Source organism: Aquabacterium humicola (genome assembly GCF_030167915.1).
GTDB lineage: Bacteria > Pseudomonadota > Gammaproteobacteria > Burkholderiales > Burkholderiaceae_C > Pseudaquabacterium > Pseudaquabacterium humicola.
This window is the reverse complement of sequence record NZ_JARGNB010000007.1, coordinates 222,263-278,980: the sequence shown is the minus strand read 5'-3', so window position 1 is coordinate 278,980 and position 56,718 is coordinate 222,263. Positions and strand designations below refer to the sequence as shown.

49 protein-coding genes and 3 pseudogenes (2 of these 52 only partly in view) are annotated in these 56,718 nt (G+C 71.3%); 16 read left to right on the top strand and 36 right to left on the bottom strand.

Going from position 1 to position 56,718, the window contains the following annotated elements; genetic code table 11:
- Both P1K89_RS26455 and P1K89_RS26450 read left to right on the top strand, forming a co-directional pair.
- Positions 1–362, top strand: the final stretch of a protein-coding gene (locus P1K89_RS26455) for a DUF4384 domain-containing protein (protein ID WP_284619533.1). The gene continues 1,291 nt to the left of window position 1, outside the view; 362 of the gene's 1,653 nt are visible here — the last part of the coding sequence; its start codon lies beyond the left edge, outside the window; the stop codon is at positions 360–362.
- Positions 363–549: 187 nt separating this feature from the next.
- Complete coding sequence (locus P1K89_RS26450; protein ID WP_284619532.1) at positions 550–1,737, top strand: DUF4382 domain-containing protein; 1,188 nt, start codon at positions 550–552, stop codon at positions 1,735–1,737.
- 10 nt (positions 1,738–1,747) lie between these two features.
- Here the strand turns inward: P1K89_RS26450 and P1K89_RS26445 are convergent, their stop codons facing one another.
- Complete coding sequence (locus tag P1K89_RS26445) at positions 1,748–2,515, bottom strand: TerC family protein (RefSeq protein WP_284619531.1); 768 nt, start codon at positions 2,513–2,515, stop codon at positions 1,748–1,750.
- A 132-nt stretch (positions 2,516–2,647) separates the two neighbouring features.
- Between P1K89_RS26445 and nhaR the strand changes: the two genes are divergently transcribed.
- Complete coding sequence (nhaR, locus tag P1K89_RS26440) at positions 2,648–3,676, top strand: transcriptional activator NhaR (protein WP_284619530.1); 1,029 nt, start codon at positions 2,648–2,650, stop codon at positions 3,674–3,676.
- A gap of 28 nt (positions 3,677–3,704) precedes the next feature.
- On the opposite strand, the pseudogene P1K89_RS26435 reads toward nhaR, so the two are convergent.
- The 7 genes and pseudogenes from P1K89_RS26435 to P1K89_RS26405 form a co-directional block, all read right to left on the bottom strand.
- Positions 3,705–4,757, bottom strand: a pseudogene (locus P1K89_RS26435) (acyltransferase family protein); the annotation flags it as partial.
- 145 nt (positions 4,758–4,902) lie between these two features.
- Positions 4,903–5,460 (bottom strand): GrpB family protein, encoded by a 558-nt coding sequence (locus tag P1K89_RS26430; RefSeq protein ID WP_284619529.1) that lies wholly within the window; start codon positions 5,458–5,460, stop codon positions 4,903–4,905.
- Entirely contained in the window at positions 5,457–6,140 is a 684-nt protein-coding gene (locus P1K89_RS26425; RefSeq protein ID WP_284619528.1) for a GntR family transcriptional regulator, read from the bottom strand. Before P1K89_RS26425 ends, P1K89_RS26430 begins: the two co-directional genes overlap by 4 nt.
- A gap of 14 nt (positions 6,141–6,154) precedes the next feature.
- Positions 6,155–7,488: pseudogene (locus P1K89_RS26420) on the bottom strand (C4-dicarboxylate transporter DctA).
- Between the two features lie 196 nt (positions 7,489–7,684).
- A complete protein-coding gene (locus P1K89_RS26415; RefSeq protein WP_284619527.1) occupies positions 7,685–7,912 on the bottom strand; it encodes a 4-oxalocrotonate tautomerase in 228 nt (75 codons plus the stop codon).
- 97 nt (positions 7,913–8,009) lie between these two features.
- Positions 8,010–9,383, bottom strand: a complete 1,374-nt coding sequence (locus tag P1K89_RS26410; RefSeq protein ID WP_284619526.1) for a nucleobase:cation symporter-2 family protein — start codon at positions 9,381–9,383, stop codon at positions 8,010–8,012.
- A gap of 98 nt (positions 9,384–9,481) precedes the next feature.
- A complete protein-coding gene (locus P1K89_RS26405) occupies positions 9,482–10,687 on the bottom strand; it encodes a urate hydroxylase PuuD (protein WP_284619525.1) in 1,206 nt (401 codons plus the stop codon).
- Positions 10,688–10,920: 233 nt separating this feature from the next.
- Between P1K89_RS26405 and P1K89_RS26400 the strand changes: the two genes are divergently transcribed.
- Complete coding sequence (locus P1K89_RS26400) at positions 10,921–11,415, top strand: pilin (protein WP_284619524.1); 495 nt, start codon at positions 10,921–10,923, stop codon at positions 11,413–11,415.
- Positions 11,416–11,426: 11 nt separating this feature from the next.
- Here P1K89_RS26400 and uraH read toward each other — a convergent pair whose 3' ends face one another.
- Complete coding sequence (uraH, locus tag P1K89_RS26395; RefSeq protein WP_284619523.1) at positions 11,427–11,783, bottom strand: hydroxyisourate hydrolase; 357 nt, start codon at positions 11,781–11,783, stop codon at positions 11,427–11,429.
- Between the two features lie 87 nt (positions 11,784–11,870).
- Between uraH and P1K89_RS26390 the strand changes: the two genes are divergently transcribed.
- From P1K89_RS26390 to P1K89_RS26375, 4 genes are read left to right on the top strand one after another with little or no spacing between them, the layout of a single operon-like run.
- Entirely contained in the window at positions 11,871–12,650 is a 780-nt protein-coding gene (locus tag P1K89_RS26390; RefSeq protein WP_284619522.1) for a GntR family transcriptional regulator, read from the top strand.
- Positions 12,651–12,660: 10 nt separating this feature from the next.
- Complete coding sequence (gene puuE / locus P1K89_RS26385; protein ID WP_284619521.1) at positions 12,661–13,635, top strand: allantoinase PuuE; 975 nt, start codon at positions 12,661–12,663, stop codon at positions 13,633–13,635.
- A 6-nt stretch (positions 13,636–13,641) separates the two neighbouring features.
- Positions 13,642–15,414: a 2-oxo-4-hydroxy-4-carboxy-5-ureidoimidazoline decarboxylase gene (gene uraD, locus P1K89_RS26380; protein ID WP_284619520.1), complete on the top strand. Its 1,773-nt coding sequence runs from the start codon at positions 13,642–13,644 to the stop codon at positions 15,412–15,414.
- A 20-nt stretch (positions 15,415–15,434) separates the two neighbouring features.
- Positions 15,435–16,670 (top strand): M20 family metallopeptidase, encoded by a 1,236-nt coding sequence (locus P1K89_RS26375; RefSeq protein ID WP_284619519.1) that lies wholly within the window; start codon positions 15,435–15,437, stop codon positions 16,668–16,670.
- Between the two features lie 65 nt (positions 16,671–16,735).
- On the opposite strand, the gene P1K89_RS26370 is transcribed toward P1K89_RS26375, so the two are convergent.
- Positions 16,736–20,653 carry a DUF4062 domain-containing protein gene (locus P1K89_RS26370; RefSeq protein ID WP_284619518.1) on the bottom strand — a complete coding sequence of 1,306 codons (3,918 nt, stop codon included), beginning with the start codon at positions 20,651–20,653 and terminating at the stop codon, positions 16,736–16,738.
- A 37-nt stretch (positions 20,654–20,690) separates the two neighbouring features.
- Positions 20,691–20,924: a DUF2789 domain-containing protein gene (locus P1K89_RS26365; RefSeq protein WP_284619517.1), complete on the bottom strand. Its 234-nt coding sequence runs from the start codon at positions 20,922–20,924 to the stop codon at positions 20,691–20,693.
- A gap of 135 nt (positions 20,925–21,059) precedes the next feature.
- Between P1K89_RS26365 and P1K89_RS26360 the strand changes: the two genes are divergently transcribed.
- The 5 genes from P1K89_RS26360 (at position 21,060) to P1K89_RS26340 (ending at position 29,544) form a co-directional block, all read left to right on the top strand.
- Positions 21,060–23,285: a prolyl oligopeptidase family serine peptidase gene (locus P1K89_RS26360; RefSeq protein ID WP_284619516.1), complete on the top strand. Its 2,226-nt coding sequence runs from the start codon at positions 21,060–21,062 to the stop codon at positions 23,283–23,285.
- Between the two features lie 156 nt (positions 23,286–23,441).
- On the top strand, positions 23,442–25,754 hold the full coding sequence (locus P1K89_RS26355) for a hypothetical protein (RefSeq protein WP_284619515.1): 2,313 nt from the start codon (positions 23,442–23,444) through the stop codon (positions 25,752–25,754).
- 13 nt (positions 25,755–25,767) lie between these two features.
- Positions 25,768–27,825 (top strand): S9 family peptidase, encoded by a 2,058-nt coding sequence (locus P1K89_RS26350; RefSeq protein ID WP_284619514.1) that lies wholly within the window; start codon positions 25,768–25,770, stop codon positions 27,823–27,825.
- The gene (locus P1K89_RS26345) at positions 27,825–28,658 is read left to right on the top strand and encodes a helix-turn-helix transcriptional regulator (RefSeq protein WP_284619513.1); all 834 of its coding nucleotides are present in this window, start codon (positions 27,825–27,827) and stop codon (positions 28,656–28,658) included. The genes P1K89_RS26350 and P1K89_RS26345 overlap by 1 nt, the downstream gene beginning before the upstream one ends.
- Before the next feature lie 64 nt (positions 28,659–28,722).
- On the top strand, positions 28,723–29,544 hold the full coding sequence (locus P1K89_RS26340; protein WP_284619512.1) for a methyltransferase domain-containing protein: 822 nt from the start codon (positions 28,723–28,725) through the stop codon (positions 29,542–29,544).
- A 7-nt stretch (positions 29,545–29,551) separates the two neighbouring features.
- Here P1K89_RS26340 and P1K89_RS26335 read toward each other — a convergent pair whose 3' ends face one another.
- Entirely contained in the window at positions 29,552–29,974 is a 423-nt protein-coding gene (locus P1K89_RS26335) for a universal stress protein (RefSeq protein ID WP_284619511.1), read from the bottom strand.
- 142 nt (positions 29,975–30,116) lie between these two features.
- Between P1K89_RS26335 and P1K89_RS26330 the strand changes: the two genes are divergently transcribed.
- Entirely contained in the window at positions 30,117–31,268 is a 1,152-nt protein-coding gene (locus tag P1K89_RS26330; RefSeq protein WP_284619510.1) for an aromatic ring-hydroxylating oxygenase subunit alpha, read from the top strand.
- 19 nt (positions 31,269–31,287) lie between these two features.
- Here P1K89_RS26330 and P1K89_RS26325 read toward each other — a convergent pair whose 3' ends face one another.
- The 5 genes from P1K89_RS26325 to P1K89_RS26305 form a co-directional block, all read right to left on the bottom strand.
- Positions 31,288–31,776, bottom strand: a complete 489-nt coding sequence (locus tag P1K89_RS26325) for a transporter (RefSeq protein WP_284619509.1) — start codon at positions 31,774–31,776, stop codon at positions 31,288–31,290.
- Between the two features lie 60 nt (positions 31,777–31,836).
- Entirely contained in the window at positions 31,837–32,724 is an 888-nt protein-coding gene (locus P1K89_RS26320) for an MBL fold metallo-hydrolase (protein ID WP_284619508.1), read from the bottom strand.
- The gene (locus P1K89_RS26315; protein WP_284619507.1) at positions 32,721–34,871 is read right to left on the bottom strand and encodes a phage integrase family protein; all 2,151 of its coding nucleotides are present in this window, start codon (positions 34,869–34,871) and stop codon (positions 32,721–32,723) included. The genes P1K89_RS26320 and P1K89_RS26315 overlap by 4 nt, the downstream gene beginning before the upstream one ends.
- A 443-nt stretch (positions 34,872–35,314) precedes the next feature.
- A complete protein-coding gene (locus P1K89_RS26310) occupies positions 35,315–36,334 on the bottom strand; it encodes a ParB/RepB/Spo0J family partition protein (protein ID WP_284619506.1) in 1,020 nt (339 codons plus the stop codon).
- A gap of 202 nt (positions 36,335–36,536) precedes the next feature.
- Complete coding sequence (locus P1K89_RS26305) at positions 36,537–37,742, bottom strand: AAA family ATPase (RefSeq protein WP_284619505.1); 1,206 nt, start codon at positions 37,740–37,742, stop codon at positions 36,537–36,539.
- A gap of 841 nt (positions 37,743–38,583) precedes the next feature.
- Here P1K89_RS26305 and P1K89_RS26300 point away from each other — a divergent pair.
- The gene (locus tag P1K89_RS26300) at positions 38,584–39,873 is read left to right on the top strand and encodes a replication initiation protein (RefSeq protein ID WP_284619504.1); all 1,290 of its coding nucleotides are present in this window, start codon (positions 38,584–38,586) and stop codon (positions 39,871–39,873) included.
- Positions 39,874–39,909: 36 nt separating this feature from the next.
- Here P1K89_RS26300 and P1K89_RS26295 read toward each other — a convergent pair whose 3' ends face one another.
- A complete protein-coding gene (locus P1K89_RS26295; RefSeq protein ID WP_284619503.1) occupies positions 39,910–40,770 on the bottom strand; it encodes a LysR family transcriptional regulator in 861 nt (286 codons plus the stop codon).
- Between the two features lie 94 nt (positions 40,771–40,864).
- Between P1K89_RS26295 and P1K89_RS26290 the strand changes: the two genes are divergently transcribed.
- Entirely contained in the window at positions 40,865–41,863 is a 999-nt protein-coding gene (locus tag P1K89_RS26290; protein ID WP_284619502.1) for a DMT family transporter, read from the top strand.
- Positions 41,864–41,877: 14 nt separating this feature from the next.
- On the opposite strand, the gene P1K89_RS26285 is transcribed toward P1K89_RS26290, so the two are convergent.
- The 18 genes and pseudogenes from P1K89_RS26285 to P1K89_RS26200 form a co-directional block, all read right to left on the bottom strand.
- The gene (locus tag P1K89_RS26285; RefSeq protein WP_284619501.1) at positions 41,878–42,303 is read right to left on the bottom strand and encodes a PaaI family thioesterase; all 426 of its coding nucleotides are present in this window, start codon (positions 42,301–42,303) and stop codon (positions 41,878–41,880) included.
- A gap of 98 nt (positions 42,304–42,401) precedes the next feature.
- The gene (locus tag P1K89_RS26280) at positions 42,402–43,259 is read right to left on the bottom strand and encodes a sulfite exporter TauE/SafE family protein (protein ID WP_284619500.1); all 858 of its coding nucleotides are present in this window, start codon (positions 43,257–43,259) and stop codon (positions 42,402–42,404) included.
- 43 nt (positions 43,260–43,302) lie between these two features.
- The gene (locus P1K89_RS26275) at positions 43,303–43,713 is read right to left on the bottom strand and encodes an SRPBCC family protein (RefSeq protein WP_284619499.1); all 411 of its coding nucleotides are present in this window, start codon (positions 43,711–43,713) and stop codon (positions 43,303–43,305) included.
- Positions 43,714–43,731: 18 nt separating this feature from the next.
- Positions 43,732–44,250, bottom strand: a complete 519-nt coding sequence (locus P1K89_RS26270; RefSeq protein ID WP_284619616.1) for a VOC family protein — start codon at positions 44,248–44,250, stop codon at positions 43,732–43,734.
- Positions 44,242–44,649 (bottom strand): annotated as a pseudogene (locus P1K89_RS26265) (YciI family protein); the annotation flags it as partial. The gene P1K89_RS26270 and the pseudogene P1K89_RS26265, both read right to left, overlap by 9 nt.
- A 187-nt stretch (positions 44,650–44,836) precedes the next feature.
- Positions 44,837–45,355: an OmpA family protein gene (locus tag P1K89_RS26260; RefSeq protein ID WP_284619498.1), complete on the bottom strand. Its 519-nt coding sequence runs from the start codon at positions 45,353–45,355 to the stop codon at positions 44,837–44,839.
- Positions 45,356–45,386: 31 nt separating this feature from the next.
- Positions 45,387–46,319 (bottom strand): OmpA family protein, encoded by a 933-nt coding sequence (locus P1K89_RS26255; protein WP_284619497.1) that lies wholly within the window; start codon positions 46,317–46,319, stop codon positions 45,387–45,389.
- Between the two features lie 34 nt (positions 46,320–46,353).
- Positions 46,354–46,803: a DUF4398 domain-containing protein gene (locus tag P1K89_RS26250; protein ID WP_284619496.1), complete on the bottom strand. Its 450-nt coding sequence runs from the start codon at positions 46,801–46,803 to the stop codon at positions 46,354–46,356.
- Positions 46,804–46,923: 120 nt separating this feature from the next.
- The gene (locus tag P1K89_RS26245; RefSeq protein WP_284619495.1) at positions 46,924–47,895 is read right to left on the bottom strand and encodes an alpha-ketoacid dehydrogenase subunit beta; all 972 of its coding nucleotides are present in this window, start codon (positions 47,893–47,895) and stop codon (positions 46,924–46,926) included.
- 27 nt (positions 47,896–47,922) lie between these two features.
- On the bottom strand, positions 47,923–48,885 hold the full coding sequence (locus P1K89_RS26240) for a thiamine pyrophosphate-dependent dehydrogenase E1 component subunit alpha (protein ID WP_284619494.1): 963 nt from the start codon (positions 48,883–48,885) through the stop codon (positions 47,923–47,925).
- A gap of 123 nt (positions 48,886–49,008) precedes the next feature.
- Positions 49,009–50,232: a pyridoxal-phosphate-dependent aminotransferase family protein gene (locus tag P1K89_RS26235; RefSeq protein WP_284619493.1), complete on the bottom strand. Its 1,224-nt coding sequence runs from the start codon at positions 50,230–50,232 to the stop codon at positions 49,009–49,011.
- Between the two features lie 36 nt (positions 50,233–50,268).
- A complete protein-coding gene (locus P1K89_RS26230; protein WP_284619492.1) occupies positions 50,269–51,033 on the bottom strand; it encodes a fumarylacetoacetate hydrolase family protein in 765 nt (254 codons plus the stop codon).
- 34 nt (positions 51,034–51,067) lie between these two features.
- Positions 51,068–52,471, bottom strand: coding sequence for an amidase (locus P1K89_RS26225; protein ID WP_284619491.1), 1,404 nt, complete (start codon positions 52,469–52,471; stop codon positions 51,068–51,070).
- 41 nt (positions 52,472–52,512) lie between these two features.
- Positions 52,513–53,805 carry a TRAP transporter large permease gene (locus P1K89_RS26220; RefSeq protein WP_284619490.1) on the bottom strand — a complete coding sequence of 431 codons (1,293 nt, stop codon included), beginning with the start codon at positions 53,803–53,805 and terminating at the stop codon, positions 52,513–52,515.
- On the bottom strand, positions 53,802–54,506 hold the full coding sequence (locus tag P1K89_RS26215; protein ID WP_284619489.1) for a TRAP transporter small permease subunit: 705 nt from the start codon (positions 54,504–54,506) through the stop codon (positions 53,802–53,804). The genes P1K89_RS26220 and P1K89_RS26215 overlap by 4 nt, the downstream gene beginning before the upstream one ends.
- Positions 54,506–55,555, bottom strand: a complete 1,050-nt coding sequence (locus tag P1K89_RS26210; RefSeq protein WP_284619488.1) for a TRAP transporter substrate-binding protein — start codon at positions 55,553–55,555, stop codon at positions 54,506–54,508. Before P1K89_RS26210 ends, P1K89_RS26215 begins: the two co-directional genes overlap by 1 nt.
- Before the next feature lie 41 nt (positions 55,556–55,596).
- Positions 55,597–56,577, bottom strand: coding sequence for a Bug family tripartite tricarboxylate transporter substrate binding protein (locus P1K89_RS26205; protein ID WP_284619487.1), 981 nt, complete (start codon positions 56,575–56,577; stop codon positions 55,597–55,599).
- Between the two features lie 70 nt (positions 56,578–56,647).
- On the bottom strand, positions 56,648–56,718 hold the end of the coding sequence (locus tag P1K89_RS26200) for an aspartate/glutamate racemase family protein (RefSeq protein ID WP_284619486.1). The gene runs 679 nt beyond the window's last position; 71 of the gene's 750 nt are visible here — the last part of the coding sequence; its start codon lies beyond the right edge, outside the window; its stop codon occupies positions 56,648–56,650.

Below are 56,718 nucleotides of genomic sequence, written 5' to 3'. Positions count from 1 at the left end.
GCATCAAGCCCACCGAGGCCGCGTACGTCTACTGTTATGCACAGGACAGCGCCGGCACGATGCAGCGCATCTTCCCGAACCGCTTTGCGCCCGATCCGCTGGTGCAGCCGTCGAAGCCGCTGCAGCTGCCGGGCGCGCAGGGCTTTCGCCTGCCGCCGCAGGCGCTGCGTGCGCTGGGCTGCGTCGCGGCGCCGCGCGAGGTCTACGTCGACGCACCCGCCGCCTTGCGCTGGGGCGACTTCCAGGCGCTGAACGCGATCCGCAGCTTCGGCGAGTTGCAGCGCATCTTCGAGGCGCTGACGAAGGCGCCGGCCGTGATCACGATGCTGGCGTTGCCGGGCGCGCCCGTGACCGTCCGCTGAGGACGGCACCCGTTGCGCCACGCCGGTCGGGGGTCGGAACACTTTGTCGCTGCAGGTTGCAATCGGCTGCGGACCGATGCCCCTCGTGAACGGCACGATGTTTGCCATCGGCGTGACGAAAGGAATCGACATGAACCGACTCGTTGGGATCCAGGCGGCGCGCCGCGGCGGGAAGATGACCGCGCTCATGGCCCCGCTCATGGCCGCGTTGATGGCCGGCTTCACGCTCGCCGGCTGCGGTGGCGGTGGCGGCGACGGCGGCAACAACCCGCCGCCGCCCTTCGGCGCCGGCCAGGGCACGCTGCGCGCCTTCCTGACCGATGCGCCGGCCTGCGGCTACGACAGCGTGCACGTCACGGTCGAGCGCGTGCGCGTGCACCAGAGCGCCACCGCCGACGGCAGCGCAACCGGCTGGAGCGAGATCGTGCTGTCGCCCGCACGTCGCCTCGACCTGCTGACGCTGCGCAACGGCGTGCTGGCCGAGCTGGGCGAAACCACGCTGCCGCCCGGCCGCTACCAGCAGCTGCGCCTCGTGCTGGCGGCCAACAGCAGCGCGGCGCCGCTGGCCAACGCGGTGAAGCCCAGCGGCGAGGCCGAGGTCGAGCTGAAGACCCCCAGCGCGCAGCAGAGCGGCCTGAAGCTCGACATCGGCATCGACGTGGCCGCGAACCAGAGCGCCGACGTGGTGATCGATTTCGACGCCTGCAGGTCGGTGGTGCGTGCCGGCAACTCCGGCAACTACCTGCTCAAGCCGGTGCTGTCGGCGACCGCGCTGTTCAGCAGCGGCCTGCAGGGTCATGTCGAGCCCACGCTGGTCGGCCCGTCGACGACCGTGTCGCTTCAGCAGGGCGGCACGGTGATCAAGAGCACCTTGCCGGACGCCACCGGCAAGTACGTGTTGTCGCCGGTGGCGCCGGGCACCTACACGCTGGTGCTGGCGGCTCCGGGCCGCACGACGCAGGTGGTGACCGGCGTGGTGGTCGGCGGCAGCACGCTGACCACGCTCGGCAGCACCGCGCTGCCGCTGACCGCGGCGCCTTCGGCCGCTGCGCAGCTGGTCGGCACCGTGAGCACCGGCAGCACGCCGATCGACGCGCTGGTGCGCGTCACGCAGCCCTTGTCCAACGGCACGACGATCGAATGGGCCGCGGCGCCGGTGCACGGCGCCACCGGGGCCTATGCGTTCAGCGTGCCGACCGCCGCGCCGCGGGTGGCCGCGTACGCCCCCGGGGCGGCGCCGCTGGCCTTCACCGCGGATGCGGCGGCGGCCGGGCGCTACACGGTGGTCGCGACCTCGGGCAGCCTGAGCAAGTCGGCCGGTCCGCTGACGCTGGCCGCCGGTGCGACGGCCAGCAACAACTTCAGCTTCCCGTGACGTCCGCGCGTCAGGCGGCGGCGGCCAGCTCCTGGCGCTTGCGGCGCGCGCGGATGTTCAGCGCCTCGACCGCGAGCGAGAAGGCCATCGCCGCGTAGATGTAGCCCTTGGGCACGTGCGCGTCGAAGGCTTCGGCGGTCAGCGCCATGCCCACCATCACCAGGAAGGCCAGCGCCAGCACCTTGACCGACGGGTGGCGGTCGACGAAGTCGCCGATCGGCTTCGCGGCCACCAGCATCACGCCGACCGCGGCGACCACCGCCGCCACCATCACGCCGAGCTGGTCGACCATGCCGACCGCGGTGATCACCGAGTCGAGCGAGAAGACGATGTCGATCACCGCGATCTGGCCGATGATCGACCACAGCATCGTGCGGCGAGCGGCGACGGCGGCGGCGTCCAGCGGGGTGCCCTTCTCCTCGACCAGGTCGTCACGCTGCTCGCGCGCCTCGACCTCGACGAAGATCTCGTGCGAGGCCTTGTAGAGCAGGAACAGGCCCCCGCCCAGCAGCACCAGGTCACGCCCGCTGATCGACTGGCCGAGGATCGCGAACAGCTCCTCCTTCAGCCCCATCACCCAGCTCAGCGAAAACAGCAGCGCCAGGCGCGTCAGCATCGCGAAGCCCAGGCCGAGGCGCCGCGCCAGGTTGCGCTGCTCCGGCGGCAGCCGGCCGACGAGGATCGAGATGAAGATGATGTTGTCGATGCCCAGCACGATCTCGAGGGCCGTGAGCATCGCGAACGCGATCCAGATGTTGGGGTCGAGCAGGAATTCCATGGCGGCGGGCGGGGGGTGAAGCGGCGCAATCCGCGATGTTCGGGGCCGGGGTGCTTCGCGTAAAGTCGAATTTCCGATCCCCACGCTTCGCAAAAAGCGAAGCATGGCCGCAGAACCCGGAGCTTGCCCCCCGTGAACTACAAGCACCTGCACTACTTCTGGGTGGCCGCCAAGGCCGGTGGCATCGTGCGCGCGGCCGAGCAATTGCATGCGACGCCGCAGACGCTGTCGACGCAGATCAAGCTGCTCGAATCGCGGCTCGGCTGCCCGCTGTTCAAGAAGACCGGCCGCCACCTCGAGCTGACCGACGAAGGCCGCACCGCGCTGCAGTACGCCGAGCAGATCTTCGCGCTCGGCGCCGAACTGCAGGCCGCGCTCGGCCAGGCCCGCAGCGGGCAGCGCACGCTGGTGTTCCGCGTCGGGCTGGCCGATGCGGTGCCGAAGTCGATCGCCTACCGGCTTCTGGAGCCCGCGCTCGCGCTGCCCGACGACGTGCGGCTGGTGTGCCATGAAGGCAAGCTGGCCGACCTGCTGGCCCAGCTGTCGGTGCAGCGGCTCGATCTCGTGATTGCGGACGAGCCGCTGGGGCGCCGGCGCGCCAGCATCAAGGCCTTCGACCATGCGCTGGGTTCGACGGCGATGAGCTTTTTTGCGACGCCGACGCTCAAGCGCACGCTGCGCGGCCGATTCCCTGCGCTGCTCGACGGGGCCCCGATGCTGCTGCAGGGCGCGCAGACCGCGCTGCGCGGCCGGCTCGAACGCTGGCTGGCCAATGACGGCCTGAAGCCGCGCGCGGTCGGCGAGTTCGACGATGCCGCGCTGATGAAGGCCTTCGGCGCGGAAGGCCGCGGCATCTTCATGGCGCCGACGGTGCTGGAGGCCGAGACCTGCGCGCAGTACGGCGTGCAGGTGCTCGGCCGCGCGGCCGGGCTGGTCGAGGACTTCTACGCGATCTCGGTCGAGCGCCGGGTCAGCCACCCCTGCGTCGTCGCGATCATGCAGGCCGCGCGCGGCGGCTTCCTCGAAAGCCGCGAGGCGCTCAAGCCGATCGGTCCGGCCGCGAAGCCGGTCGAGAAAGGTGCAGCGGTGCGGGCATCGGCGCGCCGGGCGCCGCGGGCGCCCGGAACAGCGAAGGGCACCAGCGGTCGCGCAGATCCATGAACGGCCGCTCGACCAGGCGGTACAGCAGCGCGCCGGCGGCGAGCGAGGCCACCGTGATCGCCGCCAGCTCGAGGCCGGGCGACCAGCCGTGCTGCTTGCCGAGCTGGTGCAGCACGTGCGCGACGGCCTTGTGCGTCAGGTAGATCGAGTACGACCACAGCGCCAGCTGCGGCGCCCCGGGGATGCGCCAGCGCTGCAGCGGCGAGACCGGGCTCAGGCCCGACGCCACCAGCAGCGCGAAGGCCCACGCCACCGCCGAGTAGCCGACCGCGGTCATCACGAAGGTATAGCCGTAGCCGTCGACGTAGTACCAGCGCACGATGGCGACGAAGACCAGCGCGACGGTGGCGAGGCCACCCCAGAACAGCGCGCGGCCATGCGCCATCAGCCGCGCCCACGCCGCCGGGTGGAAGTTGCGCAGCAGCGCGATCGCCAGACCGGGCAGGAACTCGTCGAAGCGGCACAGCGTTGCGTAGTAGATGTTCGGGTGGTAGCCGGCGGTGCCGTGGCCGCCGCCGGCGAGCTCGCGGCCATGTTCGACCCACAGCAGCGAGCGCGCGGCGATGCCGACGGCCAGCAGCACGGCGAAGCCGATCCACGCGGTGCGCGGCCTGCGGCCGGCCGCGACGAAGGCCAGCGCCGCCAGCGGCAGCACGAGGTAGAACTGCTCCTCGATGCACAGCGACCAGGCATGCGAGAACGCGGTGCCCGGCGGCAGGCCGAAGTTCTGCGTGAAGCTCAGGAAGCGCCACAGCGGCGGCGGCGTGCGCCCGCCGAGCTCGCCCGGCCACAGGAAATAGGCCGCCAGCACGACCCAGAACGCCGGCCAGGTGCGCAGCGCGCGCCGCGCGTAGAAGGCCTTCAACGACAGCCGCCGGCCGGCGGCCAGCCCGGCGAAGAGCTGGTGGCCGATCAGGTAGCCGCTGAGCACGAAGAACAGGTCGACGCCGACCCAGCCGACGGTGCTCAGCCAGCCGAAGGTCGGCGCGCCCGATACGAAGACCATGTAGTGGTACATGAACACCAGCGCGATCGCGAGCGCGCGCAGCGTGTCCAGGCCGGTGGACCGGGCGGTAGTCATGGGGAAGGCAGGCGGCGGGAAGGGCCGGCAGTATCGCCGAAAGGACGTGGCCGTGGCAGCGCTGCGCGGAGGTCAGGTACAAGGTGGCCGCCGCCGCCCGCCGGCCACCGGGCTGCCTTCCGCGGGCCCGGCCGGGGCGTGGCGTTCAGTCGTCGGGGGTCCACCCGGTGCGACGCGCCCAGTCCTCCGCGGCCAGGTAGATCAGGTCCACCGCCGGGTCCTTGACGTCGGGGTAGGCCTCGTCGTCGGCCAGCGCCGCGGCGAGCCGGCGCTTCAGTTCGGCGTAGGCATCGGCCGTCGCGCGGTGCGCGCGCAGGTGGTCGCGCATCAGCAGCGCGTAGCGCTGGTTCGGGCGGCCCTGCTCGCGCACGTGGATGTTCACCCGGCGTTCGTCGGGCCGCTCCTTGAAGAGGCGCTTCTGCCAGCCGGCCAAGTCGGCGGCGGCGCCGGGCGGCACGTGGTCTTCGGTCGGCTGCTGCGGCGCGAAGCCGGCCGCCAGCAGCCGCCGGCCGATCTCGGGCTCGGCGAGCGCGGCCACCGTGACCTGGACGTCGATCACGTCCTTCGCCGCCAGGCCGGGCACCGCGGTGGAGCCGATGTGGTCGATGCGCAGCGCCAGCGCGCCGAGCGACTCGCGCAGCGCGGCCGCCAGGCGCTGGAAGTCGTCGACCCAGCGCGGGTCGTAGGGCGCGATGGTGATCACCGTTCCACCGGCGCCAGCGTCGCGCGCAGGCGTTCGCGCGGATCGGCACGCTCGGCGATGGACTGGCCGAGCGCGGACTCGACGGTGCCGATGTGCTCGAGCATCAGCGCCTCCGCGCCGGCCAGGTCGCCGGCTTCGAGCGCCGCGACGATGCGCGCATGGTCGGCGCAGGACGCGCGGGCGTCGTGCGTGCTCTGGTAGAGCGTGGCGACCAGCGTGGTGCGCGCGGTCAGGTCGCGCAGCATGTCGGCGAGCACGCGGTGGCCGAGCGATTCGGCGAGGCAGACATGGAAGTCGGCCAGCACGAAGGCGCGCGTCGCGGCATCGGCGCCATCGACCGCCGCGCGCTCGTCGCGGATGTGGGCCTTCAGGCGCTTCAGCACCGACTGCAGCGGCCGCCCCTCGCACTGCCGGAGCATGCCGCCTTCGACCGCGCGGCGCGCCGCGAAGGCATCCCGCGCCTCGTCAATCGACGGCTCGACGACGTACCAGCCCTTGCGCGAGCGCACCTCGACGAAGCCGCGCGCCTGCAGCTGCATCAGCGCCTCGCGCACCAGCGTGCGGCTGACGCCGAAGAGGTCCGCGAGTTCCTGCTCGCCGAGGCGTTCACCCGGCTTGAGCTTCTGCGCGAGGATCGCTTCGACGACGCGCTGCGCGATGTCGGACTGGGTCGAGATCATCACCAGATCATGACTCAAGCCTTGGCCGCGGCGCTCAGCGGCAGCGCGGGCACGTCGGCCGCGTCGATCGTTTCATCCTCGGCCGGCGCCGCGCGCCCGTCGAGCACCGCGTGCGCGCGCTCGCGGTCGACGTCGCCCTCCCAGGCGGCGATGGCCACCGTCGCGACGCAGTTGCCGATCAGGTTGCCCAGCGCGCGCGCGATGCCCATGAACCAGTCGACCGACAGCACCAGCACGAGGCCGATCGCCGGGATCGCGGGGATCGCCTGCAAGGTGGCGGCGAGCACGACGATCGCCGAGCCCGGCACGCCGTGCGCGCCCTTGCTGGTGATCAGCGACACCGCGAGGATGGTCAGCAGGTCGGTCATCGAGATCGGCGTGTTGGTGGCCTGCGCGATGAACACCGCCGCCAGCGTGATGTAGATCGAGAACGCGTCGAGGTTGAACGAGTAGCCGGTGGGGATCACCAGGCCGACGGTGGAGTCGCGCACGCCCATGCGGCGCAGCTTGGCCATCACCTGCGGCAGCACGCTGTCGCTGGAGGTGGTGGCGAACACCACCGCGAGCTCCTCGCGCAGGTACTTCAGGAACTTCCACAGCGAGAAGCCGGCGAGCCGCATGATCAGCCCGAGCACGCCGAAGACGAAGATCAGCACCGCGCCGTAGAACAGCAGCACCAGCATGCCCAGCTGCTTCAGCGACCCGAGCCCGTACTTGCCGACGGTGAAGGCGATGGCGCCCAGCACGCCCAGCGGCGCGAGGCGGATGATCAGGCCCATGGTCTTGAACAGCACCTGGGACAGCGTGTCGATGAAGTTCGCGACCGGCGCGCCGCGCTCGCCGACCAGTGCCAGCGCGCAGCCGAAGATCACCGCGAACAGCAGCACCTGCAGCACGTCGCCGGTGGCGAAGGCCGAGACCACGGTCGTCGGGATCAGCTTCATCAGGAAGTCGACCGTGCCGCCGGAGGTCAGCTTGCCGGCGTTGTCCGCATAGACGGCCATCGCCTTGGCATCGAGCGTCGCCGGGTCGACGTTCATGCCGACGCCGGGCTGGAACCAGAACGCCAGCAGCAGGCCGAGCATCAGCGCGACGGTGGTCACCGCCTCGAAATAGATCAGCGCCTTGACGCCGACGCGGCCGACGCGCTTGGGTCGCCCGCGCCGGCAATGCCGTGCACGACGACGCAGAACACCAGCACCGGGATCAGCATCTTCACCAGCTTGATGAAGCCGTCGCCGAGCGGCTTGAGCTTGATCGCGAGATCCGGCATCGCGAAGCCGAGCGCAACGCCGATCAACAGCGCCAGCACGACCTGGCCGAACAGGGAACGCAGGAAACGGGGCATGGACCACCTCCGGGCCGAAACGAGGACAACTGAACCACAAGCTTGTATGCAAGCAATGTAGGCAATGGTTCTGCCCGGGAGCCTGGGGATTACCCCCGGGATTGCGTCGGGGCGCGGAGGTCAGTGCTGCAGCAAACGGACGCAATCGCGCCGGCGGGGGCGCGGGAGCGTCGGGCCGGACGCGGCGGCTCGAGCCTCAGCTCGAGCTGCCGCCGGCTCCGGCGGCGGGCGCCGGCGCGGCGCGCTCGCTCCACAGGGTGCCGCCGGTCGCCCAGTCGTGGCGCGCGACGTCCCGGAAGATCACGTCGATGCTGTCGGGGCTGCCGCCGAGCACACGCACGCAGGCCTCGGTGAGCTCCTTCGCCAGCGCGGCCTTCTGCAAGGGAGTGCGGCCTTCGAACAGTTCGACGTGGATGGTGGGCATCGGCGGGCCTCGGTCGGCGGTGGTGGCGGGACCCGCGATTCTGAACAATGCGCGTCGGCCACTCGCGCGCTCAGCGCGCTTCGGCCGCTTCGCGCGCTCAGTGCGCTTCCGCCGTCTTCGCCGCCTCGACCGCCGCACGTTCGTCCGCACGGCCGCCGTTGAAGAACAGGTTGAGCGCAACGGCACTCAGGCTCGCCAGCAGGATGCCCGACTCCAGCAGCGGGTGCAGCGCATGCGGCATCTGGTTCATCCAGCGCGGCGCCACCAGCGGCAGCATGCCGAAGCCGATGGACACCGCCACGATGTAGAGGTTGTTGCGCTGGCCGCGGAAGTCCACGGCCGACAGGATGCGGATGCCGGTGGCCGCGACCATGCCGAACATCACCAGGCCCGCGCCGCCGAGCACGAAGGTGGGCACCGATTCGACCAGCGCCGCCATCTTCGGCAGCAGCCCGAGCACGATCATGATCACGCCGGCGGCGACGCAGACGAAGCGGCTGCGCACGCCGGTCACGCCGACCAGGCCGACGTTCTGCGAGAAGCTGGTGTACGGGAAGGTATTGAAGATGCCGCCGATCAGCGTGCCCAGGCCGTCGGTGCGCAGGCCGGCGGTGAGCTCGCGGGGCGTCAGCGGCTTCGCGGTGATGTCCGACAACGCGAGGAACATGCCGGTCGACTCGATCATCACGACCACCATCACCAGCGTCATCGTCAGGATCAGCACCGGGTCGAAGGTCGGGGTGCCGAAGGCGAACGGCGTGATGACATCGAACCAGCGGGCCTGCGCAACCTTCTCGAAGCCCATCTTGCCGAGACCCGCCGCCACCGCGCAGCCCAGCACGATGCCCAGCAGCACCGAGATGTTGGCGATGAAGCCGCGGCCGAGCTTGGCGATCAAGAGGATCGCGGCGAGCACGAAGCCGGCGACGGCCAGGTTGTCGAGCGCGCCGTAGTTCGGGTTCGTCGAATTCGCCGGCCCGCCCAGCGCCCAGCCGATGCCCACGCGCATCAGGCTGATGCCGATCACCGCGATGATGGTGCCGGTGACCACCGGCGGGAAGAAGCGCAGCAGCCGCCCGATCACCGGCGCGATTAACATCGACAGCACGCCGGCGCCAATGATGGCGCCGAAGATCGCCTGCGCGCCTGCGGTGCCGGGATTCGCATTGGCCATCGCCACCATCGGGCCGACGGCCGCGAAGGTCACGCCCATCATCACCGGCAGGCGGATGCCGAACCAGCGGGTCATGCCGAGCGCCTGCACCAGCGTGACGAGCCCGCAGCAGAAGAGGTCCGCCGAGATCAGCAGCGCGACCTGTTCCGGCGACAGCTTCAGCGCGCGGCCGATGATCAGCGGCACCGCGATCGCGCCGGCATACATCACCAGCACGTGCTGCAGGCCGAGCGCCGCGAGCCGGCCCGCGGGCAATCGTTCGTCGACGGGGTGCACGGTGGGGATCGTCGTGTTCATCGCGGGGCTCCTCGTGGGCTGGTGGAGGCAATCACAGGCAAGGCTCCGCCCGGCCCGCGCACGTCACCGCCGCGGGCGAAAGCGGCGGTGGAGAAACGTCAGTTCAGCGGCGCTCCGGCTTCGAACCAGCGCTTGATCAGCGTGCGCTCGGCATCGGTGATCTGCGTCGCGTTGTTCAGCGGCATCAGCTTGAGCACGGCCGCCTGCTGGTAGACCTGCTGCGCATGCTGCTTGACCAGCTCGGGCGTGTGCAGTGCGACGTTCTTCTGCTGCAACTGCGCGTTGTGGCACATCGCGCAGCGCTGGTCGATCACCGCCTTGACCTCGCCGAAGACGACGGGCTTCGCGGCGGCGGCCTGCTGCGCGGCGGACGGTGGCGGGGGGGCGAGCCAGAGCGCGAGGGCCACCAGCACCACGGTGCCGCCGACGGCGTGCTCCCACGGCACGCGCTTGTCCTGCACCAGCGCCTTGTGCCGCGCGACGAAGCTGTGGCGGATCAGCGCCCCGGCCAGCATCAGCAGCACCAGCACCAGCCAGTTGTTCGCGCCCTGGTACAGCCAGCCGTAGTGGTTGGACAGCATCGCGATCAGCACCGGCAGCGTGAAGTAGGTGTTGTGCACGCTGCGCTGCTTGGCGCGCTGGCCGTGGATCGGATCGACCGGCTGGCCGGCCTTCATCTGCGCGACGACCGTGCGCTGGCCGGGAATGATCCAGAAGAAGACATTCGCGCTCATCGCGGTGGCCAGCATCGCGCCGACCAGCAGGAAGGCCGCACGCCCGGCGAAGAGCTGGCAGGCCAGCCACGACGCGAAGACCACGAACACCAGCACGCCGAACGCGACGATGCGGTCGCCGTTGGGCTTCTGGCCGAAGGCGCGGCAGATCGCGTCGTAGACCAGCCAGAACGCCGCCAGGAAACCCAGCGCGGCGCCGATCGCCGCGCCGGGCGACCAGTCGTGCACGCTCTTGTCGACCAGGAAGCTGCCGGCGTTGAACAGGTACAGCACCGTGAACAGGCCGAACCCGGTGAGCCAGGTGGAGTAGCTCTCCCAGTAGAACCAGTGCAGGTGCTCGGGCAGCGTCTTCGGCGCGACGAGGTACTTCTGCGGGTGGTAGAAGCCGCCGCCGTGCACGGCCCACAGCTCGCCGTCGACGCCTTTCTGCTTCAGGTCGGGCGCGGTCGGCGGCGTCAGGCTGTTGTCGAGGAAGACGAAATAGAACGACGAGCCGATCCAGGCAATCGCCGTGATGACATGGGCCCAGCGCAACAGCAGGTTGGCCCAATCGAGCAGGTAGGCATCCATCGCTTCTCACTCACATCGCATCGGAGGAAAGTGCAGCGAGTCTGCTGCACTTTCCCCTCACCACAGCGGGCTCTGTGAGGAGTGAACGTCGCGACCGGCGGCCGGAGGGACCGCACGAGCTCCGCGGCGACGTTCTGAAAGTGTATACACGTTGGTGCACACCGATCTTGGTGCAAACCCTTGGTCACCACGCCGCAGCGCCGCTGTGTCCGCGCTTCGCCAGAATGCGCGGCATGACGCGGCCCCTGCGCAACCGAGGATTCACGCTGCTCGAGCTGATGGCGGTCATCGCGATCATCGCGATCCTGGCGACCCTGGCGCTGCCGAGCCTGCGCAGCGGCCATGTGCGCGGCCAGATCGTCGAGGCCGCGAAGCTGGCCGACATCGCCAAGGGCCCGATCGGTGCCGCATGGAGCGCCCGCCGCGAGCTGCCCGTCGACAACGCCAGCATCGGCCTGCCGGCGCCCGACCAGGTGATGGCGACCTACGTGTCGTCGATGAGCGTCGAGAACGGCGCGATCCATCTGCGCCTGGGCAACAAGGCCGATGGCCAGATCCACGGCCGCACGCTCACGCTGCGGCCGGCGGTCGTCGCCGATGCACCGGTGGTGCCGGTGAGCTGGGTCTGCGGCCATGCGAGCGCGCCCGGCAAGATGACGCTGCGCGGCGTCGACCGCACGGACGTGCCCGCCGGCGTGCTGCCGCTGAACTGCCGCGCCGGCAGTTGAGCCGCAGGGGTTCAGGACCCGCGGTAGGTCGAATACGCCCAGGGGCTGACCAGCAGCGGCACGTGGTAGTGGCCGGCGGCGTCGGCGATGCCGAAGTCCAGCGGCACCTCGTCGATGAACGGCGGCTCCGGCAGCACCACGCCGCGGGCGCGGAAGTACGACGCCACCTCGAACAACAGGCGATAGCGCCCAGTGGCCATCGCTGCCGCATCGAGCAGCGGACCGCCGTCGTTGCGGCCATCGGCATTCAGCACGATGCGCTTGATCGTCTCGGCGCGGTCGCCGTGCACGCGCTGCAGCGTCACGGTCATGCCGGCGGCCGGGCAGCCGTTCATCGTGTCGAGGACGTGGGTGCTCAGGTGGCCCATGGAAGACTCGTCGAAGGGAAAGTGCGCTTGCACGACGACCCAAAGTGTATACACTCGCGAATACACGTCAACCCAGGTCCGCCGACAATGCCGCGCAGCCGCGCCAACCTGAAGGTCATCCGCCCCACGCCGCGCGCCACTCCTCGCGATGCCGCCGTCCGCGCCGGCACCCGCGCCGCGGCGCCGCCGGACGATCCGCCCGCCAGCAGCACGGAGCGCATCGTCGAATCGATCACCACCGCGATCGTCGAGCGCCGGCTGATGCCCGGCACCAAGCTCGCCGAGCAGAAGATCGCCGACATCTTCCAGGTCTCGCGCACCATCGTGCGCCAGGCGCTGAACCAGTTGAGCCGCGACCACCTGGTGACGCTGGAGCCCGCGCGCGGCGCCTTCGTCGCCACGCCCAGCGTCGACGAGGCGCGCCAGGTCTACGAGGTGCGCGCGATGCTCGAGGCCGCCGCGGTGCGCCAGCTCTGCGCGCGCATCACCGATGCGCAGATCGCCGAGCTGCGCGTCCACCTGCGCCAGGAGCGCGACGCCATCGGCCGCACCGACGTGCCGGGCCGCACGCGCCTGCTGGCCGACTTCCACGTGGTGCTCGCGCGCATGCTAGGCAACGAGGTGCTCGCGCAACTGCTCGCCGACCTGCTATCGCGCTCGTCGCTGATCTCGCTGATGTACCAGTCCTCGCATTCGGCCGAAGCCTCGCAGGACGAACACGTCGCGATCGTCGATGCGCTCGAACGCCGCGACGCGCGCGCCGCGGTGCGCCTGATGGAACAGCACCTGCACAGCGTCGAGCGCAACCTGCACCTCGATCCGCGCACACCCGACCTCGAATCGGTGCTGCGTCCTTCCGCCGAGTGAATCGCCCACGATGAACGCCCCTGCCCGCTATCCCCGCGACCTGCACGGCTACGGCCGTCGCCCGCCGCATCCGCACTGGCCGAACCGCGCGCGCGTGGCCGTGCAGTTCGTGCTCAATTACGAAGAAGGCGGCGAGAACTCGGTGCTGCACGGCGATGCCGGCAGCGAGCAGTTCCTGTCGGAGATGTTCAGCCCGGCCGCCTACACCGCGCGCCACCTGAGCATGGAAGGCATCTACGAGTACGGTTCACGCGTCGGTGTCTGGCGCATCCTGCGCGAATTCGAGAACCGCCGCCTGCCGCTGACGATCTTCGGCGTCTCGATGGCCCTCGAGCGCTGTCCCGAGGTCACCGCCGCCTTCGTCGAGCTCGGCCACGAGATCGCCTGCCACGGCTGGCGCTGGATCCATTACCAGAACGTCGACGAGGCGACCGAGCGCGCGCACCTGCAGCGCGGCCTCGAGATCATCGAGCGCCTGACGGCCGAAGCCCGCGGCCGCGGCATCGACGTGCACGGCCGCGGCTGGTACACCGGCCGCGACAGCCCGAATACGCGCCGGCTCGTCGTCGAGCACGGCGGCCTCGAATACGACAGCGACTACTACGGCGACGACCTGCCGTTCTGGCTGCAGGTGAAGAAGGGCGACGGCACGCTCGCACCGCAGCTCGTCGTGCCCTACACGCTGGACTGCAACGACATGCGCTTCTCGCTGCCGCAGGGGTTCAGCCACGGCGACGAGTTCTTCGAGTACCTGCGCGATGCCTTCGACGTGCACTACGCCGAGGGCGAGGAGCACCCGAGCATGATGAGCATCGGCATGCACTGCCGCCTGCTCGGCCGGCCGGGCCGCCTGCGTGCGCTGCAGCGTTTCCTCGACCATGTGCAGGCGCACGACCGCGTCTGGATCACGCGCCGCATCGACATCGCGCGGCACTGGAAGGCGACGCATCCCTTCGATGCATCGACCGCCTTCGTCTGGGAGTGAATTTCGATGACCCTGACCCTCGACCAACTCAACGCCGCGAGCGCGGCCGAATTCACCGCACTGCTCGACGGCGTCTATGAACACTCGCCGTGGATCGCCGAGCGCGCCGCGGCGCAGCGCCCCTTCCGCAGCCGCGCGCAGCTCGAACAGGCGCTGGTGCAGGTGGTGCGCGATGCCGGTGAAGCGGCGCAGCTGACGCTGATCCGCGCCCACCCGGAGCTCGCCGGCAAGGCGATGGTGTCGAAGACGCTGACCGCCGAATCGACCCACGAGCAGGGCAAGGCCGGACTCACCGACTGCACGCCCGAGGAATTCGCGACACTGCAGCGGCTCAACGCCGACTACAACGCCAAATTCGGCTTCCCGTTCATCCTCGCGGTGCGCGGCCCGCGCGGACTGGGGCTGTCGCGGCACGAGATCATCGCCACCTTCGAGCGGCGGCTGCAGCACCCGGCCGACTACGAGCTCGCCGAGTGCCTGCGCAACATCCACCGCATCGCGCAGATCCGCCTCGACGACAAGTTCGGCGAGGCGCCGGCCCAGGGCAACCTGGTGTGGGACTGGGCCGAGAAGCTCGCGCAGCACAGCGACCCGGGTTATGTCGAGCAGGGCCAGCTGACCGTCACCTACCTGACCGACGCGCACCGCGCCTGCGCGCAGCGCCTGGCGCACTGGATGCGCGAGGACTGCGGCTTCGACCGCGTGGAGATCGACGCGGTCGGCAACGTCGTCGGCGTCTACGATGGCACGACGCCGGATGCGCCGCGCCTCCTGACCGGCAGCCACTACGACACCGTGCGCAACGGCGGCAAGTACGACGGGCGGCTGGGCATCTTCGTGCCGATGGCCAACGTGCGCGCGCTGCGCGACGCCGGCCGGCGGCTGCCCTTCGGCATCGAGGTGGTCGGCTTCGCGGAGGAAGAGGGTCAGCGCTACAAGGCCACCTTCCTCGGCTCCGGCGCGCTGACCGGCCACTTCGACCCCGCGTGGCTGGAGCAGCAGGACGCCGACGGCATCACGATGCGCCAGGCGATGCAGCACGCGGGCCTGTGCATCGCCGACATCCCGAAGCTCAAGCGCGACCCGGCCCGCTACCTCGGCTTCGTCGAGGTGCACATCGAGCAGGGGCCGGTGCTCAACGAGCTCGACCTGCCGCTGGGCATCGTCACCTCGATCAACGGCAGCGTGCGCTACCTCGGCGAGGTGATCGGCATGGCCAGCCACGCCGGCACGACGCCGATGGACCGCCGGCGCGATGCCGCGGCGGCCGTCGCCGAGCTGATCCTCTACCTCGAAAAGCGCGCGGCCAGCGTGCCGCATGTCGTCGGCACCGTCGGCATGCTGCAGGTGCCCAACGGGTCGATCAACGTCGTGCCCGGCCGCTGCGCGTTCAGCCTGGACATCCGCGCCACCACCGACGCCGCGCGCGATGCCTGCGCCGCCGATGCGCTCGCCGAGCTGCAGCGCATCTGCGAGCGCCGCGGACTCGCTCATCGGCTGGAGGAGACGCTGCGCGCCGCCGCCGCGCCGAGCGCCCCAGCCTGGCAGGCACGCTGGGAGCGGGCGGTCGAACGGCTGCACCTGCCGCTGTTCCGCATGCCCAGCGGCGCCGGCCACGACGCGATGAAGCTGCACGAGGTGATGCCGCAGGCGATGCTGTTCGTGCGCGGCCTCAACGCCGGCATCAGCCATAACCCGCTCGAATCGAGCACCAACCACGACATCGAGCTCGCGGTGCGCGCCTTCGGCCACCTGCTCGACGACCTCGCGACCGCTTGAAGACCTTGCCCGCCATGACGATGAACCACGCCACCGACTATCCGAAGCTCGACGCCTGGATCGACGCGCACTTCGACGACGAGGTGCGCTTCCTGCAGGCCCTGGTGCAGGTGCCCACCGACACGCCGCCGGGCAACAACGCGCCGCATGCCGAACGCACCGCCGAGCTGCTGCAGGGCTTCGGCTACACGGCCGAAAAACATGCCGTGCCCGCGCAGGAGGTGCAGGACTACGGCCTGCAATCGATCACCAACCTGATCGTGCGCCGGCGCTTCGCGGACGGCGGCCCGACCATCGCGCTGAACGCGCACGGCGACGTCGTGCCGCCCGGCGAGGGCTGGACGCACGACCCGTATGGCGGCGAGGTGGTCGACGGCAAGCTCTACGCGCGCGCCGCGGCGGTCAGCAAGAGCGACTTCGCCAGCTACACCTTCGCGCTGCGGGCGCTCGAGGCGCTGGGCGCACCGCTGCGCGGCGCGGTGGAGCTGCACTTCACCTACGACGAGGAGTTCGGCGGCGAGCTCGGCCCCGGCTGGCTGCTGAAGAAAGGGCTGACCAGGCCCGACTTCCTGCTCGCCGCCGGCTTCAGCTACCAGGTGATCACCGCGCACAACGGCTGCCTGCAGATGGAAGTGACGGTGCACGGCAAGATGGCCCACGCGGCGATCCCCGACACCGGCATCGACGCGCTGCAGGGCGCGGTGGCCATCCTGAACGCGCTGTATGAGCAGAATGCGCGTTATCGCTCGGTGCTGTCGAAGGTGCCCGGCATCCAGCACCCCTACCTCAACGTCGGCCGCATCGAAGGCGGCACCAATACCAACGTCGTGCCCGGCAAGGTGGTGCTCAAGCTCGACCGCCGCATGATCCCCGAGGAGAACCCGGAAGTCGTCGAGGCCGACGTGCGCCGCGTGATCGCCGAGGCGGCCGCCACGGTCCCCGGCATCCGCGTCGAGATCAGGCGCCTGCTGCGCGCCGATTCGTGGAAGCCCGACCACCGCAGCGCGCCGCTGGTGCAGGCGCTGCAGCGCCACGGCGAAGCGGTGTTCGGCGAGCCGATCCCGACCTCGGGCACGCCGCTGTACACCGACGTGCGCCTCTACGGCGCGGCCGGCGTGCCGGCGGCGATCTACGGCGCGGGCCCGCGCACGGTGCTGGAGTCCAACGCCAAGCGCGCCGACGAACACCTGGTGCTGGAAGACCTGCGCCGCGCGACCAAGGTGGTGGCGCGCACCTTGCGGGATCTGCTGCGCTGAAGGCGGTCAAAGGACGCTGGCGAGGCCAAGGCCGTTGCCCACCGGGCCGCAGGACGATGCCCGCCTCACGCGGGGGCGCCGTCGCCGCAACCGAGGAAGTACACCCCCATCGCGCCAACGGTGACCAGTCGTGCGCCGTCGGCATCGACAAAGCGCACGTCCGTGAGCTCGCTGTCGACGCGCAGCGACATCAGGCACTGTCCGTCGACAACGCGCCAGACCTTGATGCAGCCGTCGGACGACACCGACGCGAGCTGCCGTCCGTCCGGGCTGAAGGCGCACCCGTTGACGTCGAGCAGGTGGCCTTCGAGCAGCCGCAGACCCTCGCCGGTCTGCGCATCCCACAGCCCCAGCGTCCGGTCACTGGACGCACTGGCCAGCACCCGGCCGTCGGTACTGAGCGCCAGCGCGTTCAGCGACTGCGCATGGCCGCCGAGCTCGAGCGGCCGCAGCGCCGCGACCGCCGCGTCCGCCGCCAGCTCGCGGCGGCCCGACAGCCAGTCTTCCCACAGCGCCTCGTCGATGTCGGCCAGCGGCCAGCGCCGCAGCGTGCCGTCGGCGGCGGCCGAATAGAGCCAGCGCCGGTCTGGGCTGATAACGCAGGCGGTGACCCAGTGCGCATGGGCGACGAAAGCCAGCTTGCGCGCGCGCGACGCCAGGTCCCACAGCCGCAGCGTACGGTCGTTCGATGCCGAGGCGATCAGCGTGCCGGTGGCGTCGATGCTGCAGGCGTTGACCCAGTCGCGATGGCCGCTCAGCTTGTGCAGCAGGCGCCCTGTCACCACGTCCCAGACGATCACCGACTTGTCGGCTGAGGCCGATGCCGCCAAGCGACCGTCGGCGCTGATCGCACAAGCACGCACGGCTGCCTCGTGGCCGCGCAGCGACATGGTGCGATGGCACCGCGCCGGATTCCAGAGCAGCAGGCCACGGTCGGCCGCGGTGGTGGCGAGCAGGCCATGCGCGGGCTGCGCGGCGCAGGCCTGCACCCACTGCTCGCTGCGCGAGCGGCGGACCCGCTCGCTGCCGGGCGCATCCCGCTCCCACAGGCGCACGGTGCCGTCGATCGACGCCGACGCGATCAACCCGGCGCGCGACGACAGGCCGCAGCTGACGACCCAGTCGGTGTGGCCGGTGTAACTGCGCAGCAGGCGCTTCGTTGCCACGTCCCACATGCGCAGCGTGCCGTCGGCCGACGCGCTCAGCAGCGTCGCGCCGTCGTCGGACCACGCCAGGTCCTTCACGGCATCGTCATGCCCGGCGAGCAGGCGAACCGTGGTGTCGGTGGCGGACCAGATGCACACCGTCTGATCGGCGCTCGCAGCAGCCAGGAAGCGGCCGTCGGGGCTGAACGCACAGGCATTCACCGCGGCCTCGTGGCTGCGGTAGACCCGCAATGCCTCGCCGGTGCGCACATCCCACAGGATCACCGTCTGGTCACTCGAGGCCGAGGCCAGTAGCGTGCCGTCAGAGCTGATGTCGCAGCCGAGCACCGGGCCCCTGTGGCCGGCATCGTTGGCCGGCACCATCAATGCGCGCTCGTTCTCGGCCGAGGTGCGGCCCAGCGTCTTCAGCAGCGCGCCGCTGTCCAGGTCCCAGAGCCGGATCGTGCCGTCGAGCGACGAGCTCAGCACGCGGCGGTGGGCGGTGTTCAGCGCGCAGCCGGTCAGCACGTCGACATGACCGGCGCAGCGCAGGCGCTCTTCGCCGGTGCGGGTGTCCCAGACGATCAGCCGCCGTTCTTCGGTGGCGGCCGCGAGCAGGCTGCCGTCCTCGCTGAGCCGCAGCGCCCGCACCGCATGGCCCGGCAAGGACAGCAGCTCGACGCCGCTGCCGGTGTTCCACAGGCGGATCGTGCGGTCGCGGCCCGCCGTGGCCATGCGGCGGCCGTCGGCGCTCAGCGCGCAGACGTTCATCGTGCCGTGGTGCTCGCCCAGCGTGCGGATCAGCGCCGGGTGCGGCAGGTCCGGCGGCACCGTGACTGGCGTCAGGCGGGGCGTGGCGCTTCCTGCATGCAGCGCACTGGCCAGCGGCGCGAGCGCATCGACGAACCGGAGTCGCGCGGCGAGCGTTGCCTGCGCTTCGTCCCGCCCGCGACAGCGCGACAGCAGGTGCGCGGCTTGCGTGTAGCTTCGGCGCAATGCAAGCAGTCTGCCGTGCTCGGGCTCCACGGCAAGTGCGATGCCGAGGTCGGCTTCCACCGCTGCCGGCGTGCACAGCAGCCCCTTCACCGTCAGGTAGCGCAGATCTAGCGCTGTCGCCACCAACTCGTCGCTCCGACCGGCTGCACGCAGGTGGACGAAGAGCCAGTCCCACCAGTAGCCCTTAGCAGGTGCCAGTGCCGCCCAGGCGCCGTCCGTCGGCCGTGCGCTGTCCAGCAGCAGCGCATGAAGTGCCGGCACGCCGCCGCCAACCCGGCCGAGCAGGAACTGGCGCACGACGTCGTGCAGCCGCACGGTGCGCGTGCCGAGGTCCAACGCCTGCAACAATGACAGCTGCGCGAGTCGCTGGCACAAGCGCTCGCTGGCGATGCCCTTGAGTCCTGCGCTGTGCGCCCACAGCGCGGCGATCACGTCGATCGGGATGGCGACGTCCTCTGGAAAGACCGCCAGCTCATGCAAGCGGGCCCGGTCGGCCTCGCCGAGCTGGGCTAGGCTGACGTCCAGCGTCGTCGCTACCGCCGTGTTGCGCGCGCCAACGTCGCTGGCGTCGAAGAAGGTCAGCCCCATCTCGTCGAGCGCGCTGTTCACATAGGCGAGAGCATCGCCCAGTGCCTGGCCCCGCTGCACGACACGGTCGCGCAGCGCGCTGTTGACCAGCTTCAGCAGCAGCGGCCACTCCCCGAGGCGACGCGTCAACGCGGCCAGCGTCTCGCCGCCGGCCCGTACCGCGCCTTCAGGCAAGCCGTGGCTCAGCAGCGCCAGCGACTCACTGCTCGACATGGCGTCGACATCGGTACGTCTCGCGTTCTGCGGTGGCACGTCGTCACGGCGCGTCGTGATCACCCGCGCGCAGCGCGGCCCACCGCGCAGGAACGGCTGCACGTGCGCCACGTCCCAGGCGTCATCGATCACCATGAGAATGTCGCGTTCGCCCAGTGCTTCGGCCAGCGCGGTGCTCGCGCCTTCGATGCCGTCGAAGCTGGGCCGCCGGTCGCTCAGCATGTAGATCAGATCCTGGATGCGACCGATCAGCGAACCAGGGTTTTCGCCCAGCGTGACCCACATGATGCCGCCTTTGAAGGCCGTCCGAATGTCCTGGTTGTGGCACAGCGCGCGCGCCAGCACGGTCTTGCCGAAGCCTCCGGCACCACGCAGCGCGGTCGTGATGGCCAGCGGCTCCTTGCGCTCGCGGTCGAGCAGGTGCGACACCAACTGCGCGTACTCCGCCGGCCGCGGCACGAAGTCGGGCGGGAGATCGTCGACCATGAACGGCACGCGCACCACGGCCTCTGCCGCACGTGATTCCCGGGTGGAAGCGCGCTGCGACGCCACCTTCGCGAGTGCCTGCGGGAGCGCTGCCAGCACTTTTTCCTGCAGTTCATGGATCGTCTCGAACTGTGCCGGCCGCAAGCCGGACTTTGTCTGCAGCCAATCGCGAAACGTCTTGATGCGCAGGCCATGCTCGTTCTCCTTGCACAGCTCGTCGTGCTGGCCGCGCGTGTAGGCCGCCTGCTCTGACTTCAGGAAGACCAGGCACGGCAGGCCAAGGCGTCGGGCGTGCTCCAACTCGAGCTGCGTGATCGACTTGCCCTCCGGATTGGCAATGGCGCTTTCCGGCCGGTGGCCGTAGCGCATGCCGACGATGCACACGTACAACGCGCAGGACGCGACGTCCTCGAAGCAACTGGCAAGCAGGGCCTGGTCGCTCGCCTGGTAGCTGTCTTTCACGCCGTATCCGTTGCGAGCGAGCATGTCGCGCACGGCCTCGCGTTCCACGCGCAGGTCCTCGAGGGTCGACGAGAGGTAGATGTCGTTCGGCATGGTGCGCAAGCCCCTCGCTTCAGTGCAGCCTGGAGGCTCAGCCGCTCAATCGGGCCGCCAGCGAGTCGATCAACTCGGCCCAGTCCGCGTCCGCGTTGACCGCTTCGCGCAGGAACTGCGCCTGGCTCGCGTTCCAGAACGAGGCGTCCGCCAGCGTGACGTAGCCGGGCAGCGGACGATGGGTGGCGATGAAGTCCTCGATCGCCGACGGGTCGTCGGGCAGGCCGAGTTGACGGAACAGGTCGCCGAGGCGATGCACGGGTGATTCCATGAAGCCCTTCGAGCCATGATGGCAGAACCTACTACGGGTTGACGATCCTAAGGCGGCGCCGCCCGCCTGGCGACCCGCCGGGCCCGCTCGATTGGTCACAATCGGCGCCCTCTGAAGCCCGGTTGCCGATAGACCATGAAGACATCGTCCCCTGCCCTCGGGCCCAACCGCCGCCACCTGCTGCGCGCCACCGCGGCGCTGGCCACCGGCGCTGTCCCGGCCTGGCCCTTGACCTCGCTCGCCGCGGCCGCGAAAGCCGGCGCGCGGGTGAAGTCGCCGGCGCTGCCGGTCGCGCGCATCGAGCCCGTCAAGGAGACCTTCTTCGGCGAGACGGTGGTCGATCCGTACCGCTGGATGGAGAACCCGAAGGACCCCGACTGGGAACCCTTCATGCGCGGCCAGGATGCGCATGCGCGCGCGGTGCTGAACGGCATTCCCGGCCGCGACGCGCTCAAGCGCCGCATCACCGAGCTGTCCGGCGGCACCGCGGTGGCCTTCGGCGCGCAGAAAGCCGGCGACAAGGTCTTCTACCAGGTGCGACCGGCCGGCGCCGACAACTTCAAGCTCGCGGTGCGCGCCGGCGCCACGGGGCCTGAGCGCATCCTCGTCGACCCGACGACGATGAAGGGCGACGGCGGCACGCACCTGTCGCTCGACTGGTGGGTGCCGTCGCCCGATGGTCGGCACGTCGTCTACGGCCTGTCCCCGGCGGGCAGCGAGAACTCCGTGCTGCACGTGATGGAGGTCGACACGATGCGCGTGCTGCCCGAGCGCATCGCCGGTACGCAGTACGCCGGGCCATCGTGGCTGCCCGATGGCAGCGGCTTCTTCTACGGCCGCGTCGCCGACGTGGGCAAGCTCGGCACGGTCGACTACTACAAGCGCTCGCCGGCACTGTTCCACAAGCTGGGCACCGACCCGAAGGACGACGTGCTGCTGGTGCAGCACGGCAAGGACGCCTCGCTGCCGCTGTCGGACAGCGAGTTCCCGTCGATCAACTGCGCGCGCTCGGGCGACTGGGCGGTGCTGGTGCTATACGGTGGCGTGCGGCGCGAGAACCCGATCTTCGTCGCGCCGCTGGGCGACGCGGTGGCCGGCCGCGCCAAGTGGCGCCAGGTCTGCACGATCGACGACGAGGTCACCGGCCTCGCCTTCGATGCCGACGATCTCTACCTGCTGACGACGCGCGGCGCGCAGAACGGCAAGGTGCTGCGCACGCCGCTGGCCAGCGGCACCTATGCCAACGCGGTCAGCGTCGTGCCCGAAGGGCCGCTGGTCGTCGAGAACCTCGCGCTGGCGCGCGACGGGCTGTACCTGCTGGACCTCGACGGCGGCTACCACGCGCTGCGCCGGCTCGGCCGCGACGGCAAGCTGTCGTCGGTCGCGCTGCCGTTCGAGGGCTCGATCAGTGGCCTGTCGGCCAGCACCGCCGACGACGGCTGCTTCATCGACGGCACCGCCTGGCTGCTGCCGCTGACGACCTTCCGCCACGACCCCGCCAGCGGCCGCACCGAGCGTGCCGGCCTCGCGCCGCCGGCCACGGTCGACCTGTCCGGCTACGAGGCGATCCGCAGCTTCGCGACCGCGCGCGACGGCACCCGGGTGCCGCTGTCGATCGTCGCGAAGAAAGGCCTGAAGCGCGACGGCCGCAACCCGGCGCTGGTGCAGGCCTACGGCGCCTACCAGATCACCAGCGGCCCGTACTTCAGCCTGCGCACGCTCGCGCTGCTGGAACGCGGCGGCGTCTTCGCCACCGCGCACGTGCGCGGCGGCGGCGAGTACGGCAAGCGCTGGTGGAAAGGTGGCCAGAAGCTCACCAAGCCGAACACCTGGCGCGACCTGATCGATTGCTGCGAGCACCTGATCCGCGAGCGCTGGACCTCGAAGGCGGCACTGACGATCCAGGGCGGCTCCGCGGGCGGCATCACCGTCGGGCGGGCGCTGACCGAACGCCCGGACCTCTTCGCCGGCGTGATCTCCAACGTCGGCATCTCCAACGCGCTGCGCGCGGAGTTCTCGCAGAACGGCCCGCCGAACATCGACGAGTTCGGCACCGTGACGACCAAGGACGGCTTCGCCGGCCTGAAGGCGATGGACGCGCTGCAGCACGTGCGGCCCGGCACGCGTTATCCCGCCGTGCTGCTGACGGTGGGCATGACCGATCCGCGCGTCGAGGCCTGGCATGGCGGCAAGATGGCCGCCGCGCTGCAGAAGGCCAACCGCTCGGCGAACCCGATCCTGCTGCGCGTGAGCTTCGACGCCGGCCACGGCCTGGGCAGCACGCGCAGCCAGGTCGACGACGAGCGGGCGGACGAGTTCGCGTTCGTGCTGTGGCGTGCCGGCCGGCGTAGCGTCGTGTAACGCTTCGCCGGCCGAGATCACCCTTCTGGCGCCGGCGCGGGTGCCTCCGGCCATGACAATACCGGACCCCGCCGATGGACTGAAAGCAGTCCCGGTCGGGTGCCCGGCGCGAGGGTTCGCGCCGGCTCGTATCCGTTCCCCGGAGCTTTCCTAGACATGTTGCAACGTGCACTCCTCGGCCTCGCACTGGCCGCCACCGTCTGGCTCGCCGCCTGCGGCGGCAGCGACGGCCCCACCACGCGACAGCCGACGGTCGCCGGCGCGGCGCAGGCGCTGGTCACGGCGCGCGATGCCGCACCGCAACGCCGTGCGCTGGCGGTGGCCGGCACCGTCGATCCGGTCGACGCGGCCGAACAGCTGATGAACTACGGCGAGGTGCAGTTTCCCGAATACTTCCCCGGCCATCCGGCCAGCGGCGACGCGCTGGGCTACCGCTACCGCTACTACGAAGCCACCGGCATCTACCTCGGCGTGAAGGACGGCCAGGTCTACGTGCTCGGCGGCCTCTTCGGCGCCGAGATCCGCCCGGTCGGCGCGTTGACGCAGTACATCACCCCGCAACCGCGCGTGCTGTCGACGCTGTGCGCGCAGACGGGCGCGACGCATGACGTCTTCTCGACGCCGAACGCGGCGGTCGGGCGCAACGCCGGCCTGGTGATCGCCGGCTGCAGCGGCGCGATCGACACGCCGCGCTGGACGCAGACCGCCGGCCCGGCCGTCACGCTGCCCGCCGACAAGACCCAGGCCATCAGCTTCGATCCGCCGCAGGCCGGCTCGTATGCGTTCCAGCTGAACTTCACCGCACCGGATGGCACGCCGCGCTCGCAGGCCGTGTCGCTCGACGTGGCTGCCGGCGACGGCGCCGAGGCCGGCATCACCGTGCGCGCCAGCCATGCGGTGCGCATGGGCGGCAAGGTGTCGGTGCGCGCGTGGCCGCGCCTGCCCTCGGGCGACGAGGTCAAGGCCGTGACCTGGACGCAGGTGGAGGGTCCGGCGGTGACGCTGGACACCTCGACCAGCCGGCTCGCGGTGTTCACCGCGCCGCAGGTGACGCGCGACACGCTGGTGCGCCTGCGCGCGACCCTGCACACCACCGCCGGCCGCATGGCCAGCGACGAGGTGATCGTGCTCGTCGAGCGCCACAACCAGGCCCCGGCCAGCGATACCAACGCGGTGTGGAATGGCGATCATGTCGCGCGCGTCTATCCGTACGTCGCCAACGGGCCGTATGCCGCGGTGCTGCGGCGCTGCAGCTACGACGCGGCCACCTGGCACAGCGGTTCGAAGGCCAACCTCTGCACACTGGGCACGCTGCCCTTCCTGGCGCAGACCAGCCAAGGCGGCATTCCCAGCGTCGAACAGGTGATGGCGCGCGTGCTGGTATCGCACGACTGGCTCGGCCGCAACTTCGAGAACTTCCTGCGCACGCACGACACCCGCGGCGACTTCCGCCGCATGCTCAACAGCGTCACCGCGGTGGTGCTGTCGACGCACATCCGGCCCTCGTTCTACTTCCCGGCCACCGGCGCGATCTACCTCGACGGCGACTCGTTCTGGCTGACGCCCGAGGAACGCGACACGATGAACGAGGCACCCGACTACCGCAGCGACTTCGGCGACGGCCTGCAGTACGAGACGATGTGGCGCTACGTGCGCGGCAGCCAGAACATCTTCGCGTTCTTCGACCCCCGCCAGCGCATCACGCGCACCCTGGACGACGTGCACAACGAAGCCGGCTGGCTGATGTTCCACGAGCTTGGCCACGCGCTCGACTACACGCCGCCGTCGTCCTATGCCACGCTGAACCCGGCGCACACGGTGCTGGACAGCTTCCTGCCGCGCTGGGACGCCTACCAGCTGACCTCGGACACCGTGCCGGCGGCCTTCCCGCTGTCGTCGACGCCGATGAAGGACCTCGGCCGCGTGCGCTTCCGCGGTGAGACCGCGACCGCCGCGCAGAAGGCCTACACCCCCGCGCAGGTCGCCGGCTTCTTCAGCGCCGACCTGGCGACCGACGACTACAGCTACACCACCTCGTTCGAGGACATCGCGATGACGCTGGAGGAGTTCCTGATGCAGCGGCGGCTGGGGATCCGGCGCGACTTCGCGATCGTCGACGCCTTCGACAGCGACACCACCTCGTCGTCCAGCGTGATCGTGCGCTGGGGCCAGCGCGGCCGGGTCGGCGAGGCGCTGATCAAGCCCCGCGTGCGCGAGATCGTGCGCCAGCTCGCCCCCTGGGCCGACGAGGCCGAGGTCGACCAGCTGCCCGCGCCGATCGCGATGCGCGTCGGCGAGAGCTGGGGCGCCAACCTCGACCAGGCGGCGATCCCCCGGCGCCAGCGCCTGGCCAGCGAGCCGCCGACGCTCGACGAGATGGCGCGGTTCCAGCGCGAGCTGCAGACCATGCAGCGGCTGCGGCACGCCCATCGCGCAGGCGGCGCCGGCCCGCTGCACAAGCTGCACTGAGCCGCCGGCGCCGATGCCCAAGCGCGCCGCGATCAGCATCGAGGATCTGTGGCGCTTCGAGCGCATCGGCGAGGTGGCCGTCGCGCCCGACGGCTCACGGGTGGTGTGCAGCGTCACCACGCCGTCGATGGAGGACAACGACAGCCGCACCCAGCTGTGGCTGCTCGATGCCGCGGCCCGGCGTGCGCCGCGGCCGCTGACGCGCTTCGGCCGCAAGTGCGGCCAGCCCGTCTGGTCGCCGCGCGGCGATCGCATCGCCTTCGTCGCGAAACGCGCGCAGCAGGGCGCCAGCGACGACCAGCCGCAGCTCTACCTGATCCCGGCCGACGGCGGCGAGGCCCGCCGCGCCAGCGATTTCGCGCCCGGCATCGAGGCCTTCCGCTGGCTGCCCGACGGCCGCGGCGTGGTCTTCGCGGCGTGGGTCTGGCCGGACCTGAAGGGTGCGCACGCGCAGGCCAGGGCCTTCGCCGGCTTCAATGCGCGCAAGGAGACCGGCTACGCCACCGGCGAGGCGAACTACCGGCTCTTCGACCACCAGCATCCGATGGGCCGCGTGCTGCACCTGCTGACGCTGGACTTCGGCAGCGGCCGCATCGTCGACCTGTTCGAAGGCACGCACCACCAGCTGCCGCGGGTCGACCTGCAGCCGCTGCCTTTCGACGTCAGCGCCGACGGCCGGCGCATCGCCTTCGCCTTCGACCCGGCGGCCGAGCAGATGGCCGGCCAGCGCCGGACGATCGTCGAGCTGACGCTCGGTTCGCCGCGAGGCGCGCGCCCGGCCTTCCGGACCGTGGCCGACGACGAGGCCTGGGACTTCGACCTGCCGCGCTACAGCCCGCAGGGCGATCGCCTGGTGGCGGTGGCGGCCAACGTCGGTGTCGCGCACACGATGCCGGCCAAGCCCGCGCTGCTCGGGCGCGGGGGACGCTGGCGGCTGCTCGGCGACGCGTGGGACCACGAGGTGCTCGGCGCGCCGGTGTGGTCACGCGACGGACGCGCGTTGTACTGTCGCGCCGAACAGCAGGGCCGCTGCCTGCTGTGGCGCTGCGCCGTCGACGAGGACCGCTTCGAGCCGCTGACGCAGCACGGCTGGGTGCAGGGCCTCGGCGTCGGCGGTGCCCCGGGCGACGACGTCGTCGTCACGGCGGTCGACGGCCACAGCCACCCGGTGCGCGTCTTCGCGCAGCGCGCTGGCGTCGACGGTGGTGGCGAAGCGCCGCGCCGGCTCGAACGCTTCAACGATGCGCTGCTCGCGCGACTGGACCTCGGCGAGGTGCAGGCGGTCCGCTTCGAAGGCGCGCTCGGCGACGACGTGCAGATGTGGCTGACCTTCCCGCCCGGCTTCGACGCGCGCAGAAAGTACCCGGTGCTGCACGTGATCCACGGCGGCCCGCAGATCGCCGCCGGCGACAACTTCGGCTACCGCTGGAACGCGCACCTGCTGGCCTCGCGCGGCCACGTGGTCGCGCAGGTGAACTACCACGGCTCGACGAGCTTCGGCCACGCCTTCAAGCACAGCATCGTCGGCCGGCTCGCCGAGCTGGAGTTCCAGGACCTCGAGGCGGCGACCGACTGGCTGCGAGCGCAGCGCTGGGTCGATGCCAAGCGCCTCTTCGCCAGCGGCGGCAGCTACGGCGGTTTCCTGGTCGCCTGGATGAACGGCCACGCGGCTCCGGGCCGCTACCGCGCCTACGTCTGCCACGCCGGCGTGTTCGACCGCGTCGCCACCTTCGCGGCCGATTCCTACCCCGACCGGCCGAAGGACCTCGGCGCGCTCTACTGGGACGACATGGCCGCCGTGCTGGCGCAGAGCCCGCACAACTTCGCGCAGGCGATGAACACGCCGACGCTGGTGATCCACGGCGCGCTCGACTACCGCGTGCCCGACTGCAACGGCCTGGCCTTCTACAACACGCTCAAGCGCCGCGGCGTCGCGGCGCGCCTGCTGTGGTTCCCCGACGAGAACCACTGGGTGCTGAAGCCGCGCAACTCGCGCCAGTGGTACGGCGAGGTCTTCGACTGGCTCGCGCAGCACGACCGGCCACCCGCTCGCGCGACAGGGCGGCGCTGATGGCGAGCGCGCCGGTCCACCGCGGCGAAGTGCTGGCGACGCCCTGGCCCGGCGTGCATGGCACGCGGCTGGACAGCGCGCGCCACTACGCCCGCCACTGGCATGCGGACTTCGGCTTCGGGCTGCTCGAGCGCGGCGCGCAGCAATCGGCCAGCGGGCGCGGCGAGGTGCGCGCGGTCGCCGGCGACGTCATCACGACCAACCCCGGCGAAGTGCACGACGGCCGGCCGGTGGACGGCGCGGCGCGGCGCTGGCGCATGCTGTACCTCGCGCCGGACGCCGTGGCCGCGGTGCTCGGCACGCCGGCGGGCGGACTGGCCTTCACGCAACCGGTGCACCGCGAGCGCCACCGGCAGACCGCGATCGCCGCGCTGTTCCGCCGCCTCGATGCCGGCCCGGTGCGAAGCGGCGACGCCGCGGCACGGATGGCCTGCGACGAGGCGCTGGCCCGCTGCTGCACCGCGCTGCTGGCGCCCGCGCAGCCGGCCGACGATGCGCCGCATGCCGCGCTGCGCGCGGTGCGCGAACGGCTGGCCGACGACCCGCTCGCCGCGCCGACGCTCGCCGAGCTCGCCGCGATGGCCGGTTGCAGCCGCTTCCAGCTGCTGCGGCGCTTCGCCGCGCTCTACGGACTGCCGCCGCATGCCTGGCTGCTGCAGCAGCGCGCGGAAAACGCGCGCCGGCTGATCCGCGACGGCGCACGCCTGGCGGACGCGGCCACCGGCGCCGGCTTCGCCGACCAGAGCCACCTGACGCGCTGCTTCGTGCGCCTGTTCGGCTACACGCCGGGCGACTGGCAGCGCGCGGCGGTGCGTCCGCCCCGGCTGCAATAACGTTCAAGACGGCGGCTCGCCCGCGCCGCGAGACTGCCGCATCCACACCACCGCGGGCCTCCCGATGTCGACATCGATAACCGGCTATGTGCACGGCCATTCGGAGAACGAGCACCAGCGCCTCAACGACCAGGCCGACACCCTGGCCGGGCTGCTGCACGGCGACACCACCTTCCCGGCCGGCAGCCGCGTGCTGGAAGTCGGCTGCGGCGTCGGCGCGCAGACGCTGACGCTGGCCACGCGCAGCCCGGACGCCCGGTTCACGTCGATCGACATCGATGCCGGCTCGGTTCACGAGGCCCGGCGCCGCGCCGACGCGGCCGGCCTGCGCAACGTCGAGTTCCGGCAGGCCGACCTGTTCGCGCTGCCGTTCGCGCCGGCGTCGTTCGACCACGCCTTCGTCTGCTTCGTGCTCGAGCACCTGTCGCGGCCGGTCGATGCGCTGGCGGCCCTGCGCACGCTGCTGCGCCCAGGCGGCACGATGACGGTGATCGAGGGCGACCACGGCCCGACCGTCTTCCATCCCGACAGCGCCGCGGCGCGCGAGGCGATCGCCTGCCAGGTGGCGCTGCAGCGCCGTGCCGGCGGTGATGCCTGCATCGGCCGCGCGCTGTACCCGCTGCTGTGCGCGGCCGGCTACGGCGCGGTGCAGGTGCACCCCCGCGTCGTCTACGCGGACGCCAGCCGGCCGGCCCTGGTCGAGGGCTTCACCCGCAGGACCTTCACCGCGATGATCGCCGGCGTGCGGGAACCCGCCGTGGCGGCCGGACTCATCGATGCGGCGCGCTTCGACGAAGGGCTCGCCGCGCTGGACCGCACGACGCAGCCCGACGGCAGCTTCCTCTACGTGTTCTTCAAGGGCACGGCGAGCGCGCCCGTTTCGTGACGGCCGTTCAAGGCACCAGCAGCACCGGCTTCTTGACCAGCGCCAGCACACGCGTCGCCACCGAGCCCATCACGACGTTGCCGATCATCGAATGGCCGTGCGTGCCCATCACGACGAGGTCGAACTTGCCTTCCTCGCACAACGCGGCGATCTGGTCGCCGGGATGGCCGATGACATGGCGCGCCTCGAAGTTCCAGCCGTTCTGCGCCGCGAAGCTGCGCACCGGGTTCAGCACCTCGTCGGCCTGTTCCTGGTACCAGCCGTCGATCGTCTCGCGCGACAGGAAGGCCGCGGCACGGCCGGGGATCGGCGTCACCACCGTCACCGCGGTGTACTGGTGACCGTGGCCGAGCATCTCGTCGTGCGCGGCCAGCATGGCCAGCATGCGCTTGGTGGTGGCGCTGCCGTCGACAGCGAGCAGGATCTTCATGCGGGCTCCTTCCGGGTTCGATGCCGTCATCGTCGCGCACCGGGCCGGCGCGACGCTTGATCGCCGTCAATCCGGCTGACTTGGATCGGCCCGCCGGCGACCGCTAGCATCCCGCCCATCGCCCTGCCCTGTCGCGAGCCCCATGACGCCGACCAACGCCCAGGACCTGCTGCGCCGCGCGCTGGCGGTGCTCGAACGGCACGAGCCGGAGATGGCCGACGCCCCGTCGACGATCCCCGTCGCCGACTACCTCGATGCCGAGCGTTTCGAGCGCGAGCGCACGCTGCTGCGTCGCTGGCCGCAGCCGGTCGCCGCCGCCGATGTGCTGCGCGCGCCCGGCAGCCACGTGTCGACCGACCGACTCGGCGTGCCGCTGCTGGTGGTGCGCGGCGACGACGGCGTGCTGCGCGCCTTCGTCAACGTCTGCCGGCACCGCGGCGCGCGCATCGTGCCGCCGGGCACCGGCCAAGGGTCCGATCGTTTCGCCTGCCCGTACCACGCCTGGACCTACGGCCTCGACGGCCGCCTGCGCGGCGTGCCGCAGCAGGTCGGCTTCCCGTCGCTGGACCGCGAAGCCGCCGGCCTGCGGCCGCTGGCGGTGACCGAGCGCGCCGGCGCGGTCTGGGTCGTGCCGGACACGCGCTGCGCGGCCATCGATGCCGGTGCGCTGCTGGCACCGCTGGCCGACGAGCTGGACACGATGGGCTTCGGCACGCATGCCGGCTTCGATCCGCGCACCATCGAGCGGCGCTGCAACTGGAAGCTGCTGGCCGACGGTTCGTTCGAGGCCTACCACTTCAAGGTGGCGCACCGCGCGACGATCGCGCAGATGTTCGCCGACAACGTGCAGATCGTCGACGAGCTCGGGCCGCACCGACGGCTCTTCCTGGTCAAGGCGTCGCTCGACCCGACGCGCCCGCCGGCGGCCGAGCACTTCCAGCCGCGCCAGCACGGCAACCTGATCTACTTCTTCTTCCCCAACACCTTCTTCCTGGTGCAGGTCGACCACGCGCAGCTGAGCAGCGTGGAGCCGCTGGCGCCCGAGACCACCCGGGTGCACGAGCTGACGCTGATCCCCGATCCGCCGGCCACCGACAAGGCGCTCGGCCATTGGCAGCGCAACGTCGCGCTGTACCGCGCGACGCTGGCCGAGGACCACGCGCTGGCCGAATCGATCCAGGCCGGGCTGGCCTCGGGCGCGAACAGCGCGCTGACGTTCGGCCGCTTCGAGTTCGCCGCGGTGCGCTTCCATGCGCAGCTCGACGCGGCGCTGCGTTCGGACGTGCCCGGCTAGCGCCTGAAAGGATCGGCGGTCAGTCCTGGAGACGCCGGTAGGGCACGCGCGGGTCGTCGCCGATGCGCAGCGCCGGCACCACCATCACGAGCTCGGGCACGACCTGCGCCGCGTGCTCGAGCGCCCTCGCCTGCGCGGCGTCGCGCACGCAGCCCTGCAGGAACAGGATGCGGCGCTGCAGGTAGGCCCAGACGCTGCTGCCAGCCAGCACCGGTGCGGCCTTCAGCGTCGGGAACAGCTGCCGGGCGAGCGCGGCGTCGTAGCGGTACGCATTGGCGTCGGCGCACTTCCCGGCCAGCCAGCAGCTGGTGCCGGTCTCGATGCGCCAGTGCGCCTCGGCGCGCCACTCCGCTTCGGTCGCGCGCGGGCCACGCGGCTCGGGGCAGCCGGCCAGGTCGGCACTGAGCTGCACGAAGGGGTCGTCGCCCCAGTTGCGCAGTTCCTGCGCGGCCGCCGGCGCGGCCAGCGCCAGGCCGAAGAGCAGGCTCGAGAGGAACAGGGGGCTCATCGGTGCGCTGTGCGGGCCCAAACACCAACGCGGATGGTACGCGGCCACCCGCCGATCAATTCACGGCTTGTGGCCGTGCTGGGGCAACGCATTGATCGGAATGCGCAGGTAGGCCACGCCGTTGTCGTCCGCCGGCGGCAGCTGGCCGGCGCGCACGTTGACCTGGAGTGCCGGCAGGATCAATGTCGGCACCTCCAGCGTCGCGTCGCGCGCGGTGCGCATCGCGACGAAGGTGTCCTCGTCGATGCCGTCGCGCACATGCTTGTTGGCCGCGCGCTGCTCGGCCACCGTCGTGCGCCACGCAGGCCCGCGCTCGGGCGGCGGGTAGTCGTGGCACACGTACATCACCGTCTCCGGCGGCAGCGCCAGCAGCCGGTGCATCGACTGGTACAGCGTGCGCGCGTCGCCCCCGGGGAAGTCGGCGCGCGCGCTGCCGACGTCGGGCATGAACAGCGTGTCGCCGACGAAGACCTGCCCGTCGACCAGGTAGGCGATGTCGGCCGGCGTGTGTCCCGGCACCCACAGCGCGGTGGCCTCGAGCTCGCCGATGGCAAAACGCTCGCCGTCGGCGAACAGGTGGTCGAACTGGCTGCCGTCGGGCAGGAAGTTGCGCTCGAGGTTGTAGATCTTCTTGAAGGTGGCCTGCACCTCGCGGATGCGTTCGCCGATCGCGATGCGGCCGCCGCAGTGCTGCTGCAGGTAGCGCGCCGAGGACAGGTGGTCGGCATGCGCGTGCGTCTCGAGGATCCAGTCGACGGTGAGGCCGTGCTCGGCGACGCAGGCCAGCATGCGGTCGGCCGAGGTCGTCGTCGTGCGGCCGGCGCGGAAGTCGAAGTCGAGCACCGGGTCGATCAGCGCGGCACGGCGGGTGGCGCGGTCCCAGAAGACATAGGAGACGGTGCCGGTGTCGGGATCGTGGAAGGCTTCGGTCTGGCTGCGGGGGTTCATCGGGGCTCCCCGGAGGGGTCGCTGCGGGTGGACGATTCTCGCCAGTCGGCGGCCTGGCGCCACGCCGCTTCGGCGAAACGCCAGGCCTGGCGCGCCGCATCGGCATCGTAGGACGCGGTGGTCGCCAGCGCCGCATGGCCGAGCTGCTGCTGCAGCCAGGGCAGCGGCAGCCCCATCGCCAGGCCTTGTTGTGCATGGCTGTGGCGCAGCCAGTGCGTGCTGGCCCGGGCCAGGCGATCCGCCCGGGGCCCGTCACCGTCGGCGCGGAGCGCGGCGGCAGCGGTGGCGAAGCAGCGCTTGAGCTGGCGGTACAGCGTCTCGACGGTGATGCCGTCGTGCGCATGCATTGCCACCGCGCCGGCCGGCAGGTTCGGCGCACGCGCGGCGAGGTCGGACGCGCGGCCGAGCAGGTACGCCCCCCGGTTGTCCGGATGCAGCGGATCGGCGGCCAGTCCGCGCGACGCGAGGTAAGCACAGAGCTCGGCCACGAAGGCCTCGGGCAGCGCAAGCGTGCGCTCACGTCGTCCGCGCACGCGCAGCTGCCAGGCCTGCGCCGGGGCGCTGTCGCCGGGCTGCGCCGGCAGCGGGACGCGCTGCAGGTCGTCGACCGTGGCGGCGACGGCCTCGGCCGGCCGAAGTCCGGTGGCCTGCAGCAGCCGCAGCGCGATGAGCAGGCGTCGCTGCACCGAGGGCATCGGAGTGGTATCGCCCGCCGCGGCCACGGCCATCACGCTGGCCCACTGCCGCGCATCGAGGCTGCGGGTGGCATCGAGCCGGCGCGCTGCGGGTGCCGCGGGTGTTGCGGGGGCTGCCGTTGCCGCAGGCGCCGCGGGCGTGGCAGCTGCAGCCGGCGCGTCCGGCGCACGGGTGGGGTGTTCGGTCGGCGACAACGCCATCACCCAGGGATTGCCGATCAGGTAGCGGCGATCGGCGAGGAAGGCATGCAGGTTCTTCAGCAGCACGGTCGCCTGGCGCTGCGCGGTCGGCGCCAGCGGGCCCTCGAAGGGCCGCCACAGCGGCGACCAGCGGGGCCGCCCTCGCGGCGCGCACCATCGCGCGCGCGGCTGCGGGTCGGCCAGGAAGGCGCGGTACGCCTTGCAGTCGTCCGGCTCGATCGACGACAGCGCGGTCCGGCGCTCGAGGATCAGCCACAGCAGAAAGCGCTCGGCTTCCTTGCGACAGGCGCGCGCCGTGTGGGCCGTCGCCCTGCCCCCGGCACCCGCGGCCTTCGACTTCAGCCAGGCCTCGATCGCCGCCCGGTCGTCGTCGGCATCGATCAGGCACCCGGCGCGCGGCGCGCGGTGGCGGCCGGCGCGGCCGTCGAGCGCGGGCGGCACGATGAACTTGTCCCACGGCCGCACATCGGTCGCCGGCGCGACCAGCGCGCCACGGACCGCCGGCTCGAGACGGCGTGCGCCGCCGCGCGCATGGCCCCCCAGCACGAGGCCGGTGCTCGGCTGGTGGGCGACCAGCCAGTCGCCGATGCGGCGGGCCTTGGTGTCGCCGATGCCCCGCACGCCGCGGTGCCATCGCGGCCCGAGGCCGTTGATGCGCGCGGCCAGGTCCGCGAGCGTGGCGATGCCGTCGGCTTCCAGCGGTGCCGCCAGCGCCGGATTCAGCCAGTAGCCGAGCGGATCCGCCGCACGGGGCGGTTCGGCGGCGCGCAGCTCGAGCCAGTGCAGCGCCTCCAGCTGGCGTGCGATCAGGCGCCCGCGACGGCGCTGGCGTCGGGTGGCTCGTCCGTAGCGGGCTTCGTAGCTGGCGATCTGCTCGGCCTGCGAGAAGTCGTCCAGGCCTTCGCTCGCGGCGTAGTCCTCCAGTGACGGCAGCGCCTCGCCGCCGTCGACCACCCGGCTGGCATCGAGCAGCACCAGGCGCGCCGTGCCGAAGCGCTGCTCACGGCGGGCCGCGGCGGCGAATTCGTCGCGCAGCCAGGCGATGGTCGTTCGCACGGTCCGGCGGTCGCTCGCTTCGCCTTCGAGGCGCAGGTAGCGCTGCCAGCTTTGCTGCCAGTCGAGGCCCTGGACCAGCGCGCGCATGAAGGCGAAATGCCCGGCATGCAGGCGCCGGCGACGCGCATCCGGCGTCGTCGCCGTCCTTCGGGTCGACGCTGAGGGGGCCTCGAACAGGTCTGGGGTCGGGCTCATCGTGCAGTGAATGTCATACCGCAGGAGCTGGTGGTAAGTCGTTGATTGATATTGGTTTTGACGTCCAGCTCCATCCATCTTACCGTCAGTTCATCATTTTTTGCTAGGTATGTTATGTGGAGTAATCATGTGCGTAGGTGTGGTGAGGCGCGCTAACGTGAGCGCCGTTGTGATTTGGATCGTTCACAAGTCGGCGCCGTTGGTGGCGACGCTAGCGGATGAGGGGACGTCGATGCGGTCGCTGTGCGGCCGTGACGCCGCGGAGCATCCAGGGGGTCGGAGGCCCTCTCCTCGTGCCGTACAGCAACGGTGCCACGCGCATTGGTCGCTTGGCGCCGCGGACGGATCGTTGGCGAGGAGTGGCTGGCGCGCGCGCTGGACCTGAGGCGCCCTTTGGCGGGGTCCGAGCGACGTGCGCATCGGTACCCCGCGCCGATGACTGATCAGGCCTGTTCCGAGGGCCGTGCCAGCGTGCGAGCGATGGCATCGGCAATGCGCTGCATCGTCGAGTCGTCCGCGGCCGGCGCGTCCAGCACGATCAGCGCCCTGCCCTTCGGATCCCGTCGCCAACTGCCGACCGCCCGGTCATTGACGACGATGCGCTGCACGGCGGGTTTGTCGTCGAGGCGGCCGAGCAGGTGCCCGACCACCTGGTTCGGCGCCAGCCGCTTCGGCGCCTGGCGCAGCTTCTCGGCGCGCCGCAGCACCGTCTTGCGGTCCGCCTCGAGCGCGCCGGCGATCTCTTCGGCGTGTTTCGGCTGGATGTCCAGCGGCGACGCAAAAGCCTCGACGATCGCCTCCGGCAGCTGGGCGACCAGGATCGCCTTGCGCACCCAGGTGTGGCTGACGCCGATCGCCTCGGCCAGCCGACGCTGCGACTGGAAGAGCCCGCTTTCGAGCGCCCGCACATAGGTCTGGCCCTGTTCGTAGGCCGAGGGGTCTTCCCGTTCGCGGTTCTCGCGGTCCATCGACAGGAACAGGTCGAGGTCCGGCATCGGGCCGTCCCAGATCACCGCCAGCACCGGCAGCTTCAGTTCCAGGCAGGCCCGGTGGCGGCGATGGCCGAACACCACTTCATAGCGGCCGGCCTCCGCCGCCCTGCGGACGAGGATCGGCTGCGCGTTGCCGCCGGCGAGCTCGATGCTGGCCTTCAGGCGCGCGAATGCCGGCGTGGCGAAGGACTGCTCATGCCGATTCGCCCAGGCGGTCGCCTGCACCAGCGACGCGTCGAGCTTGACGGTCGGCAGCGAACCATCGAACTGCTGCAGCTTCTCGCGCAGGTCCGACAGTTCACCCTGCAGCGACAGCATCTCGCTGCGTGCGGCCAGCATCTGGCCCGGCGCGGTGCGCGGGCCGGGCGGGCGGGCGGGATCGATCACCGCCGGCGCGGCGGTGGTCTTGGCCGCGACGGCGGCGGCCAGGTCGGCCGTGGAAGCCAGCAGGCGCTTGCCGATGCTGCTCATCGGGAACTCCTCGCACTAGCGCCGGCGTCCGCCGGACGGGATGGGTGAAAACCAGCGGCCGGGTCGGCCTGCGGCGGGCAGGGCATGGGGCAGGGCGTCCGGGAAGACGGCCGGCAGGGCGCCGGGCTCGGGGCCGCTGCCGGGACCGGGATCGCCCCCCCGGCTGGAAACCTGGTTTCCAGCCAAGCGATGCGGCGCCTGCTCATCGCCGCGCCCGGTTGCGCCAGGCCTCGACGATCGACTGCTCGACGAGGTCGACCACGCGGTCGTACGCATCCGCTGCGCGTTTGTAGGTCTTGGCCGAACCCTCGTACTTCTGCACGTCGTAGACGGTTCCGAATTCGGCGGCCTTCGACGAGGTGACCGTCGTCTTCGGGACCTCGACCGGCAGCAGGTACTCGCCGTAGGTCGCCTGGATCCATTGCCGCACCGCCGGCGCCGCGACGTCCGACTGGTCGACCCGTGACAGCAGCACGTGCAGGAAGTCGTAGCTCTTGCCGCGCTTGGCGGCCTGGTCGAGGTTGCTGCCGAGGTCGGCGAACAAGCCCCAGAACTGCGCTGAACTGGCGAAGTCCAGCGCCGACGGCGGCACCGGCACCAGGATGCCGTCCGCGGCCATGAAGGCATTGATCGTGACGTAAGACAGTGAGGGCGGCGTGTCGATCACGATCACGTCGTAGTCGTCGCGAACGGACTCCAGGCTCTGGTTCAGCACGTCCCAGAAACGTGCACTCGGATCGCGCATCTGCATCGCGGGCAGGCTGAACTCGGCCTCGAACAGGAAGGGCGCTGCCGCCACGAGATCGATGCCGTCCCAGTAGGTCGGCTGGATCGCATAGCGGATGTCGGTGGCCTCGCCGCGGCAGATCGGCACGATCGTCATGCCTTCTTCGACCTCGGTCTCCGGCAGGATGCCGAACAAGGTCGACAAGGACCCCTGCGGATCGACGTCGATCGCCAGCACGCGGTGGCCCCGCATGCTCAGGCCCTGGGCCAGCACCATCGCGGTGGTCGTCTTCGAGACGCCGCCCTTGAAGTTGCCGATCGCCAGCGTCACCGCCCGCTCACCGGCAGGGCGCAGGGAGGGCTTGCGGTACTCGCGCGCCCAGCGCCGGAGTTCGGCCAGCGAGAACTCGCGCCGCCCGCCGGTCGGCGTCAGCTTGCCGGTCGGCAGGTCGTTCTTGGTGATGCGGTAGGCGACGTGCGCCTTGTCGACGCCGCACACCGTTGCCAGCTGCGTCGCCGAATAACTCGGGGCCAGCTTGCGGGCTTCCGGCGCCAGCAGTCGGCCGCGGATCTCTTCCACCATGCCGGCAGCGCGCTCGGCCAGCGCCGTGACACGCGCCATGTCGATCGGCTGGCGCACGGCCGCCGGCGCGGCGGCCGGCACCGATGGCGCCGAGGTCACGCCGGGCGAGGGGGCGGAGAACGCCTCGAGCGGGGTTGCCGCACTCGTCGACGTGGAAACCTGGTTTCCAGTCAGTTCCGCTGGTGATTCAGTGGCCATAATCCCGTCCAGTCAACAGATTTCCTGCAAGTGTACAGAAAAGTGTTGACTCAGCGGTATTCCAAAGTGCCACGCGCTCCCCGTCAACCTCTCGCAGACCCGATGAAAACGTCGCCGTGCATTGTGAGCCGCATTGTGACTCCACGACCGTTCATGCCGTGCAGCGTGAGCCGCGTTGTGATTCGCGCGTCGAACGCCCCCACCCCCGAGGGCATCAACGACGGCCATCGAGCGCCTTCCGCGCCCTGGTGGACGGTTCCCGAGCGACCAGGTCCACGCCCGGTGGCGCCGAACACCATATCCACTCCGGCCATGCACCACCCAGGCTCACAACCCGCCCCGGCGAATCACAGCTCCACTCACATTGAATCCCAGCCAAGCTCACGATGAATCCCAACTCCACTCCGCAAATCGAGGGCAACTCCTTGTCAGACCTAGGATTTCCTGTCCGCCAATGTCCTTCAATCAGTTCAAGGGTTCAATCTCAATCCTTCAAGGCGACGGTTCTGAAACTGTGAATTGCGGAAATCACAATCCCGCGGCATGATGTGATCGCCTACCCCATCCATGACCTGACGCCGTGAGCGCCGATCCACCAGCGCACTCCGCCTCCGCATCGCCGCGTGATCCGCCCGGCGCGCCAGCGGCTGCGTCCGCCCCAACGGCCGCACCCACGGTCGTCCCGCCCGTTGCACCGGCACGAACCCGCGGTCCGGCCACGATCGCGCGGCGCGACGACGCGATGGTGCAGAAGGCCAACGAGTCCATCGCCATCCGGCCGAAGAAGGGACGGCTCACGCTGTTGTCGCGCCGCATCTACAACGCGCTGCTGTACCACGCGCAACAGCAGGGCGTCGACGAACGTCAGTACACACTTCCGCTGGCCACGTTGATCGGCGACTCGCACTTCAATTCCCGCAACGTCGCGCTGCTGAAGGAACACATCCGCGAGATGCAGACGACGCTGATCGAGTGGAACTCGGTCGGCACCGGCGAACAGCGCTGGACCTCGTCGCAGCTGCTGGGCACCGTCGAGATCGCCGAGCGCGGCTCCGGCTACCCGGTGATCATCAGCTGGAGCTATCCCGACAAGGTGCGCGAACGCCTGCTGAAGCCGCACCGCTACACGAAGATCCTGCTCGAGGTCGGCGCCCAGATGCGGTCCTATGCCGCCGCGGTGCTGTTCGAGCTCGGCCTGCAGTACCTGACCTCGCCGTCGCGGCTGACCATGCGCGAGGACCTGTACTGGTGGGCCTCCGTGCTGACCGGCCGCAGCGACATCGAGAAGGTCGACTACCGCTACTTCAAGCGCGACGTGCTGCGCCCCGCGCTGGCCGAGGTGGACGCACTGCAGGACGACTTCAGCCTCGAGCTGATCGAGCACCGCGAAGGCCGGCGCATCGCCGAGCTGCAGTTCATGGTGCACCGCAAGGCGCAGTCGGCGCTGGGCGTCACCGAGGACCGCAATCCCTTCGACCTCGAGCTCGTCGAACGCCTGCGCAAGCTCGGCCTGAAGGACGAGGAAGCCGATCGGCTGTACTCGAAGACCGACGAAGGGCTGCTGCGTGCCACCGTCGAGCATGTCGAGCAGCGCCTGCGCCAGGCGAACCTGCCGCCGCTGGCCGCCCCGGCGGCCTACTTGCGCGACGCGTTGAAGAAGGGTTATGCCGCGACCGGCGCGGCGGGTGACGGGGCCACCGCCCCGCCACCACCGGCTGCGCCGCCGCCGCTGCAGGTCTCGGTCCAGACCATCCGGGACGAATGGGACCGCGAGCGCGCCAGGCAGGCCGAAGACCGCTACCAGGCCGCCGATGCCGCGCAGCGCGAGGCATGGTGCCAGGGCTTCGAGGCCGCCCAGCTCGAGGGCCTGCTCGGGCCGATCGCCCAGGCCTGGCGCCGCGACGGACCCGCCAGCCGCATCGCCGGGCCGGTGTTCTTCCGCTGGCTGGCGCGCGAGCAGGTGCCGGCCGAGCCGAGCGAAGGGGAGCTGCTGAACTTCGCGATCCGCCGCGGCATGCTGCAGCTGGGCTGAGCGCCGCGCCGGGCCCGACGCTGACGCGGCACCCGGTCAACCGCTGCGGGCCAGCGTGCGCAGCATCTGCTGGTACAGCGCGTCCACCGCGGCCGAGCCGCGCGACGCCTGGCTGCGGTACGCGGCCACCTGCATCGCCGCCAGCGGCGGCAGGCCCTGGGCCTCGCCGAGCACCTGCAGCTGCGGCGGCACGCTGCAGCGCGTCAGCACCGCCACGGCGATGCCGCTCTCCACTGCCGCGATCTGCCCGGCGAGGCTCGAGCTGTTGTAGACGATGCGATGGCGCCGCCGCCGCTTCGCCAGCGCGGCCAGCGCATCGCGGCGCGCCAGGCTGCCGGACTCGTAGACGGCGATCGGCAGCGGATCACGCCGCCAGGCTTCGTGGGCCGCCGCGCCGACCCACACCAGCGGCTCGTGGAAGAGCAGCGCGCCGCGCTGCGGCCGGTCGCGCGAGACGAGCGCGAGGTCGAGCTCGCCGCGCTGCACCTTCGGGATCAGCGCGGTCGACTGCTCGCAGGTCAGCGAGATCTCGACCGCGCCGTGGCGCAGCGCGAAGCTGCGCAGCACCGGCGTCAGGTAGCGCGCGGCATAGTCGTCGGGCACGCCGAGGTTGACCAGGCCCGCGAGCCGCTCGCCCTGCAGCGCTGCCTGCGCTTCGCCGTGCAGCTCGAGCAGGCGCCGTGCATGCAGCAGCAGCTCGGCGCCGGCCGGCGTCAGCACCAGGTGGCGCGGCCCGCGGTCGAGCAGCGGCCGGCCGGCCGCCTCCTCCAGCTTGCGGATCTGCATGCTGACCGCCGACTGCGAGCGATGCACCAGCGGCGCGGCGGCCGACAGCGTGCCGGCGTCGACCACCGCGACGAAGCAGCGCAGCCAGTCCAGCTGCAGGTCGGTGGCCATCGGCGTGCCCTTCGTCCAGCCATTCGGAAACCGAATGGTAGACGCGAATTCATTGCGCTTTACGGCAGATCGAGGCCACGCGACAGTGGCGGCCATGGAAGCCGCTGCCCCGACGACCGCCACCACGGCCACCACTGCCACCGCTGCCACCACTGCCACCGCTGCCACGACTGCCCCGACCGCCACGCCGGTCGCCGCGCAGGCGCGCCGCGAGCGCCGCAACGGACACGGGCTGATGATCGCCGGCGGCCTGCTGCTCGGCACCCTGGGTGTGTTCATCGAGCGCGCCGGCCAGGACCCGCTGACGACGGTCTGGTTCCGCTGTGCCTTCGGCCTCGCCGCGCTGCTGGCCTGGGGCGCGGCCCGCGGCCGGCTGCACGAGCTGAAGCTGGCCGCGGCGCCGCTCGCGGCGGTGACCGGCGCCGGCGCGCTGATGATCGGCAGCTGGGCGCTGTTCTTCGCGGCGATCGAGCGCACCTCGATCGGCGTCGCGACCGTCGTCTTCCACGTGCAGCCGGTGTGGCTGCTGATCGCCGGTGCGTGGCTGCAGCGCACGCCGCTGTCGCCGCAGCGGCTGGCCGCCGCGCTGCTCGCGCTGGCCGGGCTGGCGGCGGCCTCCGGGCTGCTCGACGGCGGATTCTCGATGGCCGCTCACGATGCACGCTACTGGGCCGGCGTCGGCATGTGCCTCGGCGGCTCGTTCGCCTATGCCGGCGTCGCGCTGATCGCGCAGGGCGCGGCGCGCTCGGCCGGTTCGTTCGCGCTGGCCACGTGGCAGTGCGCGGTCGGCGCGCTGCTGCTCGCCTGGTGGCCGCTGCTGCACGGCTGGCCGGCGTTCGGCCCGGCCTGGGGCTGGCTCGCCGGCCTCGGCGTGCTGCACAGCGGCCTCGCCTACGTCGTGCTGTACGCCGGCGTCGCGCGGCTGCCGGCCGAGCGGGTGGCGCTGCTGCAGTTCGTCTACCCGGCCGCGGCGATCGTCTTCGATGCGCTGGTCTACGGCCGCTGGCTCGGCGGCGTGCAGCTGGCCGGCGTGCTGGTGATGGGCCTCGCGCTGGCCAGCCTGGTGCCGCGCGACCGCACCGCGCGCGGATGACGAGGGCAGCGGCGTCAGCCCTGCGGCGGCGTCTCGGGCATCACCAGCTGCGTCTGCGTCACCACCGCGCAGAGCTTGCCCTCGGCCGAGCGGATCATCGTCTGCCAGACCATCGTCGTGCGGCCGCGGTGCAGCGCGATGCATTCGCCGGTCACCGTGCTGCCCAGGCGCGCGCCGGCGATGAACTTGGTGCTGGAGTCGGTGGTCGTCGTGCGCGTGCCCGGCGGCATGTTCAGGAAGGTGCCCACCGCCCCCAGCGTGTCGGCGAAGGCCATGTACGCGCCGCCGTGCAGGATGCCGCCGGTGGTGCACAGCGCGGCCTTGACCGGCAGCTCGGCCAGCACGCGCTCGGGTTCGAGCGCGACGAGCCGCACGCCCATCAGCCCGGGGAACAGCGGTTCGAGGATCGCCTGCGTGGCGTCGAGCGACAGCTGCGGCATCGAAGGTCTCCTTGGCGCGAGGGAGGTTGGCCGGGGACAGCGGCCAGGGCAGGGCAGGCGATCTTAGGCCGGGGCGCGGGGCTGGGGCACGGTGTCGTTCAACCCCACACCAGCCCGACCAGGAAGCGCGCCGACACCGCCAGCAGGAAGAGGCCGAACGCCACCTCGAGCCGCCGCTTCGGCCAGCGGTGCGCGAGCCTGGCGCCATAGGGCGCGGCCCAGGCGCTGGTCGGCATCAGCAGCGCGAAGCCGATCAGCGACACGTAGCCGATCGCCGCCGGGAACTGCAGCGCGGCCACCGCGGGGAAGTCCGCCGCCTTCGGCCAGCCGGCGACCATGTAGCCGATGGCGCCGGGAATCGCGATCAGCGAGCCCAGGCCGGCCGAGGTCGCGATGGCCTGGTGGATCGGCCGGCCGTACAGCGTCATGAAGAGGTTGGACAGCTGCCCGCCGCCGATGCCCATCAACGACGACAGCAGGCCGATCACCACGCCGTACAGCCGCATGCCCAAGCGTCCCGGCATCTCGCCGAACAGGCTGCCGGCGTTGCGGAAGAACAGCAGCCGCGCCGCCGAGGCGCTGGCGACGACAACGAACACGCCCTTGAAGAGGCTCGGCGGCGCGAAGCGGGCGACCGCGGTGCCGGCGATCACGCCCAGCACCACCGGCACCGCCCACAGGCGCACGATCTCCAGGTCGGCGGCGCCGTGCGCGCGGTGGGTGCGGAACGAGCGCAGCGAGGTCGGCACGATCACCGCCAGCGAGGTGCCGACGCACAGCGGCATGCGCACGCTCTCGGGCACCTGCAGTGCGCCGAAGACTTCGTAGAGCACCGGCACCAGCACGGCGCCGCCGCCGACCCCGAACAGGCCGGCGAGCACGCCGGTGACGCAGCCGGCGACGGCGAGGGCGGCGGCCAGCCAGGCGAGCTGGATCGGATCGAGCGGGATGTTCATCGGGCGCCGAGCATGCCATGCCGCGAGACCGCGGCGCGGACGCTCAGCGCCGTTCGCGCTCGATCAGGCGCTTCAGTTGCGCCAGGTCGCCGGCCGCCGCCTCGGCCCGATGCACCAGCGCCTGCGGCGCCGGCGCGTCGTCGAACAGCGTCAGCAGCACCTCGCACAGCGACAGGTCGTCGCCGTGCGGCAGCGCGCGCAGCGCGACGAAGCGGGCCGCGTCCTCGGCCTCCAGCACGCAGTGGTCGGCGATGCCGAAGGCGTTGCGCTCGGTGAAGCGCACCTTGGCCTCGGCGCCGTCGGCGCGGCGGGCGATCCAGTCGCCGCCGCGCCGGCATTCCAGCGTCGGGCCGATCCACGAGGCCCAACGTGCGAAGTTCGCGGCCTGGCCGAGGAAGTCGCAGACCTCGCGCCAGGGCCGCGCGATCGTCGTCTGCACGGTGTGCGCGGCCATGCGGACTCGCGCGCGGCGTCAGCAGCCGGTGGCGCCGCCGGCGAACATCGCCTGCACGCGCTGCTGGATCTGCGCTGGCGTCAGGTCCTCCTTGTGGGTCGAGATGAACCACTGGTGGCCGAACGGATCGGTGATCGTGCCCGAGCGGTCGCCCCAGAACTGATCGGCCACCGGCATGCCCGCCGTCGCGCCGGCAGCGATCGCTTTTGCCACGGTGGCATCGGCGTCGGGCACGAAGAGGATCACCGTCGTCGACGAGCCGCCCAGCGTCTTCGGCCCGCGCGAACCGTGCTGCAGGCTCTCTTCGGTGAGCATGAAGCGCGCCGGACCGACCCTGAGCTCCGAGTGCATCACCTTGCCGTCGGGCGTGTTCATCTTCGTCACCAGCTCGGCGCCGAAGACCCGCTGGTACCAGGCGATCGCATCCTCGGCGCCCTGGGCGACGAGGTAGGGCGTCGCGCCGTCGGACGCCGGCACCGGGTTCACCGCGGCGGGCTTCGCAGCATGGCCGGCCTTCAGCGCGGCCGCTTCGGCCATCAGCCGTTCTTCCTGCGCGCGCAGCTCGGGCGTGAATTCGGCGCCGAAGTCCTCGGCCTCGAAGACCTGGCGCAGTTCGATGACGCTTTCTTCGCCGGTCGGGTTCGGGCAGCGGCGCGCCCATTCGATCGCTTCCTCGCGCGACTTGACCTGCCACAGCCAGTAGCCGGCGATCAGCTCCTTGGTTTCGGCGAACGGGCCGTCGATGACCTGGCGTTCCTTGCCCCTGAACTGGATGCGCGCGCCCTTGGAACTGGGGTGCAGGCCGTTGCCGTCGAGCATCACGCCGGCCTTCACAAGTTCCTCGTTGTAATTGCCCATCTCGCGCAGCAGGTCCTCGCTCGGCATCACGCCGGCTTCGGTGTTGCGGTCGGCCTTGATGATCACCATGAATCGCATGTCGTCTCTCCTGGATGGTTCGAAGGAAGGAAGCATCGTGCTTCTGACTCCACGACGAACGACGATCGCGTGCTTCGACAGGCGGCGCGCACTTTTTTGTAACAGCGGCTGAAAAGAACGGGGGCGGATCGACCCTCAGGTGTCGATCCGCCCCCGGCGGCGTGTTCGCGTGAAAGGAAGGACAGGATCAGGCGAGCACGCTGCAAGCACGGCGCGCGGAGGCCAGCTGCTGCGGCAACCAGGCGCCGACGGTCTCGAGGACCACCGGTTCGCTCGCCGGCAGGTGGCCGGCGAATTCGGTGTAGATGCGGTCGCGGGCCACGCCCTGCTGGTTCAGCTGCTGCCGCAAGGCCTCGGCACGCCGCTGCGCGAGCAGCCGGCGGTCTTCGGCCGCGCGGGCGTCGGCGGCGGTCAGCGGCACGCGGATCACCACCACTTCGACCTCGGTGGCCTCGAGCGCGCGGGCGTAGGCGGCGACGCGGGCGCGGCCGGTCGGCGTCAGCGTGACGCCGCCGCGCGGGAACAGCGCTTCCATGTCGAAGGCGGTCTCGCGCGCCTCGGGCGTCACCGGCCCGCAGGTGTCGGCCTGTGCGCGGGCGCCGCCCGGCGCCGCGGCCGCGGCCATCGGCAGGATCAGCGCACCGGTGGCCAGTGCGGCCACCGCGAGGAGCCGCGGAAGTCCATGAAGCCGGCCCTTCTTGTCCATCTGAATGCTCCTCGCGCTGGCGCGCCCGTGATCACCCGCGCATGCGCACGGGCTGGTCGTTGTTGGAGATGTACACCTCGACCCGGCGGTTCAGCGCGCGGTTGGTGTCGGTGCGGTTGTCGGCGACGGGATAACTCTCGCCGTAGCCGGTGAAGGTGACGCGGTCGGGGCCGATGCCCATGCCGGTCAGCACCGCGGCCACGGCCTCGGCGCGCCGGCGCGACAGCTGTTCGTTGTAGCTGGCCGAGCCGATGCTGTCGGTGTGGCCCTCGATCAGCACGCGGCGGTCCGGGTACTGCTTCAGGAAGTCGGCGAGCTTCTGCAGCTGGCCCTGGGCCGTCGGCTTCAGGTCCGCGCGGTTGAACTCGAACAGCACGTCGCCCAGCGTGACCAGCAGGCCGCGCTCGGTCTCCTTGGCCTGCAGGTCGGTCAGCCGCTGCTGCAGCACCTGCGTGCGCTGCTGCGCCGCGGCGGCATCGGCCTGGGCCATCGCCGCCTGCTGCTCGGCGCTCATCGCCCGCTGCTCGGCGGCCGAGGCCTGGGCCTGCGCCGCGCTGGCCTGCGCCTGCGCGTTGCTGGCCTGGGCGCGTGCGCGCTGGGCTTCGGCGGTGCGCACGTCGGCGCGGGCGCGTTCGCGGTCGGCCTCGGCGGACTTGATCGCGTCTTCCTGGCGCTTGGCCTGGCCGATCGAGATCGCGGTGCGGGCCTGCGCGTCGGCAACCTTGGCCGCGCTGATCACGGCGCTCGGCGCTTCGCGCTCGGCCAGCATGGCGTTGGCGCGGTTCAGCGTGTCGGTGGCTTTCTTCAGCTCGAGCGCGGCGTGCGCCAGCACCGCCGGATCGGTCTCGGCCTGGCGCACGGTGGCACGGGCCTCGAGCAACTCGGGCGGCGCCGACGGCGTGCTGGCACAGGCGCCAAGCAGCAGCGCACAGGCGGCGGCGGAAGCAGTGAGCAGTCGCTTCATGGTGTTGTCTCCTGCGAAACGGTCAGGCGGCGGGTCAGGACGGCGCGCGTGCGATCTCGGCACGCAGCGCGCGGATGCTTTCGCGGACTTCGGCCAGCGCGCGGTTCGCCCGCACCGAGCGCGCCTGCGCTTCGGCAAGGTTGGCCTCGGCCTCGGCCTGCTCGGCCAGTTGCTTGGCGAACGCGTAGTCCTTGTTCGCGTAGGCGATCTGGGCACGGGCCATCTTGTCGCGCGCCGATGCCAGCTCGACGGGCGCTTCGGCGGCGTTGGTGCCGCTCGCGCGTTCGACCGCGGCCTTGGCGACCGCCATCTGTTCCTTCGGCGGCTCGGTGCTCGCACAGGCGGACACCAGGACCACAGCGGCCGCGGCCCATGCGGGCGATCGCAGCCAGCTCCGCAAATTCGCAGCAGCTCGGTTCATGTGCGCTCCAACAACAGGGTGATTCGGATGTGCGAGCGGCCCGTTCGACAGCGGCGGGCCCATCGCGGTGAGATCACTCTAGGTCCGGCCTCCCGGCCGGGTTCGTCGGAAGTGCGCGCAACCCCGGGTCGGATTCGACCTACGGGGTGTGCGTGTGTTGTGAGCGCCGACTTTCGCCGAGACTCAATCCAGTGCTTCGGCACCGAGCAGTCGCAGGGCCGCATCCCGCACCGCGTCGGCCTGCGGCACGCCGGCCTGCTCCAGCGGCCAGGACGCCGGCGACGGCGCGTCGGGGCCGGTGATGCGCTTGACGGGCGCCTTCAGCGCGTCGAAGGCCTGCTCGCTGACCAGCGCGGCCACCTCGGCGCCGACGCCGCACAGCCCGCTGGCTTCATGCACGACGATCAGCCGGCCGGTCTTGCGCACCGAACGCAGGATGGTCGCGCTGTCCAGCGGCTTCAGCGTGCGCAGGTCGATCACCTCGGCCGAGACGCCCAGCAGCGCGAGCGCCTCGGCGGCCTGGCGGCAGGTGTCGACCGTCTTCGCGTACGACACCAGCGTGACGTCGCTGCCGGCGCGCACGACCGCGGCCTGGCCCAGCGGCACGAGGTGTTCGCCCTCCGGCACCTCGCCGGGGTTGAAGCCGAGCGCGAGGTCGGTGAAGAACAGCACCGGGTTGTCGTCGCGGATCGCGGACTTCAGCAGGCCCTTGAAGTCCGCCGCGTTGCTGGGCATCACCACCTTCAGCCCCGGCGCGTGCACGAACATCGCCTCGAGGTTGTGGTTGTGCTGCGCGCCGACGCCCCAGCCGGCGCCGGTCATCGTCATCACGACCATCGGGAACTGGAACTGGCCGCCCGACAGGTAGCGCAGCTTGCCGGCGGAGTTGACGATGCCGTCCATCGCCAGCGTCAGGAAGGGCGCGAACAGCAGGTCGACCACGGGGCGCAGGCCCATCGCGGCGGCGCCGGCCGCGGTGCCGGCGATCACGCCTTCGGCGAGCGGCGTATTGCGGATGCGTTCGCGGCCGAATTCGGCGACCAGGTCGGCGCGTTTGGTCGCGACGCCTTCGCCGAACATCATCACGCGCGCATCGCGGCGCATCTCCTCGGCCAGGGCCTGGCCGATCGCGTCGTTGACAGTCAAGGTGCTCATCGGAATTCCTTCGGTGATCGGGGGGGTTCAGGCGTAGACGTCGCGGGTGAGTTCGGACGCGTCGGGGTAGGGCGAGGCCTGCGCGAAGGCGAGGGCCGCCTCGAGCGTCGCCTGCACGCGCTGTTCCATCGCGGCGAGCTCGCCGCGGGCCAGCACGCCGTCGGCCAGCAGGCGCTCGCTCAGCGTGCGGATCGGCTCGGCGGCGCGGGCGGCCTGCAGCTCGGCGGGGTCGACGTAGGCCTGGTCGTCGGGTTCGTAGTGGCCGCGCAGGCGGTAGGTGTTCAGCTCGAGGAAATAGGGCCGGCCGGTGGCGCGGATCTGCTCGACCGCCATGCTCGCCGCGGCGAACACCGCATCGGCATCGTTGCCGTCGACGCTGGCCGCCGGCAGCTGGTGCGACGCCGCCCACTCCCGGATCGGGTTGCCGGGCATGGTCTCGCGGCGGTGCACGTAGGCCTGCCACTCGTTGTTCTCGCAGATGAACAGCAGCGGCAGCTGCCAGGTCACCGCGAGGTTCAGCGCCTCGTGGAAGATGCCTTCGCAGGCCGCGCCGTCGCCGAAGAAGACGGCGGTGATGCCGGGCTGGTGCTGCATCTTCTGCGCGAGCGCGACACCCGGGGCCAGCGACAGCTCGCCGCCGACGATGGTCGAGGTCAGCACGACGCCGAGCGCCTTCGCGCTGATGTGCAGCGAGCCGCTCTTGCCGCGGCAGTAGCCGTCGACACGGCCGAGGATCTCGGCCAGCACGCGGCCGGGGTCGGCGCCGCGGGCCAGCAGGTGCGCGACGCTGCGGTGGTTGCTGAGGATCAGGTCCTGCGCGCCGAGCGCGCGGATCGCGCCGACGGCGGCGGCTTCCTGGCCGACGCTGGTGCAGGTGCCGGGTGCGCGGCCCTCGGCCTGCAGCGCGGCGACGTTCTCCTCGAACGCGCGGATCAGCATCATCGTCTCGAGCATCGAGAGACGGGCAATCGGATCGGTGGGGGTGGTCACGGGGTCCTCGGTCATGCGGGAGTGGGCATGACGTCACTCTAGGAATCCGTGCCCCACGCCGCATGCGCCGAAGGAGCCAACGCACCGTGGCCCGACGGGCCACCGGGCCCGCCGCTGCCGGGGTCAGGCCACCGCCGCCGGCTGCGCGAAATGCGCCATCGCCGCCTGGACGCCGCTGCCGGCGACCGGCACGCCGGCCAGCTTCAGGCCCATCTCGACGCCGGCCAGCGCGGCGATCAAGGTCAGGTCGTTGCAGTCGCCGAGGTGGCCGATGCGGAACATGCGGCCCTTGAGCTTGCCGAGGCCGGTGCCCAGCGAGCAGTCGAAGCGCTGATGGATCACCCGCCGCAGGCCATCCGCATCGACGCCCGCCGGCGTGACCACGCCGGTCAGCACCGGCGAATGCAGGCGCTCGTCGGCGCACTGCGTCGGCAGACCCCAGGCGCGCACCGCGGCATGCACGCCGTCGCGCCAGCGCCGGTGCCGCGCGAAGATCGCCGGCAGGCCCTGGCCCAGCACCATGTCCAGCGCCTCCGCCAGGCCGTACAGCAGGTTGGTGTTGGGCGTGTACGGCCAGTAGCCGGTGGCGTTCATCTCGACGATCTCGTCCCAGGCCCAGTACGAGCGCGGCAGGCGCGCACGCTTGCTGCGCTCGAGCGCCTTCGGCGACAGCGCGTTGAAGCTGATGCCGGGCGGCAGCATCAGGCCTTTCTGCGAGCCCGAGACCGTGACGTCGACGCCCCACTCGTCGTGGCGGTAGTCGGCCGACGCCAGGCCGGAGATGGTGTCGACCATCAGCAGCGCCGGGTGGCCGGCCGCGTCGATGGCGCGGCGCACCGCGGCGATGTCCGAGGTCACGCCGGTCGAGGTCTCGTTGTGCACCACGCAGACGGCCTGGATGCGGTGCGCGGTGTCGCGGCGCAGGCGCTGCTCGACCAGGTCGGCCGGCACGCCGTGGCGCCAGGCGAGCGGCAGGCCGGTGTCGGGGCAGGTGCCGGGAAGCGCCAGGAACTCCGGCTCCAGCCCGAGGCGCACGGCCATCTTCTGCCACAGGGTCGCGAAGTGGCCGGTCTCGACCATCAGCACCGCGTCGCCCGGGCTCATCGTATTGGCCAGCGCCGCTTCCCAGGCGCCGGTGCCCGAGGCCGGGTAGATGACCACCGGATGCCGCGTCTGGAACACCTGCTGCATGCCGGCGATGACGCGCTTGCCGAGCACGCCGAACTCCGGGCCGCGGTGGTCGATGGTCGGCAGGCTCATCGCGCGCAGGATGCGGTCGGGCACCGGGCTCGGGCCCGGGATCTGCAGGAAATGGCGGCCGCTGGGATGCTGGTCGAGCGTGATCATTCGATGGCTTTCAGGGGTGGGCGGGGGGGCATCGGATCAGAGCTGCAAGGCAGCCGCGCCGATGCCGGGGAATTCGGCCGTCACGCGGTCGCCGGCCCGGGCGGGCAGGATGCCGCACCAGGTGCCGGTGGTGACGACGGTGCCGGCGCGCACGGTGGCGCCGCCGCGCGTCGCGTGGCGCAGCCAGACCGGCAGCACGAAGGCGGGGTCGTTCATCGCGTGGGTGCCGATGAACTCGAGCGGGGCTCGCGCGCCGATGTCGACCCGGCAGCGCTGGCCGCTCCAATCTGGCGGCAGGAAGGGCGTCCAGTCGCCGAGCACCAGCGCGCCATGCGACTGCAGGTCCGCCAGCTTCGCGAGCGGCGGCGCGGCCAGGCCTTCGGTCCAGCGCGAATCGACCAGCTCGATGGTGACGCACATCGCGTCGACCAGCGCCGCGGCGCCGCCGGCATCCATCGCGGCCGCCTGCGCCGGCGTCACGTCACGGGCCAGGCGCAGCGCGATCTCGGCTTCGATACCGCGCGAATGCAGCGGCCAGTGCCGTGCGTCGGCGGGGCTGTGCCAGACGCCTGGCGCCGGCAGCGGCGCGTGCGTGGGCACCGCGCCGCGCGAGGGGCCGCCGGACTTCCAGTGGCGCGCATGCCGGCCGTCGCCGAGCGCCAGCGCCTCGGCGACGGCGGCCTGCACCGCGTAGGCGGCGTCGGCATCGGGCAGCGGCGGCAGCGCGGCGGCACGCGTGGGTTCGAAGCTTCGTCGCGCATGGATCAGCGCCTGCGCGTGCGCCGTGATGGCATCGGTCATCGAGGGGTTCTTCAGGAGTTCTTCAGAGGGTTCTTCAGAGTTCGGGTCGCCGATCGGCCCAGGGTGCGGCGGCCTCGAAGGCCGCGCCGACCTGCAGCAGCAGGTCGTCGCCGCCGTAGGGGCCGACCAGCTGGATGCCGATCGGCAGGCCCTCGCGCGACGGCGCGGCCGGCAGCGCCAGGCCGGGAAGGCCGGCGGCGTTGACCCAGCCGGTGTAGACCGCATGACCGCGCGGGCCGACGGCGCGGCCGTCGATGACGGGGGGGAAGGGCTCCTCCTTCGGCCACGGCAGCGCCGCGGCCGCGGGCATCACGATCAGGTCGTGCTGCTCGAACAGGCCGGTGCTCTCGCGGCGCAGCCGCTGCACCTCGTCGACGATCTGCCAGACCCGGTCGCCGGGCACGCGCCGACCGGCGTCGGCGGCTTCGCGGTACCGGGCGCTGGCCTGCGCTTCCCACGTCGGATGGCGCGCGAACATCGCCGCCAGGCCGACCTGGCCGATCTGCGGCCAGGCGTCGAGGATCAACGACAGGTCGAGCGGCAGCGGCCCCTGCACGACCTCGTGGCCAAGCCGGGCGAGGCGGTCGACCGCGTCGCGGCAGCTGGCTGCGATCTGCCGGTCGAGCGGGTTGTCGTTCAGCTGCTCGACGTAGAGGATGCGCAGCGCCGTGCTGCGGCGCACGGCCAGCGCGGCCTGCGCCGCGGCGAGCGAATGGCGGTCGGCCGCCGCCGGTCCGCGCAGCGCGTCGAACAGCAGGCGCGCATCGGCCACCGTGCGCGCGACCGGGCCGATGCAGTCGAAGTCCAGCAGCAGACCGGGCAGCGCATGCTCGCGCGGCCACGCGCCGAGCGAGGGCTTCAGCCCCACCAGCCCGGTGTGCGAGGCCGGCCGGCGGATCGAGCCGCCACCGTCCTGCGCGATCGCCAGCGGCGCGATGCCGGCGGCCACCGCGGCCACCGCGCCGCCGCTGGAGCCGCCCGGCGTCAGGGCTGGGTTCCACGGATTGCCGGTGGCGCCGAAGAGCGGGTTCGCGGTGTAGCCGTCGTTGGCGAACTCGGGCACGTTGGTCTTGCCGACGATCAGCGCGCCGCCGGCGCGCGCCCGCGCCACCGCCAGCTCGTCGTGTGCCGGGCGGAAGTCGCGCAGCGCGGCGGTGCCGCAGGTGGTCGGCAGGTCGGCGGTGAAGAGGCTGTCCTTGACGGTCAGCGGCAAGCCGTCGAGCGGGCCGAGTGGCGTGCCGCGCGCAAAGCGCTCGCCGGCGGCGTCGGCCTCGGCCCGCAGCGCGTCGTCGCGCCGCGCCACCACCGCGTTCAGCCGCGCATTCACCGCGTCGCAGCGCGCCAGCACCGCCTCGATCACCGCGCGCGGCGCCAGTGTGCCGTCGCGGTAGCGGCGCTGCAGCTCGGTGGCGGGGAGGCGCCAGAGGTCGTCGTGCATCACAGGCTCCGGTCAGGGGCGAAGAACATCGCGCCGCCTCCTCACATGTGGCCCGGCAGCCAGGTCGCGAGACCGGGCACCGCCAGCAGCAGGATCGTGAAGGCGATCATGATCAGCGCGTACGGCAGCGCGCCCCAGATCGCGTCCTCCAGCCCGCCCTTGTCCGGCCGGATGCCGTGCACGACGAACAGGTTCATGCCCACCGGCGGCGTGATCAGTCCGAGCTCGCACATCAGCACGATGAAGATGCCGAACCAGATCGGGTCGACGCCGAGCGCGACCGCGATCGGGTAGGTGATCGGGATCGTCGCGACCTGCATCGACAGCACGTCCATGAACATGCCGAGCACCAGGTAGAACACGATCAGTGCCAGGATCAGCCCGGTGGCCGACAGCCCGAGGCCGGCAACCCACTTGGTCATCGACTCGGCGACGCCGGTCAGGCTGATCGTCAGGTTCAGGATGAAGGCCGCGGTGATGATCAGGAGGATCATGCCGCTCACGCGTGCGGTGCTGACGAAGCAGGTGCGCAGCACTTCCCAGCTCAGCTTGCCCGACTGCGCGACGAAGCCCAGGGCGGCGATGACGCCGAGCGCGGCGCTCTCGGTGGTCGTCGCGATGCCGAAGTAGAGGCTGCCCATCACGATGCCGAACACCACCAGCGGCGGCACCAGGAACTGCAGCGTGCGCAGCCGCTCGGCCAGCGGCACCGGCTCCTCGCGCTTGACCGTGCCGCTCATCACGCTCGATATCCAGATGTAGAGCATGAAGCAGCCGGTGAGCAGCAGCCCGGGGATGATGCCGGCGACGAACAGCTTGCCGATCGAGTTGTTCGTCAGCGAGCCGTAGACGATCATGTTGACCGACGGCGGGATCAGGATGCCGAGCGTGCCGCCGGCCGCCAGCGAGCCCAGCGAGGCGCGCATCGAGTAGCCGCGCTTGCGCAGCGACGGCAGCGCGACGGTGCCGACGGTGGCCGCGGTGGCCACCGACGAGCCCGAGGTCGCCGCGAACAGCGCGCAGCTGCCGATGTTGGTGTGCAGCAGCCCGCCCGGCAGCCGCCCCAGCCAGGCCGACAGCGCGATGTACATGCGGTCGGCGATGCCCGATCGCAGCAGCAGCTCGCCCAGCAGCACGAACAGCGGGATGGAGGTCAGCAGGTTCTCGTTCTGCACGCCCCAGACCACCGGGGCGATCGAGTCCATGAACGGCGTGCCGTAGGCGGCGATGCCGCCGACGATGCCGACCAGCGCCATCGACACGGCGATCGGCACGCCCATCAGCATCATGCCGATCATCGCGGCGAACGCGAGACCGAAGAGGGCGGGGCTCATGCTTTGATCTCCTGTGCGGGTGCCGCCTCCTGGCGCGCGGCCAGGTCGTCGAGCTCTTCCTTCAGTTCTTCCTTCGCGCTCTTCGGATGGAAGTCGTGGTTCAGCGTGTCGATGCGGCCGGTCAGCGCCAGCACGCTCGCCCGCAGCGCGTAGCCGGTGGCGACGAGCGCGAAGGTCACGAGCCCCGCGTACCAGACGCCCTGCGGCCAGATCAGCGGCGTCGCCCACGGCGTCTGCGCGGTGCTGCCGTACTGCAGCGTGTCGCCGATGACCTTGAACGCGATCCACGCGATGAAGGCGCCGAAGGCCGCCAGCGAGGCGATCGACAGCCAGTTCAGCGCCGCCTGCAGCGCGCGCGGGAAGCGCTCGTGGAAGACGTCGACGCGGATGTGGTTGCGGCCCATCAGCGCCAGGCTGAACGCGATCGTCGAGCCGACGGCGAGCGCGTAGCCGCCGAGCTCGTCGGCGCCCTGGATCGAGACGTTGAACAGCTTGCGGGCCATCGTCTCGACGGTGACGATCACCGACAGCGCGAGGAAGATCAGGCCGAAGGCGCTGGCCAGCGCGGTCTCGATGCGGTCCTTCATGCCGGCTCCTCGGGAGGTGGCGGCGGGCGCCGCGGCGGCAGCCGCCGCGGCGCCGACCACCGGCGGGGTGGTCGCGGCGCCGATGGCGCCGCCGGAGGTGAGGGCGCCTGTCATCACTGCAGCCCCAGCGTCTTGCCCACCGTCGCGCTCCAGCGCTGCGAGCAGCCCGGGTTCGACTTGTCGCAGACCTCGGCCCACACCGGCAGGCTGACCTTGCTGACCGCGCTGCGCACGAGATCGCCGTCGGCCGACGTGACCGCCACGCTGGTCAGCTTGAACTTCTTGCCGGTGGTGCACGGGTCCTTGCCGGCATTGCAGTTGACCGCGTCGTTGAACAGCTCCTCGCTGTACTTCCAGATCTCGTCGGTGAGCCCGTCGAAGGCGGCCTTGAGCTTCGCCTGCTGGTCGGGCAAGAGCCGGTTCCAGGCCTTCAGCGAGATCGCGTAGCCGTTGAGCGCCATCTGGAAGCCCAGCGGCAGCTGGTGCGTGGTGACCTCGGGCCAGCCGGCGGAGTTGGCCGAGCTGGGCCCGGTGACCGCGCAGTCGACGACGCCCAGCGACAGCGACTGGTGCGTGTCGGCGAAGGCCACCGGCACCGGCGTCGCACCCACCAGCTCCATGAACTTCGCGAGGTTCTGGTCGTACACGCGCACCTTCATGCCCTTGACGTCGGCCAGCTTCGTGATCGGCTTCTTGCAGAACAGGATCTGCGGGCCGAAGGGCCAGACGCCGAGCAGCTTGACGTTGAACTGCTTCTGCAGCCGCTGGTCGGCGATGTCGAAGTAGGCCTGCGCCACCTTGCGGCCGGTGGCGTAGTCGGGGCTGCCGCCGACGAGGTCCAGGCCGAGGATCGTCGGCTCGTCGCGCGAGTTCTGCGATACGCGCAGCGACACGATGTCGAACAGGCCGGCCTTCATCACGCGCAGCTGCTCGGTGTCCTTGATGCCCAGCGTATCGATCGGCTTGTAGTCGGCGTCGATCGGCAGTCCGGTGCGGGCGGCGAACTGCTCGAAGAACGGCTGCTCCTTCTGCTTCTGGATCAGCCCGGTGGCCAGCGGCTGGCCGATGACCTTGAACTTCAGGCGCTCCTGGGCGCGGGCGGGCAGGGCGGTGGCGGTGGCGAGGGCGAGCGCGGCCAGCGCCGCGGCGAGGCGGACATGCATGGAAGACTCCTTGGGAGGGGGTGGCGGAGGCGGGGGCGGAATCAGGAATCCATCGAGACCTTCGCTTCGCGGGCCACCTGGGCCCACTTGGCGATCTCGGTGCGCGTGAACTGCGCGTAGCGCTCGGCGCTGCCGCCGCCGTCCTCGACGCCGAAGGTCTCGAAACGCGCCTGCACGTCCGGCATCGCCAGCACCGTGTTGACGTCGTCGTTGATGCGCTTGACCAGCGCGGCGGGCAGCTTCGCGGGCGCGGAGAGGCCGTACCAGTTCATCGTCTCGAAGCCGGCGAAGCCGAGCTCCTGCATCGTCGGCACGTCGGGATACGCCTTGGAGCGCTTGCCGCGCGTCTGCGCCAGCGCGATCACGCGGCCGTTTTTCAGGTGCGGCGTGGCCGCGGTCATGGTCTCGAAGGTGTAGCGCACCTGGCCGCCGATCAGGTCGGTCAGCAGCGGCCCGCTGCCCTTGTACGGCACGTGCAGCGCGTCGACGCCGGCGAGCAGCTTGAACTTCTCGATCGCGAAGTGCTGGATCGTCGCCGGGCCGGCGGAGCCGAACGAGACCTCGCCCGGCTTCGCCTTGCACAGCGCGACCACCTCCTTGACCGTCTTCACCGGGTTGTTCGACGCGGTGATCAGGAGGTTCGGCGTCACGCCCAGCAGCACGATGGGCGTGAAGTCGCGCTCGGGGTGGTAGCGCAGCTTCGGGCTCACCGCCGGCAGCAGCGCGTGGCTGTTGATCGTCGAGAGGAACAGCACGCTGCCGTCGCCGGGTTGCTGCGCCGTGTACTCGGCCGCCAGCGCCGACGACGCGCCGGCGCGGTTCTCGACGATCACCTGCTGCTTCCACAGCGTGCCGAGCTTCTCGGCGACGACGCGGGCCAGCGCATCGGCGCCGCCGCCGGGCGGGAAGCCGACGACGAGGCGCACCGGGCCGCTCGGCCAGGCGGCCTGGGCGAAGGTGGCGGGCAGCGCGGCGGTCGCGGCGGCGGCGGCGCTGGTCTGGAGGAACTGACGGCGTTGCATGACGGAGGTCCTTGGTACTGCAGGAGGGGCGAAGCGGGGCGGGCGTGGGGTGGGCGCCGGGGTGGGACGGTCAGCGCCCGCGATCGAGCAGCCGGCCGATCGCCGGCGGCAGGCCGCGGTGCGGTTTGAGGGGCGGCGGCG

Coding starts and splice junctions, on each gene's coding strand:
- P1K89_RS26450 (WP_284619532.1), top strand. CDS start 550: ATGGCCCCGCTCATGGCCGCGTTGATGGCCGGCTTCACGCTCGCCGGC.
- P1K89_RS26445 (WP_284619531.1), bottom strand. CDS start 2,515: ATGGAATTCCTGCTCGACCCCAACATCTGGATCGCGTTCGCGATGCTC.
- P1K89_RS26425 (WP_284619528.1), bottom strand. CDS start 6,140: ATGATCTCGACCCAGTCCGACATCGCGCAGCGCGTCGTCGAAGCGATC.
- P1K89_RS26415 (WP_284619527.1), bottom strand. CDS start 7,912: ATGCCCACCATCCACGTCGAACTGTTCGAAGGCCGCACTCCCTTGCAG.
- P1K89_RS26410 (WP_284619526.1), bottom strand. CDS start 9,383: ATGAACACGACGATCCCCACCGTGCACCCCGTCGACGAACGATTGCCC.
- P1K89_RS26405 (WP_284619525.1), bottom strand. CDS start 10,687: ATGGATGCCTACCTGCTCGATTGGGCCAACCTGCTGTTGCGCTGGGCC.
- P1K89_RS26400 (WP_284619524.1), top strand. CDS start 10,921: ATGACGCGGCCCCTGCGCAACCGAGGATTCACGCTGCTCGAGCTGATG.
- uraH (WP_284619523.1), bottom strand. CDS start 11,783: ATGGGCCACCTGAGCACCCACGTCCTCGACACGATGAACGGCTGCCCG.
- P1K89_RS26390 (WP_284619522.1), top strand. CDS start 11,871: ATGCCGCGCAGCCGCGCCAACCTGAAGGTCATCCGCCCCACGCCGCGC.
- puuE (WP_284619521.1), top strand. CDS start 12,661: ATGAACGCCCCTGCCCGCTATCCCCGCGACCTGCACGGCTACGGCCGT.
- uraD (WP_284619520.1), top strand. CDS start 13,642: ATGACCCTGACCCTCGACCAACTCAACGCCGCGAGCGCGGCCGAATTC.
- P1K89_RS26375 (WP_284619519.1), top strand. CDS start 15,435: ATGAACCACGCCACCGACTATCCGAAGCTCGACGCCTGGATCGACGCG.
- P1K89_RS26370 (WP_284619518.1), bottom strand. CDS start 20,653: ATGCCGAACGACATCTACCTCTCGTCGACCCTCGAGGACCTGCGCGTG.
- P1K89_RS26365 (WP_284619517.1), bottom strand. CDS start 20,924: ATGGAATCACCCGTGCATCGCCTCGGCGACCTGTTCCGTCAACTCGGC.
- P1K89_RS26360 (WP_284619516.1), top strand. CDS start 21,060: ATGAAGACATCGTCCCCTGCCCTCGGGCCCAACCGCCGCCACCTGCTG.
- P1K89_RS26355 (WP_284619515.1), top strand. CDS start 23,442: ATGTTGCAACGTGCACTCCTCGGCCTCGCACTGGCCGCCACCGTCTGG.
- P1K89_RS26350 (WP_284619514.1), top strand. CDS start 25,768: ATGCCCAAGCGCGCCGCGATCAGCATCGAGGATCTGTGGCGCTTCGAG.
- P1K89_RS26345 (WP_284619513.1), top strand. CDS start 27,825: ATGGCGAGCGCGCCGGTCCACCGCGGCGAAGTGCTGGCGACGCCCTGG.
- P1K89_RS26340 (WP_284619512.1), top strand. CDS start 28,723: ATGTCGACATCGATAACCGGCTATGTGCACGGCCATTCGGAGAACGAG.
- P1K89_RS26335 (WP_284619511.1), bottom strand. CDS start 29,974: ATGAAGATCCTGCTCGCTGTCGACGGCAGCGCCACCACCAAGCGCATG.
- P1K89_RS26330 (WP_284619510.1), top strand. CDS start 30,117: ATGACGCCGACCAACGCCCAGGACCTGCTGCGCCGCGCGCTGGCGGTG.
- P1K89_RS26325 (WP_284619509.1), bottom strand. CDS start 31,776: ATGAGCCCCCTGTTCCTCTCGAGCCTGCTCTTCGGCCTGGCGCTGGCC.
- P1K89_RS26320 (WP_284619508.1), bottom strand. CDS start 32,724: ATGAACCCCCGCAGCCAGACCGAAGCCTTCCACGATCCCGACACCGGC.
- P1K89_RS26315 (WP_284619507.1), bottom strand. CDS start 34,871: ATGAGCCCGACCCCAGACCTGTTCGAGGCCCCCTCAGCGTCGACCCGA.
- P1K89_RS26310 (WP_284619506.1), bottom strand. CDS start 36,334: ATGAGCAGCATCGGCAAGCGCCTGCTGGCTTCCACGGCCGACCTGGCC.
- P1K89_RS26300 (WP_284619504.1), top strand. CDS start 38,584: ATGGTGCAGAAGGCCAACGAGTCCATCGCCATCCGGCCGAAGAAGGGA.
- P1K89_RS26295 (WP_284619503.1), bottom strand. CDS start 40,770: ATGGCCACCGACCTGCAGCTGGACTGGCTGCGCTGCTTCGTCGCGGTG.
- P1K89_RS26290 (WP_284619502.1), top strand. CDS start 40,865: ATGGAAGCCGCTGCCCCGACGACCGCCACCACGGCCACCACTGCCACC.
- P1K89_RS26285 (WP_284619501.1), bottom strand. CDS start 42,303: ATGCCGCAGCTGTCGCTCGACGCCACGCAGGCGATCCTCGAACCGCTG.
- P1K89_RS26280 (WP_284619500.1), bottom strand. CDS start 43,259: ATGAACATCCCGCTCGATCCGATCCAGCTCGCCTGGCTGGCCGCCGCC.
- P1K89_RS26275 (WP_284619499.1), bottom strand. CDS start 43,713: ATGGCCGCGCACACCGTGCAGACGACGATCGCGCGGCCCTGGCGCGAG.
- P1K89_RS26270 (WP_284619616.1), bottom strand. CDS start 44,250: ATGGCCGAAGCGGCCGCGCTGAAGGCCGGCCATGCTGCGAAGCCCGCC.
- P1K89_RS26260 (WP_284619498.1), bottom strand. CDS start 45,355: ATGGACAAGAAGGGCCGGCTTCATGGACTTCCGCGGCTCCTCGCGGTG.
- P1K89_RS26255 (WP_284619497.1), bottom strand. CDS start 46,319: ATGAAGCGACTGCTCACTGCTTCCGCCGCCGCCTGTGCGCTGCTGCTT.
- P1K89_RS26250 (WP_284619496.1), bottom strand. CDS start 46,803: ATGGGCCCGCCGCTGTCGAACGGGCCGCTCGCACATCCGAATCACCCT.
- P1K89_RS26245 (WP_284619495.1), bottom strand. CDS start 47,895: ATGAGCACCTTGACTGTCAACGACGCGATCGGCCAGGCCCTGGCCGAG.
- P1K89_RS26235 (WP_284619493.1), bottom strand. CDS start 50,232: ATGATCACGCTCGACCAGCATCCCAGCGGCCGCCATTTCCTGCAGATC.
- P1K89_RS26230 (WP_284619492.1), bottom strand. CDS start 51,033: ATGACCGATGCCATCACGGCGCACGCGCAGGCGCTGATCCATGCGCGA.
- P1K89_RS26225 (WP_284619491.1), bottom strand. CDS start 52,471: ATGCACGACGACCTCTGGCGCCTCCCCGCCACCGAGCTGCAGCGCCGC.
- P1K89_RS26220 (WP_284619490.1), bottom strand. CDS start 53,805: ATGAGCCCCGCCCTCTTCGGTCTCGCGTTCGCCGCGATGATCGGCATG.
- P1K89_RS26215 (WP_284619489.1), bottom strand. CDS start 54,506: ATGACAGGCGCCCTCACCTCCGGCGGCGCCATCGGCGCCGCGACCACC.
- P1K89_RS26210 (WP_284619488.1), bottom strand. CDS start 55,555: ATGCATGTCCGCCTCGCCGCGGCGCTGGCCGCGCTCGCCCTCGCCACC.
- P1K89_RS26205 (WP_284619487.1), bottom strand. CDS start 56,577: ATGCAACGCCGTCAGTTCCTCCAGACCAGCGCCGCCGCCGCCGCGACC.